At 41.6% G+C, this 57671-nt stretch carries 49 protein-coding genes and 5 tRNA genes (1 of these 54 running past the window's edge); 14 read left to right on the top strand and 40 right to left on the bottom strand.

What is annotated here, in order from left to right:
* Positions 1-1128, top strand: partial view of an amidohydrolase gene (locus PSF28_RS10160; protein ID WP_272685018.1) — the 3' portion only. It extends 591 nt beyond the left edge of the window; 1128 of the gene's 1719 nt are visible here — the last part of the coding sequence; its start codon lies off the left edge, out of view; its stop codon occupies positions 1126-1128.
* Positions 1129-1275: 147 nt separating this feature from the next.
* Here the strand turns inward: PSF28_RS10160 and PSF28_RS10155 are convergent, their stop codons facing one another.
* Entirely contained in the window at positions 1276-1419 is a 144-nt protein-coding gene (locus tag PSF28_RS10155) for a Hok/Gef family protein (protein WP_210836663.1), read from the bottom strand.
* A gap of 544 nt (positions 1420-1963) precedes the next feature.
* Between PSF28_RS10155 and PSF28_RS10150 the strand changes: the two genes are divergently transcribed.
* A complete protein-coding gene (locus PSF28_RS10150; protein WP_210836664.1) occupies positions 1964-3100 on the top strand; it encodes an RNA ligase RtcB family protein in 1137 nt (378 codons plus the stop codon).
* Positions 3097-3708 carry a peptide chain release factor H gene (prfH, locus tag PSF28_RS10145; protein ID WP_210836665.1) on the top strand — a complete coding sequence of 204 codons (612 nt, stop codon included), beginning with the start codon at positions 3097-3099 and terminating at the stop codon, positions 3706-3708. The genes PSF28_RS10150 and prfH overlap by 4 nt, the downstream gene beginning before the upstream one ends.
* An 83-nt stretch (positions 3709-3791) precedes the next feature.
* On the opposite strand, the gene PSF28_RS10140 is transcribed toward prfH, so the two are convergent.
* The 9 genes from PSF28_RS10140 to lptM form a co-directional block, all read right to left on the bottom strand.
* Positions 3792-4061 (bottom strand): hypothetical protein, encoded by a 270-nt coding sequence (locus PSF28_RS10140; protein WP_272685017.1) that lies wholly within the window; start codon positions 4059-4061, stop codon positions 3792-3794.
* A gap of 218 nt (positions 4062-4279) precedes the next feature.
* Positions 4280-4864 carry a 2OG-Fe(II) oxygenase gene (locus PSF28_RS10135; protein ID WP_272685016.1) on the bottom strand — a complete coding sequence of 195 codons (585 nt, stop codon included), beginning with the start codon at positions 4862-4864 and terminating at the stop codon, positions 4280-4282.
* A gap of 246 nt (positions 4865-5110) precedes the next feature.
* Positions 5111-5812 carry a hypothetical protein gene (locus tag PSF28_RS10130; RefSeq protein ID WP_272685015.1) on the bottom strand — a complete coding sequence of 234 codons (702 nt, stop codon included), beginning with the start codon at positions 5810-5812 and terminating at the stop codon, positions 5111-5113.
* A 234-nt stretch (positions 5813-6046) separates the two neighbouring features.
* Positions 6047-8209, bottom strand: a complete 2163-nt coding sequence (gene uvrD / locus PSF28_RS10125; RefSeq protein WP_272685014.1) for a DNA helicase II — start codon at positions 8207-8209, stop codon at positions 6047-6049.
* A gap of 87 nt (positions 8210-8296) precedes the next feature.
* Positions 8297-9013 carry a 5-amino-6-(5-phospho-D-ribitylamino)uracil phosphatase YigB gene (gene yigB / locus PSF28_RS10120; RefSeq protein WP_210836671.1) on the bottom strand — a complete coding sequence of 239 codons (717 nt, stop codon included), beginning with the start codon at positions 9011-9013 and terminating at the stop codon, positions 8297-8299.
* Positions 9013-9942 (bottom strand): tyrosine recombinase XerC, encoded by a 930-nt coding sequence (xerC, locus tag PSF28_RS10115; RefSeq protein WP_272685013.1) that lies wholly within the window; start codon positions 9940-9942, stop codon positions 9013-9015. Before xerC ends, yigB begins: the two co-directional genes overlap by 1 nt.
* Positions 9924-10628, bottom strand: coding sequence for a DUF484 family protein (locus PSF28_RS10110; RefSeq protein WP_210836674.1), 705 nt, complete (start codon positions 10626-10628; stop codon positions 9924-9926). Before PSF28_RS10110 ends, xerC begins: the two co-directional genes overlap by 19 nt.
* A gap of 24 nt (positions 10629-10652) precedes the next feature.
* Positions 10653-11477, bottom strand: a complete 825-nt coding sequence (gene dapF / locus PSF28_RS10105) for a diaminopimelate epimerase (RefSeq protein ID WP_210836676.1) — start codon at positions 11475-11477, stop codon at positions 10653-10655.
* A 21-nt stretch (positions 11478-11498) separates the two neighbouring features.
* Positions 11499-11684: an LPS translocon maturation chaperone LptM gene (gene lptM / locus PSF28_RS10100; protein ID WP_004906065.1), complete on the bottom strand. Its 186-nt coding sequence runs from the start codon at positions 11682-11684 to the stop codon at positions 11499-11501.
* Between the two features lie 235 nt (positions 11685-11919).
* Here lptM and cyaY point away from each other — a divergent pair, with 235 nt between their 5' ends.
* The gene (gene cyaY, locus PSF28_RS10095; protein ID WP_210836677.1) at positions 11920-12237 is read left to right on the top strand and encodes an iron donor protein CyaY; all 318 of its coding nucleotides are present in this window, start codon (positions 11920-11922) and stop codon (positions 12235-12237) included.
* A 51-nt stretch (positions 12238-12288) separates the two neighbouring features.
* Here cyaY and PSF28_RS10090 read toward each other — a convergent pair whose 3' ends face one another.
* Entirely contained in the window at positions 12289-14865 is a 2577-nt protein-coding gene (locus tag PSF28_RS10090) for a class I adenylate cyclase (RefSeq protein ID WP_210836679.1), read from the bottom strand.
* Between the two features lie 592 nt (positions 14866-15457).
* Here PSF28_RS10090 and hemC point away from each other — a divergent pair.
* The 5 genes from hemC (at position 15458) to PSF28_RS10065 (ending at position 20167) form a co-directional block, all read left to right on the top strand.
* Positions 15458-16402: a hydroxymethylbilane synthase gene (gene hemC / locus PSF28_RS10085; protein ID WP_272685012.1), complete on the top strand. Its 945-nt coding sequence runs from the start codon at positions 15458-15460 to the stop codon at positions 16400-16402.
* A complete protein-coding gene (locus PSF28_RS10080; RefSeq protein WP_210836683.1) occupies positions 16399-17154 on the top strand; it encodes a uroporphyrinogen-III synthase in 756 nt (251 codons plus the stop codon). The genes hemC and PSF28_RS10080 overlap by 4 nt, the downstream gene beginning before the upstream one ends.
* 3 nt (positions 17155-17157) lie before the next feature.
* Positions 17158-18426: a uroporphyrinogen-III C-methyltransferase gene (gene hemX / locus PSF28_RS10075; protein WP_272685011.1), complete on the top strand. Its 1269-nt coding sequence runs from the start codon at positions 17158-17160 to the stop codon at positions 18424-18426.
* A gap of 2 nt (positions 18427-18428) precedes the next feature.
* Positions 18429-19622, top strand: a complete 1194-nt coding sequence (gene hemY / locus PSF28_RS10070; protein WP_272685010.1) for a protoheme IX biogenesis protein HemY — start codon at positions 18429-18431, stop codon at positions 19620-19622.
* A gap of 317 nt (positions 19623-19939) precedes the next feature.
* Complete coding sequence (locus PSF28_RS10065; RefSeq protein ID WP_004906084.1) at positions 19940-20167, top strand: hypothetical protein; 228 nt, start codon at positions 19940-19942, stop codon at positions 20165-20167.
* An 807-nt stretch (positions 20168-20974) separates the two neighbouring features.
* Here PSF28_RS10065 and PSF28_RS10060 read toward each other — a convergent pair.
* The 19 genes from PSF28_RS10060 to trxA all read right to left on the bottom strand — a co-directional run bounded on the left by PSF28_RS10060 (position 20975) and on the right by trxA (position 39116).
* Positions 20975-21051: transfer RNA gene (locus PSF28_RS10060), tRNA-Pro, on the bottom strand.
* Positions 21052-21101: 50 nt separating this feature from the next.
* Positions 21102-21187 (bottom strand) — tRNA-Leu (locus tag PSF28_RS10055).
* 15 nt (positions 21188-21202) lie between these two features.
* Positions 21203-21278: transfer RNA gene (locus PSF28_RS10050), tRNA-His, on the bottom strand.
* Positions 21279-21357: 79 nt separating this feature from the next.
* Positions 21358-21434 (bottom strand) — tRNA-Arg (locus tag PSF28_RS10045).
* Between the two features lie 167 nt (positions 21435-21601).
* Entirely contained in the window at positions 21602-22978 is a 1377-nt protein-coding gene (gene thrP, locus PSF28_RS10040) for a bifunctional threonine/serine APC transporter ThrP (RefSeq protein ID WP_210836689.1), read from the bottom strand.
* A 291-nt stretch (positions 22979-23269) separates the two neighbouring features.
* Positions 23270-24037, bottom strand: coding sequence for a lipopolysaccharide N-acetylmannosaminouronosyltransferase (gene wecG, locus PSF28_RS10035; RefSeq protein WP_272685009.1), 768 nt, complete (start codon positions 24035-24037; stop codon positions 23270-23272).
* 9 nt (positions 24038-24046) lie between these two features.
* A complete protein-coding gene (gene wzyE / locus PSF28_RS10030; RefSeq protein WP_210836693.1) occupies positions 24047-25402 on the bottom strand; it encodes an ECA oligosaccharide polymerase in 1356 nt (451 codons plus the stop codon).
* Positions 25399-26481, bottom strand: coding sequence for a TDP-N-acetylfucosamine:lipid II N-acetylfucosaminyltransferase (locus PSF28_RS10025; RefSeq protein WP_210836695.1), 1083 nt, complete (start codon positions 26479-26481; stop codon positions 25399-25401). The genes wzyE and PSF28_RS10025 overlap by 4 nt, the downstream gene beginning before the upstream one ends.
* On the bottom strand, positions 26478-27728 hold the full coding sequence (wzxE, locus tag PSF28_RS10020; protein WP_210836696.1) for a lipid III flippase WzxE: 1251 nt from the start codon (positions 27726-27728) through the stop codon (positions 26478-26480). The genes PSF28_RS10025 and wzxE overlap by 4 nt, the downstream gene beginning before the upstream one ends.
* On the bottom strand, positions 27728-28858 hold the full coding sequence (rffA, locus tag PSF28_RS10015; protein ID WP_004907307.1) for a dTDP-4-amino-4,6-dideoxygalactose transaminase: 1131 nt from the start codon (positions 28856-28858) through the stop codon (positions 27728-27730). Before rffA ends, wzxE begins: the two co-directional genes overlap by 1 nt.
* The gene (gene rffC / locus PSF28_RS10010; protein ID WP_272685008.1) at positions 28845-29585 is read right to left on the bottom strand and encodes a dTDP-4-amino-4,6-dideoxy-D-galactose acyltransferase; all 741 of its coding nucleotides are present in this window, start codon (positions 29583-29585) and stop codon (positions 28845-28847) included. Before rffC ends, rffA begins: the two co-directional genes overlap by 14 nt.
* A complete protein-coding gene (gene rfbA, locus PSF28_RS10005) occupies positions 29563-30444 on the bottom strand; it encodes a glucose-1-phosphate thymidylyltransferase RfbA (protein WP_210836698.1) in 882 nt (293 codons plus the stop codon). The genes rffC and rfbA overlap by 23 nt, the downstream gene beginning before the upstream one ends.
* An 8-nt stretch (positions 30445-30452) precedes the next feature.
* Positions 30453-31526, bottom strand: coding sequence for a dTDP-glucose 4,6-dehydratase (rffG, locus tag PSF28_RS10000; RefSeq protein WP_210836699.1), 1074 nt, complete (start codon positions 31524-31526; stop codon positions 30453-30455).
* A complete protein-coding gene (gene wecC / locus PSF28_RS09995; RefSeq protein WP_272685007.1) occupies positions 31517-32779 on the bottom strand; it encodes a UDP-N-acetyl-D-mannosamine dehydrogenase in 1263 nt (420 codons plus the stop codon). The genes rffG and wecC overlap by 10 nt, the downstream gene beginning before the upstream one ends.
* Positions 32776-33906, bottom strand: a complete 1131-nt coding sequence (wecB, locus tag PSF28_RS09990) for a non-hydrolyzing UDP-N-acetylglucosamine 2-epimerase (RefSeq protein WP_004907290.1) — start codon at positions 33904-33906, stop codon at positions 32776-32778. Before wecB ends, wecC begins: the two co-directional genes overlap by 4 nt.
* A 97-nt stretch (positions 33907-34003) precedes the next feature.
* On the bottom strand, positions 34004-35062 hold the full coding sequence (gene wzzE / locus PSF28_RS09985; protein WP_210836701.1) for an ECA polysaccharide chain length modulation protein: 1059 nt from the start codon (positions 35060-35062) through the stop codon (positions 34004-34006).
* A gap of 29 nt (positions 35063-35091) precedes the next feature.
* Complete coding sequence (gene wecA / locus PSF28_RS09980; RefSeq protein ID WP_102139866.1) at positions 35092-36177, bottom strand: UDP-N-acetylglucosamine--undecaprenyl-phosphate N-acetylglucosaminephosphotransferase; 1086 nt, start codon at positions 36175-36177, stop codon at positions 35092-35094.
* Between the two features lie 632 nt (positions 36178-36809).
* Positions 36810-38069 (bottom strand): transcription termination factor Rho, encoded by a 1260-nt coding sequence (gene rho, locus PSF28_RS09975; RefSeq protein ID WP_004906109.1) that lies wholly within the window; start codon positions 38067-38069, stop codon positions 36810-36812.
* A gap of 720 nt (positions 38070-38789) precedes the next feature.
* Positions 38790-39116, bottom strand: coding sequence for a thioredoxin TrxA (gene trxA, locus PSF28_RS09970; RefSeq protein ID WP_004906112.1), 327 nt, complete (start codon positions 39114-39116; stop codon positions 38790-38792).
* A 117-nt stretch (positions 39117-39233) separates the two neighbouring features.
* Between trxA and rhlB the strand changes: the two genes are divergently transcribed.
* Both rhlB and gppA read left to right on the top strand, forming a co-directional pair.
* The gene (gene rhlB, locus PSF28_RS09965; protein ID WP_210839257.1) at positions 39234-40520 is read left to right on the top strand and encodes an ATP-dependent RNA helicase RhlB; all 1287 of its coding nucleotides are present in this window, start codon (positions 39234-39236) and stop codon (positions 40518-40520) included.
* An 11-nt stretch (positions 40521-40531) separates the two neighbouring features.
* The gene (gene gppA / locus PSF28_RS09960; RefSeq protein WP_272664591.1) at positions 40532-42034 is read left to right on the top strand and encodes a guanosine-5'-triphosphate,3'-diphosphate diphosphatase; all 1503 of its coding nucleotides are present in this window, start codon (positions 40532-40534) and stop codon (positions 42032-42034) included.
* 52 nt (positions 42035-42086) lie between these two features.
* Here gppA and rep read toward each other — a convergent pair whose 3' ends face one another.
* Entirely contained in the window at positions 42087-44111 is a 2025-nt protein-coding gene (gene rep / locus PSF28_RS09955) for a DNA helicase Rep (protein WP_210839253.1), read from the bottom strand.
* A gap of 294 nt (positions 44112-44405) precedes the next feature.
* A complete protein-coding gene (gene ilvC / locus PSF28_RS09950; protein ID WP_210839251.1) occupies positions 44406-45878 on the bottom strand; it encodes a ketol-acid reductoisomerase in 1473 nt (490 codons plus the stop codon).
* 177 nt (positions 45879-46055) lie between these two features.
* On the opposite strand from ilvC, the gene ilvY reads away from it, so the two are divergent.
* The gene (ilvY, locus tag PSF28_RS09945) at positions 46056-46952 is read left to right on the top strand and encodes an HTH-type transcriptional activator IlvY (RefSeq protein WP_210839249.1); all 897 of its coding nucleotides are present in this window, start codon (positions 46056-46058) and stop codon (positions 46950-46952) included.
* Here ilvY and ilvA read toward each other — a convergent pair.
* The 6 genes from ilvA to ilvL form a co-directional block, all read right to left on the bottom strand.
* Positions 46944-48518, bottom strand: a complete 1575-nt coding sequence (gene ilvA / locus PSF28_RS09940) for a threonine ammonia-lyase, biosynthetic (protein WP_210839247.1) — start codon at positions 48516-48518, stop codon at positions 46944-46946. The genes ilvY and ilvA overlap by 9 nt on opposite strands.
* A 2-nt stretch (positions 48519-48520) precedes the next feature.
* Entirely contained in the window at positions 48521-50371 is a 1851-nt protein-coding gene (gene ilvD, locus PSF28_RS09935) for a dihydroxy-acid dehydratase (protein ID WP_004907256.1), read from the bottom strand.
* A gap of 67 nt (positions 50372-50438) precedes the next feature.
* Complete coding sequence (locus PSF28_RS09930; protein ID WP_004907252.1) at positions 50439-51365, bottom strand: branched-chain amino acid transaminase; 927 nt, start codon at positions 51363-51365, stop codon at positions 50439-50441.
* An 11-nt stretch (positions 51366-51376) separates the two neighbouring features.
* Complete coding sequence (gene ilvM, locus PSF28_RS09925) at positions 51377-51646, bottom strand: acetolactate synthase 2 small subunit (RefSeq protein ID WP_004907250.1); 270 nt, start codon at positions 51644-51646, stop codon at positions 51377-51379.
* Complete coding sequence (ilvG, locus tag PSF28_RS09920; protein WP_004907245.1) at positions 51643-53289, bottom strand: acetolactate synthase 2 catalytic subunit; 1647 nt, start codon at positions 53287-53289, stop codon at positions 51643-51645. Before ilvG ends, ilvM begins: the two co-directional genes overlap by 4 nt.
* A gap of 132 nt (positions 53290-53421) precedes the next feature.
* A complete protein-coding gene (gene ilvL / locus PSF28_RS09915; RefSeq protein ID WP_071524553.1) occupies positions 53422-53523 on the bottom strand; it encodes an ilv operon leader peptide in 102 nt (33 codons plus the stop codon).
* Positions 53524-54002: 479 nt separating this feature from the next.
* Between ilvL and PSF28_RS09910 the strand changes: the two genes are divergently transcribed.
* Entirely contained in the window at positions 54003-55529 is a 1527-nt protein-coding gene (locus PSF28_RS09910) for a YifB family Mg chelatase-like AAA ATPase (protein WP_210840419.1), read from the top strand.
* 78 nt (positions 55530-55607) lie between these two features.
* Here PSF28_RS09910 and PSF28_RS09905 read toward each other — a convergent pair whose 3' ends face one another.
* A complete protein-coding gene (locus tag PSF28_RS09905; protein ID WP_004907240.1) occupies positions 55608-55946 on the bottom strand; it encodes a DUF413 domain-containing protein in 339 nt (112 codons plus the stop codon).
* 112 nt (positions 55947-56058) lie between these two features.
* Here PSF28_RS09905 and hdfR point away from each other — a divergent pair, with 112 nt between their 5' ends.
* Positions 56059-56901 carry an HTH-type transcriptional regulator HdfR gene (hdfR, locus tag PSF28_RS09900; protein ID WP_210840420.1) on the top strand — a complete coding sequence of 281 codons (843 nt, stop codon included), beginning with the start codon at positions 56059-56061 and terminating at the stop codon, positions 56899-56901.
* A gap of 691 nt (positions 56902-57592) precedes the next feature.
* Here the strand turns inward: hdfR and PSF28_RS09895 are convergent.
* A tRNA-Trp gene (locus tag PSF28_RS09895) sits at positions 57593-57668 on the bottom strand.
* Positions 57669-57671: the final 3 nt, after the last annotated feature.

Below are 57671 nucleotides of genomic sequence, written 5' to 3'. Positions count from 1 at the left end.
ATGCGTGCTGCCGATAGCATTCCTTCAATTCGTGACGACCAAGCTATTGAAGTTGCTGAATTAGTGCAGAAAGTACTTAATCAGCAAGGCGTAACCATGGTGATGGATGCACGCGTTTCAGAACAACAACTTGAAGCCTTTTCTCAATTACAACAACGTGGCGACCTTACGATCCGTTTCCAAGCTGCCCGTGAAATCACCCCTGATGAAACACCGGATGTTGCCTCAGTAGCGGCAGCAGTGGACAAAGCCGTTGCATTTGCCAAAAAATGGCACCAAGCCGATTGGACGCCAACCCCTGGTATTGGCTTAAATAATATTAAAATGTTTGTTGATGGTGTGATGCAATTTCCAACAATGACAGCGTCGTTATTGCAGCCATACCGTATCAATCAAGGCACGGATGATGCTCCAAATTGGGTAGAAACCGATAACTACGGTGATCTCTATTTCACGGCTGAAATTCTTGATGAATTAATGGAAAAAATTGCCGCAGCAGGCTATGACCCACACTTGCATACTGTTGGTGAAGGTGCCGTTTCTATCGTTTTAGATGCGATTGAAAAAATGCGTGCTGCGCACCCAGAAAAAGATATTCGCCCAGGGCTTGCTCATAATGAATTAGTCCATGCTGATGACTATGCCCGTTTTGCGCGCTTAAAAACCATCGCTTGCTTATCTTTCCAGTGGGCCGCCCCAACGCCAGAACTCGCTGCTTTTGAGAAAAAAATGCTCGGTGATGAACGTTTTGAGCAACTTGAGCCCATCGCTAAATTTGTCGACGCTGGTGCGGTTGTTGCGTTTGGTAGTGACTGGCCAATCGATGACTTCGACGAGTGGTATGATTTAAAAGTCGCAGCGACACGCCGAGGCCGTGATATTAATGGCCAAAAAGCACCGAGACTTGATAATGACCGAGACTTAACGGTCATTGAGGTTTTACGCTCTGCGACGATAGACTCAGCTTATGCACAACACCGTGAAGATGTACTAGGTTCATTAGAAGCAGGAAAATTTGCAGATATGATTGTATTAGATCGCAATGTCTTTGAGATCCCTGCAGATGATATTGAGAATGTAAAAGTATTACGCACTATTATTGGCGGAAAAACTGTACATATTGCTTAATAATTTAATTATTTAGATAGCTAAATAAACACCCCAAAGATTAAATAATATCTTGGGGTGTTTTTAATTAGGCACTTAATTCCAAACCTGAATACTCACAATTAAATCGTGAAATTACGAGGGAATAACTTCCCTCGTAAAGCAACATTACTCTTCGTAAGAAAACGTTGTTTGAACAACTGTATTTCCATGACTAATCACGATCAGACAAAGTTTGTCTCGCATTAATACTGAAATACCAAACACGGTAATACACGCAAAAACAAACGCCACCACTGCGAATTTGCTCATTTCCCTTGACCTCTTAATGGTTAAGAGGCACAATCTCAACTGTTCAGGTTTAGATCGGGCCTCGTTGGTTAATAATAACTAACGGGGCTTTTTCCTTTCTAATCCAAACATTTCTTCCAACTTAATATGCTTAAACCAGAAAGGCTCAAGCACCCGCCAAAATAATAACAAAGTTTTATATCTCACTCACGTTTAATTCCATAGAAATAAATAAAAATATAAATTTAATTATCTAATAGTTTATTTAAATAATTATTAGGTAAATAATCATTAATAGGTTTAAATTATTTACTTATATTTTTATCTCAGAAAATGACTAAAAATCCGTAATGCTAAAAATAGCGCTTGCAAAAGAAAAAAGTTACCGTTAGTATCCGCAGCGTTTTATATTCATCTACTAACTGCAAGGAGGTTTACCATGACAACAATTAATCAAACTCTTTGCGGGCACACTCAGAAATAGTCACTCTCGTTAGTTAATCTATTTTCTTAAATTTGCCTGCTAATCACCTTATTTTTCAATTAAAAAATGAGTTAATAGCTTATGGGCAATACCTTACATACTGTGGATCAGCAAGTTAGCTACATCGCCACAGAATCAACATGGATTGAAAGTAAAGCAATCCAACAATTACAAACAACTGCCAGCTTGCCTAATATGGTATCCGTTGTCGGCATGCCTGATCTTCACCCTGGTCGTGGATATCCGATTGGCGCGGCATTTTTCTCTACCGAACGCTTTTATCCTGCGCTGGTTGGCAATGACATCGGTTGCGGAATGGCCTTATTTCAAACCGATATAAAAAAATCGAAGGTTAACCTCGATAAATTCGAGAAACAGCTCCTTGAAATGCCAGATCACGCTCCATCATCATGGCTTGAAGAGCATATCCCAGATGAAATGAAATCACATGATTTTATGTCATCATTAAGCTCTATTGGCGGCGGAAATCATTTTGCAGAATTTCAAGCTGTTGATGAAATATTAGATTCTGAATTATTCAGTATAAGTGGTTTAACCAAGCAACAATTGCTGTTGTTAGTTCACAGTGGCTCTCGTGGTTTAGGCCAATCAATCCTTCGTCAACATGTAGAAAATCATAGCCATAATGGGCTTATAGATAGCTCTCAAGATGCTAAAAATTACTTAGAAGCGCATCAAAATGCCTTAGATTTTGCCCAACTAAATCGCCAAATGATCGGTTTACGTATGCTGCAACAAGTAAAGTCAAAAGGTAAGTGCGTACTCGACCTTAATCATAACCTAGTTGAACCCTGTAAAATCAATGGTATTGATGGGTGGATACACCGAAAAGGCGCCACGCCATCAGATCGCGGGCTAGTTATTATCCCTGGTTCTCGAGGTGATTACAGCTATCTGGTATCCCCACAACCAAGTGAAATTTGTCTGAATTCTCTTGCCCACGGGGCTGGCCGCAAGTGGATGCGAACTGAGTGTAAAGGGCGCTTATCTCATAAATATACACCGACTCAATTATCAAGAACGGCATTAGGTAGTCGTGTTATCTGTTCAAACAAACAATTGATTTACGAAGAAGCCCCTCAATCTTATAAATCTATTGATACTGTAATTGAAAGCATGGTGAATATTGGCATCATCCAAGTTGTTGCACGACTTAAGCCGGTTATCACCTATAAAACCAGTGGAGATTGCTCATGATATTGTTGCAATTTTCCGCTGCTCAGGGGCCTGAAGAGTGCTGTATTGCTGTTGAAAGGGCCCTTGCCCGCTTTCTACAAGAGGCTAAAAAATATCATGTCGCTTATGACGTACTGGAGTCATTTCCCTCTAAAAAAGGTCTAAAATCTGCCTTAGTTTGCCTTGATGGTAAAGATGCTGAAAGTTTAGCAAGCACTTGGTGTGGTACAGTCCAATGGCAATGCCAAAGCCCTATTAGGCCTCGTCATAAACGAAAAAATTGGTTCTTAACTGTGACTCAATTTTCCCCGGTTCAACCTATCGAAGAAAGTGAAATTGAATTTGAGTTCACCAAAGCACAAGGGGCTGGAGGGCAGCATGTTAATAAAACGTCCTCAGCGGTTAGAGCTAAGCATGTTGCTACGGGAATTACAGTTAAAATTCAATCTGAACGTAGCCAACATGCAAATAAAAAACTCGCAAAACAGTTAATACAATGGAAGCTTGATGAGTATCAATCGAAAAAATCAAACGCATTAGGTAAACAGCGCCATCTATCTCACTATCAAATTGAACGAGGAAATGCGACTATGATTTTTGTAGGAAATGAATTTAAACGATTAATGTAAAATTAGTGCCACTTCGAATTAGAGGTGGCACATAATTTAATGCAATATTGGACAATACTTAATGATTCGATTTCGAAAGTAAATTATTTAAAATCATAAAAAGTCGAACTATTCAATTTAGAGGAGTAGCAACCCACTTCAATAACCGAACAATGGTCTTTTGGCATTGGAAAATAATTTACATTTTGTATTAATGATGACATATCATTATTAGAATTAATCATCACAGTATCGCCAATGTTTTTCTCACTTAATTTCTTCAATGCTTTTTCTAATTGTCGATTATACTCCGTCACACTAATACCTTGTTGAGATTGTTTAGAACCATAACCAAAATTATCAGTATTGTTCATTTATAAACTCCTTTTTATATAATTTAGTCACACAGTAGAAAATACAATTTATAATTTAATATTAAAAAACTAAAGTTCAAATAAAGTTAACATCAAGAAAAATAAAAAATCAAACCAATATATTAAAATTACTACTATTATAAAATTTATTATGCGTATAAATAATGGAAATACTTCTATCAGCCACCTCTATAAGAGGTGGTAATAGCCTGAACGGGTTAAAGCCTTTTTTCGATTAAAAACCACCCCGCGATACTTTCGCGAGTTTGTTCTGTCGGGAGCACTTCATGAGGAAATTCTTCTGACATAAAAAAGATCATACGACCTGCAATGGGTTCTAATTTAAACAATTGATTATCTTCTTGGTCATAGACAACCAACTCGCCACCATCGCCATGGTGCCATTGTTCATTCATATATAGAACCGTCGTAATTTTTCGTCGACCAACACCTCTTGGGTTATCCACGTGTTTCTTATAAAAACCACCATTTGGGTAACGGCAAAAATGTGTTTCAAAATCACGTAGACCAAGATAAAGCTGACAGTTAAGTTCTTGCCTGACCTGCTCCATTTTATCGAGATAATGGACTATTGAACTTCCCATTTCAGGCTCTAACCAAACCGTTTGGTCGCCACGAATCGCTTTATTGCCTTGTAATGAGTCCCGATGTCCAATACGTGCGTCTTGTAATGTATTCGGAATGCATTGTTTTATTTCTTTAACTTCGGACAGAGTCAAGAAATCGTCCCACACATACCAACCTTGTGAGGAAAGTGAATCAATAAGTTTATTAATTGACATGATGAGTGTTAGGAAGGTTATTCGGTAAAACTTTATACGGCAAGAAAACAAAAAAATAAAATTAAAAACTCAAATCCTGATGATTAAAACATTCCATCAATACTAATCACTGAAAATATAATATTAATTATCATAGAGTAAGAAAAAATCACAGAAATCACACTTGTCATCCAACCTTACATTAAAATTAAAAAAGGCATTCAACTCTTTGTTGAATACCTTGAATTCAATAAATAAAACGATTGATTAGCTTAAATGCCCTGATAAACAAAATCCTGTTCTGCCTAAACCACCACAGTTATGGTGAGCAATACTATTCATTTTTGTTGGTGATTCTATTGCATTATCCATTACAGAACTCACTTCATCAGGCATAGAGAAAGAAGCTATTTGTTCGCTAATAGCTTGCTGGTTACTAGTCTGGACTAATAGCTTCAATCTAGCTTCTTTATATTCGCTATTTATTTGCTTAGTCAGTTCTGCAACCCTTGTTATAGCCTGTTTTATTTTAATAGTCTGATTATTAGCATTAATAATATTACTTCTTGCTGAATCAGATATTTTATTGTTTGTGTTATGTGAGATTTTTGAAATTAAATTAACCACATTTATTCTTTCATTCATCGTAGACTCATTTACAGAATCTAATTCCAAATTACCTATCATCTTATTAGTTCTGGTTTGAATTGTTTCATTCATAGAATCTAACATCCTTTCATGTTTAATTCGACTAATTGTAATCTCACTTAATTTTTCTTTCATTTCTCTTACTAATGGCGCTGACGACACCCCATCATCTGTGTATTTTTTCGCTTTCAACTCATTAATTTCCTTCCTTAATGAATTCTCTGCACCTTTTGTTTTTTTAATTCGATTTTCTATTGATTGAAGTAATGACTCAATTTCTTTATGCTTTTCATTATTTTTAATATCAAAATTAGTATTCATATTTTTATATCCCTTAGTGTATTAATACTATAAAACTGACATGTACAGCAAAAAAATGATACATAAGCAGGTAATAAATAACTAATTTAGTATTTATATAGTACAACAGACACATGTCTAATTTTATTATCAATATAATAATAAATAATTTTTACGCTAATTATTTATTGAATAGATTATAATAAATATCACCGAAATAACTATCAGTGATATTTATTATTGATAGCATGAGTTTTATAGGCTCTCCAACCGTGCATAAGACGCCACCAGCCACTTAATCCCTTGACCTTGAAAGGCAATTTGCAAGCGGCAGTGTTCCCCACTACCTTCAAGGTTAATAATCGTGCCTTCACCAAATTTAGGGTGCATGACACGCTGACCTAGAGCATAACCCGAATCATTTTGGCTAATCGGTGTACCAAGGCGCTGATGGCTAACGGGTCTTGAAACCTGCGCTCTCAAGCGAACTTCCTCAACACACTCTGTCGGCAACTCGCCAATAAAACGAGAAGGCCTGTGATAAACCTCTTTGCCATATAAACGGCGGCTTTCTGCATAAGTAATTGTGAGTTTTTCCATTGCACGGGTAATACCCACATAAGCAAGACGACGCTCTTCTTCAAGACGACCGCTTTCATCCATCGACATTTGACTTGGGAACATGCCTTCTTCCATGCCCACAATGAATACAACTGGAAACTCTAGGCCTTTAGCTGAATGCAAAGTCATCAATTGAACAGCATCTTGGCTGACATCCGCTTGCCCATCACCAGCTTCCAATGCCGCATGAGAAAGAAAAGCCTGCAATGGCATTAAGTCTTGGTCTTCGTCTTGATAGCTAAAATCACGGGTTGCATTGACTAACTCTTCCAAGTTTTCAATGCGAGCCTGCGCCTTTTCACCTTTTTCTTGCTCATACATCGCACGCAAGCCTGAGTCATTGATCACTCTATCTGCCTGAACATGTAATGGCATATCTTGAGTTTCTTTGGCTAACGCATCGATTAATTCTAAGAAACGCTCAATTGCGGCCGCTGCACGGCCTCCCAACACCTGCTCGCGAAGTAAGTACTCACAACTTTCCCATAATGTTAGTTGTTGATCCCGTGCAGTTTGGCGAACAGTATCTAATGTTCTATCGCCGATGCCACGGGTTGGTGTATTTACCACTCGTTCAAAGGAGGCATCATCATTACGATTTGCTATTAATCTTAAATAAGAAAGTGCATCTTTAATCTCTTGGCGCTCAAAGAAACGTTGCCCACCATAAATACGATATGGCATTGCACCTTGAATGAGCGCCTCTTCCAATACACGAGACTGGGCATTACTACGGTACAAGATGGCGCAATCTTGTAAGGCTCCACCATTTTCATGCCATTGTTTGATGCGGCCAACCACATAACGCGCCTCATCTAACTCATTAAACGCACAGTAGAGGGATATTGGCTCGCCATCTCCGCCTTCCGTCCATAGATTTTTCCCTAAGCGGTCACTGTTATTCGCGATCAGTGCGTTCGCCGCTTTTAAGATATTATTCGTTGAACGGTAGTTTTGCTCTAGACGGATAGTTTCTGCGCCAGGAAAATCATTGAGAAAGCGCTGGATATTTTCGACTTGTGCACCACGCCAGCCATAGATTGACTGGTCGTCATCACCAACAATCATGACTTTGCCTGTATCTCCAGCAAGTACACGGATCCATGCGTATTGGATATTGTTGGTATCTTGAAATTCATCGACAAGAATATTGGTAAAGCGCTCACGATAATGCTGCAATACGTGAGGTTTGTTTAACCACAATTCATGGGCTCGTAATAATAGCTCAGCAAAATCTACCAGCCCGGCTCTATCACAAGCTTCTTGGTAAGCTTGGTATACTTTTAACCATGTGGCTTCAACTGGGTTACCATAGGCTTCAATGTGCTGAGGCCGCAAACCTTCATCTTTTTTGCCATTGATGTACCACATCCCCTGACGTGGCGGCCATTGTTTTTCATCTAAATTCATCGCCTTAAGTAAACGACGAATTAAACGGTATTGGTCATCACTATCTAGAATTTGGAAGTCTTGTGGTAAATTGGCGTCCATGTAATGTTGGCGCAATAAACGATGCGCTAAGCCATGGAATGTCCCTATCCACATACCGCCTTCACTAGTACCAATCAATTGATTGATTCTATGGCGCATTTCTGCCGCTGCTTTGTTCGTGAACGTCACTGCCATAATTGAAAATGGAGAAGCATTTTCCACAGACATCAGCCATGCGATTCGATGCACTAGCACCCGAGTTTTACCACTACCAGCCCCCGCAAGGACAAGTAAATTGGTACGCGGTGCGGCAACCGCTTCGCGCTGTTTGTCATTAAGGCCTTCAAGCAGATAAGAGACGTCCATAGTTACCATCAAAGCAAAACAGTGGCTAACACCACTGTGAGGTTGTTGACAATGGCGAATGCCACTGTTTTTTTATACAGCAAATGATTATACCAATGATAAGAGAGAATCCAACCGCGAAATTTCCACGTGTGGTAATAAACGTACCTCTTTCTCTTCCATCAGTGTTTTTTGATTTGTGTTGATCCAGCAAGCTTGCATGCCACTGTTAATTGCACCTTCAACATCCGTTAGCAAGTTGTCACCAACATGAAGAATAAATTGTGGCTCAATCTCAAGCCGCTTCGCAGCTAAACGATACATATCACAAAATGGCTTAGAGCGGCCATCTGGCCCCGCTTTCAAGACAAACTGAAAATACTGGCCTAACCCACACGCTTCCGGTTCTGCATTTCCATTAGTAATCGCCACCAGCGGAACTTTTTCTGCCAGCTGGCACAGTGTTTCATGGGTAGATTTTGGGACATCAATTCTATTTCGCCAATAAGTGAAATGCGCCATGATGTCATCCGCTCCTTTTTGTGCGGCTTCTTTTGAGTAGCCATAATGGCAAAACATCATTTTGGAAGAAAGCCAACGCCAGCGTGATATATCATGATAGATATCAGGCTCTTGCTCTTCGACAAGGCGACGAAATGCATAAAGGTCTTCATTACTAAAATGATTAAAACGCGGATCATATTCACGGACAAAACGTAAAACTTCTTCTTCCGTTTTATCAATAACGGGATGGTTATCATAAAGCGTATCATCCAAATCAAACGTGATCGCCAGAATGGGTGATAACGGACGGTAAAAATGCATTAAGGTTTCTCCCTCTTTGCTCTTGGATGAGCCACATCATAAACGTTTGCTAAGTGCTGAAAATCAAGGTGCGTATAGATTTGTGTTGTCGATAAATTTGCATGCCCAAGAAGTTCTTGCACCCCACGTAAATTCCCACTTGATTCAAGGATATGTGTCGCAAAAGAGTGGCGTAATTTATGCGGGTTAATGTGGCTATTAACCCCTTGTTTTATACCCCATTGCTCAAAACGTTTCTGTACGTTCCGATTCGAAATACGTTTACCACTTTGGGTTGAAATAAAAACAGCGTCATCTTCTGGCTCATAGAGCTCTCGCATCTCAAGCCAACGCTGTAGCCAGCTCACCGCTGTTTTCCCCATTGGTACTCTGCGCTCTTTACTTCCTTTCCCCATGACCCACACTTCACGCGTATTTAAATCAAGATGGCGAACATCCAGCCCAACTAGCTCAGATAAACGTAACCCTGCGCCATACATCACTTCAAGCATCGTTCGGTCACGTACGACAAGCGGGTCACCACTCTCCATATTCAAAAGTTGGGAGACTTCATCCACATCCATATTTTTAGGAAGACGCTTTTTGGATTTAGGGACATGAATGGCTTTTGCGGGATTTGCGGGTAATTCCCCTTGGTGCACCATCCAATCAAAAAAACTGCGCAGTGATGATAACCGCAACGCCATACTTGCGGCTTGTAAGCCCGATTTACGACTTTTAGCGGCAACGTTGCGCACAATCGTTGCATCAACTTTTTGCCATTCGTGGATATTTAGTGAGACTAACATTTCCACAATCACACTCAATTGGCGACGATAATTAGTTATCGTGACAGGGCTTAGCCGACGTTCAACACGCAGATAATACAGAAAGGCCTCAATTTGGGTCATCAGCCCTTCAGGCTGATTTTTTATAGGCGTTCTATCCATTGGCATAATAACCTCGGTAGAATTTGAGCGACTTTCTCCAACATGACCGTTCCCATACCATGTTGATAATGTTCACGATCCCGACTAGTAAAGATGACCATACCAGATTCACCATGCTGACCAAACAGTGAAATAGCAACTGAGCCGACATTTAATGCATCAGGTAAAAGTAATTGGATTTCAGGGCCATTCAACCGACCGAGGTAGTTACGTTTATCGCCAAATCGTTGAATTCTCACGGGTTCAAATACACGACGCGAAATAACTAATTGATGTGCATCCAAAGGGGCAGACAAATGCCAGCTGTCACTAAACAAACGCACCTGAGCACCGGATAAACCCAGTTTTTTTGCCCAACGATTTAGCGCTAGCAGCATTTGCTGTAAACTTTCTGCTGATGACATTTCAATCACCAACACTAGTAATTCATCAAAAAGCTCTACATTTTCATGAGCTTGCTCAACCATAAAACGAATATCTTGTTCGAGCTCTTTGATTTTCAACCGTTGACGACTCATCACTAACTCAGGTAATGAAATAGCTTCCCGCACGACATGGGGTACTTTTAATTGTTCCAACAGTTGCGCATTACGAAGAAAAAAATAGGGGTTTTCCGTTAAGTAGCGCACGATATCAAGCTCATCAATTTGATGAGTCAATTCCTGTGCTTTTTTGGTTTTATCCATTTTTCCCTCTTCGGCTATTCAAAATTATAGTTGAATGACTCCATCATAAACATGTGTTGCAGGGCCTGTCATGTAAAGTGGCGAACCAGGGCCTTCCCAGGAAATATCTAATGAGCCTCCCGGTAAATCGACTTTGACCCGCTTCGCCAGTAGCCCTTGACTAATTCCAACCGCGACAGCCGCACATGCTCCACTACCACAAGCTTGAGTTTCCCCAGCCCCACGTTCATAAACGCGCAAGCGGATGTGGTCAGCACTGATAATTTCCATAAAGCCAATATTGGCACGTTCTGGAAAGCGCTCATGATTTTCTAAAGCAGGGCCTAAAACCTCAACTTCTGCCGTATGAATACTTTCAACTTGAATGACACAATGCGGGTTACCCATTGAGACCACTCCACACAACACTGTACGTTCTTGTGCTCGAATAATATAGGTCTTTTCTTCTTTAACTGCGCGAAATGGCACTCTCTGTGGTTCAAAATCAGGCACGCCCATATTAACGCAGACATCATCATTCTCATTTATAGTTAACGTCATACGGCCAGATTGAGTACTGACTTTGATTTTTTGCTTATTCGTTAAACCTTTAAGCCTGACAAAACGAGCAAAACAACGCGCACCATTGCCACATTGTGCAACTTCACTACCATCTGCATTAAAAATACGATAATGGAAGTCAAGGTCAGGGTCATAAGGTGCTTCAACCAATAGTAGTTGATCGAACCCAACGCCTGTGTGTCTATCCGCTAACCGACAAATCAATTCAGGCGAAAAATAGATATTTTGTGTAACGCCATCGACAACCATGAAGTCATTGCCTAAGCCATGCATTTTAGAAAATTGCATTTCACGCTCCATAGAGGTGGCTTACTGATTATTTGTTGTTTGAGCAGGCTCTTTGGCAGTGCTGTCTTGTGCGGTAGGTTGCACATCAGATGCCTTAGCCGGTGCTGCAGTTTCTTCCGGCGGAAAATACAACGGGCCTTTTAAGCCACAGCCAGAAAGGGTAAATAAAACAACTAGTGCACTAAGCCCAATTAAACTTTTTTTCATTCTTTTTCGCCCGTATTACTCACTTTTGACATCTGATAATTTACACAATAACAGGAGTGGCCTTGCAAATCACGCCTGTTTATCTAGCATGCTGATATTATATACTTTAGGCTAAATTTAGTCTGAAGTTTTTAGTGGGCATGCTTAGATTGACCCCAATGCAGATTCCCTCCTATAATTTCAGTTAACAATAATAATTTCAATTAACCCATTGTGAGCAAACAGGAAATTAATCGTGAATGACAGCGAATTTCATCAGCTAGCAGAAACGCTACTGAGCACCATCGAAGAGCATTTAGATAATTATGAGGGTGATGCCGATATTGATTGTGAAATCAATGGGGGTGTGATGACTCTTAGCTTTGAAGATGGCAGTAAAATTATTATCAACAAGCAAGAAGCATTCCACCAAATATGGCTAGCGACTAAACAGGGTGGGTACCATTATGATTATCAACAAGGTAATTGGGTTTGTGACCGCTCTGGACATGAATTTAAAACTAAATTAGCTGAGGCAATTGCCTTTCAAAGCCAAGAGCCCTTTTCATTTTAAGCATTACAAGTTTCGAAGGTGGGCAGCACGCTATACTGCCTGCCATTAATATCAATAATAGTGCGCTTGTGGGTGCGGTGATTGGTTCGAGTGCATTTCATACCCAACGTCATCATCTTCTTCCGCTGTGAATGGCCATGTTGCCCCGGAAAATGCAACAACTTGATTTTTACCATCTTGATTAATGATTTGGTAGAATTGCGGTAAATTGAAATTGATAAAGTTTGCGCCATAGGTAAACCGGTCATGGGAAGAAGAATAGAATTTACTCACGTCACGTACAAGATCTTCTTTCGACCCCTCACAGTGAGAATAAATTTCAACCCGATTCGCCTCATCTAAAACATAAATATTAAAACCGGTATTATCTGGCGTATTTTCAAAGAAAAACTGTACGATCCCTTCACTCGCATAGCCATCAACAACTGCAGGTAAATGGTTATCACTCTTCGCCTGAAGTTTAACGGGCCAGCCATGTAGTTTGTTATGGGAGATAGCCCCGTAGAACTCAACCGCATTCTCAAGTTTTTGTACCGATACGTTCAGACGCTCAAAGAATAAACCCCAAGTCTGCCCCGCGATACGCAATGCTTTAAAACGCCCAGGGTCATTTCGGTTGCTTGACAAACGCAATTCAACACACTCAGATACCAACTGTTGTACACGAGTACGAATCAACCCACGTAAGTGCTCACTATAACAAAACACCTCAACCGCTTCAGGAGGCGATGCATCTTGATGCATTTTCCCTAAAATGGTTTTAAGTGCTTCTAACATGCACTGTTCTCCGCTGAAATGTAGCGTTCTTACCTCATTCCACGAATTACGATACAACAAGTCAATGCTACCAATCAGGCACTGTTGTGATTCCCCAAAACTGAAAATATCCAGTTTTCTAAAATCAACATGAACGACTTGCTCAGAATATACCTGTGTTGGGTCTTTTTCTAAGTTAACAATGATTGCAAGATGGCGAATTTCACATGGACTATAAAGCGCTTTTGGTGTTGGGGCGGGTAATCTGATAGGGAAATGGCTTGAAACATCGTGCATCAATTCAAGCAGTTTTCGTTCATCACACTGGGATTTCCCATTATGCATGTAAACCTGAGTAGTCTCAGTTAACAGGCCATTAAAATACGCCCATGCCACTAATTTATTTAAATAGCGGTTATATTCAAGAGGTTGATGACCAATAATAGTATCAATATTTGGCGCTTGGTTATACAAATACCAACCACTACGGTTAGCTCGCCCCTCTGGCACATAAATAAAGGTTAAATGCGCTTCGCTCAAATCAGGTGAGATTTGTGGATTAACTAACGTCACCTTACCCGGGAGAGCCTCGAAAGCCGCATATAATTTACGGGTTAATACTCCAATATCTTGTGGGCTTGCACTAACACTTAAATTATTTCTACGGGCAAAGCGAATGAGGTTACGATAGCTTTGCATCATCGTATCAAGTAACTCGTTATGCGCTTCACGGACACGCTCAATTTTCCATTGATTACGTGTATCGAGTATCGACAAACGCTCTGATCCCCATCCCCATGATTCAACCAATTGAGACAACACATCACGGCGCCAACCTGCGCAAGTGTTGCCCTCTTCTTCAGACAGTTTTTCGCAGACTTTTAGGTAGAAACAACGACGGATAAGGTCAAGACGGGTTAAATCATTAATTTCAGTCAGATAACGTGTCACTCGCTCTAACATTAAACAGTATGAGTCCAAGCCATAACACACAATTTCGCCTGCATGTAAATGACGTTTAAACTCCATGGCTAATAATTTACCGTTAGGGTAATCCCATGAATAGGATTCCAGTAAAATACTCTTCAATACCGCTTTATAAGGGGAATCAACACTTTTATACAACTGCCATAGGCTTGCACCGAAATATTCCGCGGCAGAAAGCTCACTTAACCCGCCTAAATCAAGCCATTCGTTCGGTGTTAGCACTCCTTGTGCATACAACCCCATAACATATTCATCGTAATGCTGTTCTTCTTCAACTGGCACCATGGTCCACAGCAAACGTTTACCCGCCATACGTACAGCGGTTCGATAAAATTCATCTAACAATAGGATGTGTTGCGTTGAACCACAGTTTTCCCCACCAATATGCCCACTGGCATGATGACGAAAACGATTTTCATCGATTAAAAACACTGTGACATCAATCCCTAAAGATGCTGCCCACTGTTCAATTAAGGTGCATTTTTTTTGCAAAAAACGTTTTTCTTCGTGGTCCAACCAAGAAGGATGACAAACCCAAACGTCGATATCTGAACACTGGCTTTGCCCAACAGATGAAGTGCTACCCATCGAATAAATGCCTGTAATCGGTAATTCACCGTTCGCTTCAGTTTCAATCGTGGGCAAAAAACGTTCAAAAGGTGCCAACCATTTTTTTTGCTCTGTATCAGGAGAGAAAAAGCACACACCATGAGGGACATTACCTTCAATAAAACCAGGCATCATGGGATGATGATAATGAAACAAGACAGGCAGCAAGCTATAAACCTTCGAGAAGGTTTCACTCATAGAAGCTGTTGCACGTTCTAACCGTAATTGGTTTATTGCATCCAGTCTTTGTTTTAAGGTTTCAATATAGAGATACAAAGGTTACGCCTGATTGAATGAAAGTAATACAAACCTGAGAATTTCCCAGCACCCAACAGATAGAGATAGATTTAAAATAATTTTCAAATGGATTGTCGGAAACGTGATCAATTTAACACCTTGCATCAAAAGGGTAAAGTAGATCACATAATTTTACGCGCTTATTTTTGATACAAAATGCTTTTCAACATATTGTATAAAAAGGCTTTTTATTTTTTAATCTGTAAAATATCCCTTGTTTTTCAATGGAATAATTTCTTTTTACTCTGTTGTTTAGTAAAACAGCAAAACCGAACGATATTAAGTACAATACGCACAGCGTCTGTGCTTACACGCTTCAACACGAATTAATAGAAAACACAGATTGTTCCACACAAAAAATAGCACGATAAGCTAAAAAAATTGCTTAATAGCTATTCTAGGTCATCTCATTTTGAATCACTTTCTTGCATCATGGTAGAAAAAGTAAATCGGCTATAAACAATTCAGAGCACGGTTTTGCACCCAGCTGGAAAAAATATCCTTAACATGTTAAAACTAATGTCAATTGTATGGTTAATCTGCGGCATTCTTCGCCAGAGAAAACAGTAAAATGACATCAACAAATATCGTGCGTATTGCAACGCGCAAAAGCCCTTTAGCCCTATGGCAAGCGCACTTTGTCAAAGACAAATTAGAACAGCTTCACCCGGGCTTGCAGGTTGAATTAGTGCCTATGGTGACAAAAGGCGACATTATCCTTGATACCCCTCTTGCTAAAGTTGGCGGAAAAGGGTTATTCGTCAAAGAATTAGAACTTGCCTTGTTGGAAGGACGCGCAGACATTGCCGTTCACTCGATGAAAGATGTCCCTGTTGAATTTCCTGAAGGCTTAGGATTAGTCACGATTTGTGAACGTGAAGACCCGCGAGATGCCTTTGTCTCAAACCACTACGACAACCTTGATGCATTGCCAAAAGGCAGTATCGTCGGGACATCGAGTTTACGTCGTCAATGCCAATTAAGGGAACTCCGCCCTGATTTAGTCATTCGCGACTTACGTGGCAACGTAGGTACACGCCTATCAAAATTAGATAGCGGTGAATATAACGCCATTATTTTAGCCGTTGCTGGGTTAAAACGCTTGGGGTTAGACACTCGAATTAAAACTGCTCTTGCCCCTGAGCAATGCTTACCTGCAGTTGGCCAAGGTGCTGTTGGTATCGAATGCCGTTTAAATGATAGTAAAACCCGCGAATTACTCGCGAAACTCAATAATGACTCAACATCAACCTGTGTTCTGGCTGAACGTGCGATGAATATGCGCCTTGAAGGCGGTTGCCAAGTTCCGATTGGCAGTTACGCTATTTGGCAAGATGACAAAATATGGCTACGAGCCTTGGTGGGAGCGCCAGACGGTAGTGTAATTATTCGTGGCGAACGACTCGTTTCTCCGAGTGAAGCTAATCAAGCGGGTGTATCATTGGCTGAAGAATTACTTGAGCGTGGTGCAAGGGAAATTCTGGCGGATGTTTACCAAGGAAACCCGCCTGCATGAAGGTGCTTGTCACTCGCCCTGAACCAGCAGGTTCGGAGCTGATCACAGCAATCACCGCTAAAGGGGGAGAAGCCTTCGCTTCCCCTTTAATTCGCATTGGACCCGGTGCTGAATTAAATACCCTTATACCTCAACTTGATAGCCTTACTGCGAATGATTTAGTCTTTCTTTTATCTAAAAATGCAGTCGAATATGCAAATTTAACGCTTGAACAAATGGCGCGTAGCTGGTCAGATAAGTTATCTTACTATGGAATTGGCCGCTCTACAGGGCAGTATTTTCAACAAGTAACAGGAAAAAACATCAGTTGGGCTGAACAAGGTGAAACCAGTGAAATACTACTGACACACCCTGAACTTCAATTTCTCGAAGGGAAAAACGCTCTATTATTACGAGGAAATGGCGGACGAGAGCTTCTCGCATCAACATTAAGGGCTAGGGGCGCAAAAGTCAGCTATTGTGAATGTTATACAAGGCATCCTGTTTACTATGAGAGAGCCCTGTTCAATCAGCAATGGTTTCAAACGGGTATTACAGATGTTGTGATCACGAGTGGTCAAATGCTAGCCTTGTTAGATGAATTAATCACTGAAGAATACCAAACTTGGTGGTTTTCCCGCCGCCTACTTGTCGTCAGTGAACGGATTGCAGACCAAGCCCGCAGAGGCGGATGGCAAAAGGTCTGTGTAGCTAATAGCGCAGATAATAATGCTTTATTAGAAGCATTAATTTCAATCGATATGGGATGCTAATTTATGACGGAACACGATAAAACAACCGAGACGGTTACCCCAGAAGCTGGTGCAGAACAACAGCGCCCAAAAACTAAACCTTCTTCGGAACAAAAACGTTCTGGTCTGATAGGCGGTGTAATTGCTATTGCTATTATCATCGCTATTGGTGGCGGATTATACTATTTTACCCAACAAAGCACTGCCACTTTAGTAAATGAAAACAATGAATTAAAACAAAAATTAAGTGATTTAATCGAACAACAAAATTCAGACAGGCAACGGTTAAGCGCATTAGTTGCGGCTAATGCTGAAATAAAAAGCCATTCTCGTGAATATGAAGAGAATCTCAACCGTCGCATGCAAGAGCTGCAAGCACATGTCACAGCATTATCCAGCGCTGATGTTAAAAGTTGGCTCCTCGCACAAGCTGATTTTATGGTTAAAATGGCAGGAAGAAAGCTGTGGAATGATCGCGACCCTGTGACCGCAGCAGTTCTGTTAAAAAGTGCTGACTCAAGCTTAGCCGAAATGAATGACCCGAGCCTACTCGACATTCGTAAATCAATTAACAGTGATATGGCTAAATTAGCCGCAATCAACCAAGTTGACTATGACGGCATTATTTTACGTTTAAACCAGCTCAGTAATGAAGTGGACAACTTACGTTTAGCGGATTTAAACAGTGGAGATGCGAAAGTTGAAGATAACGCGGACGTCAGCGAGGATATTTCGGATTGGAAACAAAATTTGGCTCGTAGCTGGAAAAGTTTCGCGAATGACTTCGTCACCGTACGCGCTCGTGATGGATCAGAAGCGCCACTTCTGGCTCCAAACCAAGATATTTATCTACGTGAAAATATTCGCTCTCAACTATTAATTGCAGCACAAGCTGTGCCACGTTATCAAGAAGCCACATACAAACAGTCATTAGAACAAGCTTCGACCTGGGTGAGAGCCTATTTTGATACTGAAGCGCCTGAAACTAAAGCCTTTCTATCAACCATTGATGACCTAATCAATCAGCCGATTGATATTGATATGCCTGATACTTTAGAAAGCCAAGAAAAGCTAGAAAAAATCATGCAAACACGGGTTCGTAGCTTACTTTCTCAGTCGTCAGACAACACAAAAATTAACGATGGTGCTGTTGATGCCGCAGCGGATACGACTGAAGTGCCAACAGAAACGGCGACAGATGCCGCAGTTCCCGCCACGGATACGCAAAAAGCAGAGTCCGCTGACAATCCGCACCCTATTGAATCAGCAAAGCCTGCTGGTAATAGGGGGTAATTATGATAAAAGTCTTGATCCTATTTATAGTGCTTATTGCAGGGATAATCTTAGGCCCATTATTAGCGGGTCACCAAGGTTATGTTTTTATCCGTACAGATAATTATGACATCACGACCAGTGTAACTAGCCTCGTTTTGGGCTTTATTTTGCTCCAGTTTGTGCTGTTATTCCTTGGTTGGTGCTACCGCCGCTTTATCAGCACGACATCACGTACCCGAGGTTGGGTAAGTGGTCGTAAATACCACAAAGCACATACCCAAACACAAAAAGCGCTGCTGAAATTAGCAGAAGGTGATTTCGAGCAAGTTGAAAAATTAATGAGCAAACATGCTGATTTCTCTCAACAGCCGGTTATTAACTATCTAATGGCTGCCGAAGCTGCTCAACAGCGTGGTGATGAGTACCGCACTCATCAATACTTGGATAGAGCCGCTGAAGCCGCGGGGAGTGACCAACTTCCCGTTGATATCAGCCGTGTCCGTATCCAATTAGCGGAAGGAGAAGTCCATGCTGCCCGTAATGGCATTGATAAACTTCTCGACAAAGCGCCAAGGCACCCTGAGGTGCTGCGCCTAGCAGAACAAGCTTACTTACGCTCAGGCGCCTATCAGTCGCTGATTGAATTACTTCCTGTCATGGCTAAAGTACAGTTACACAATGAAGATGAGCTCGATGCATTGAAATTAAAGGCTTACAAAGGGTTGATGAACCAATATATGGCTGAGGGGGGAAGTGATGGGCTAAAAGTTTGGTGGAAAGCACAGCCTCGCCGAGTTCGTCATGAAACCGCATTGCAAGCTTTCTTAGCAGAGCATTTGATTGAATGTGGCGATACTGCAAGTGCAGAAAAAATGATTATTGATGGTTTAAAGCAGCAATATGATGAGCGTTTGATCCTGTTGGTGCCAAAACTGAATAGCGAACGCCCTGAAGTTATAGAAAAAACCCTTTTGCATCTACAGAAGCAAAACGGAGCCACCCCGTTGCTTAACAGTACATTAGGCGTTTTATCGCTACAGCATGCCCAATGGGACAAAGCTGAAAGCTACTTTAAAGCCGCTTTAGCACAACGTTTTGATGTGCAAGATGCATCATGGTTAGCCGATGCTTTTGACAGACAACATAAACCTAACGAAGCAGCAAAAATTCGTCAAGACGCATTAAACCATTCATTAAAACAAGAACGGAAATAATATTTTTGTTTGGCCTCATCTAAAAACTCCACTCATTTTGGTGGAGTTTTTTTATTCATAAACTTAACGGCGACTAATCTGACCTTCCCCAATAAAAACGTAAAAACAATTTAAATACATCGCGTTAACCGTATTAAATCATCATAAAAGGAAAATATGAGGTTTATAATTGGCAACATTACAGGTAAATAATTCAATGTTTAATCAATAATCATTATTAAGGATAAGGAAAACACACTTCACTATGTTATAAAATAAACACATAGTGTATAAAGCTTTATATACATCTTTGCTTTTAATGAATTAGGGATATCGATATGAATGTAATTAAAACTATTTGGCGCTGGATTATTGCAACCCCAAACCGTTTACAAATATTCTTTGATCTTCTGCTGTTAGTATTATCACCTTTTGTTTTTATTATGATTATTGGTTTTAATACCGAAGATCTTAGTAAAGACATTTTCATTATTACATTCATTATCCTCTGCTATACCTATATTACTCGCTGGTTCAGTAAATGGTTTAGTAAAGGTAGAAGCTAATACCTATCTTATTTTCGGCCTCTTAGTCATTTTCTAGGGGGCTCAGTGTTTTGTATAGACAAAAAAAACACCTGCACAAGGCAGGTGTAAAATACAATCAGGTCTACAGACGGATGGTGCCTCACTCAACGTTTCGCCCGTTCGTTGATGGTAAGAGGATGAGCTCTTGATCATCTAAGGTGGACAATAGGCACCGATAATCGGCTTTGCGTCATCTCTGGGTTTATGAAGCTTCGCTGTCATAAGAAGTGAGATGAGCATCTACGTATATAATAATGCACAATACGTGCCAACTTTTTTAAAACGGTATTTTTTAAGCTCACTCTTTTGGTTTCTTTCCCATCCCTCGGTTTTACACAACTATTTTTCTTCTTGGAAGTAAACCGCTCTACCTTTAAAGAATTCACTAATATGTTGCCCGAAACTTACCACTCTATTTTGTCGCAGTTTAGAGACATCATAAAACAGTTATTTATATTTCCTTATAAATCAATAGGTAAAATGTCACCTTTTGACGACATCAATATGATGGATTGTATCTATTTTACGACACAAGCAAGTTAAGCGGCTAAATTACAAATAAAAACAAGCGATTAACCATACCCTGTCATTCGTTGAAGAAACTCCACCGAGTATACTCTAAGCAAGTCAAGTTGTGACTAAGTGGCAAGTGAAGATATCCCGATGAGCACGCATAAGTATGTGATTCGGGTAGATGAACGTAGCCAATAACACTACGGTTTGAAGAGTGCGAGTATAGAGAATAAAAAGCAAAAAACCCGTCGATTAAGACGGGTTTCTTTAAATTGGTCGGCGAGAGAGGATTCGAACCTCCGACCCACTGGTCCCAAACCAGTTGCGCTACCAAGCTGCGCTACTCGCCGAAATTTTTGTAGTACTTATTAATAGTGAATAGTACTATTACATTTCTTCGTGGTGCGAAAGGGGGGACTTGAACCCCCACGTCCATAGGACACTAACACCTGAAGCTAGCGCGTCTACCAATTCCGCCACCCTCGCAATGTCACAAAAAAATGGGGTGGCTAATGGGACTCGAACCCACGACAACTGGAATCACAATCCAGGGCTCTACCAACTGAGCTATAGCCACCATAACTTCACTTTTTTCAAAGCGTTGCTATATTACTACATACAACGTCATTTTGCCAACCGTAGCGAAGCGCTAAAACTGGTGCGCCCGACAGGATTCGAACCTGAGACCTCTGCCTCCGGAGGGCAGCGCTCTATCCAGCTGAGCTACGGGCGCTTAACGCCGTTGCGGGAGAGGATAGTACGGATTTATCCTCCCGCTGTCTAGTCCTTTTTGAAATAAAAATATCGATTGCTTGCCTTTTATCCATTTCGTTGAGAAAGAGAGCATATTTACCCTCTTTTTCGCTGTGCACCTAATAAAAATCTATCAAAACCCCGCCGTTAAACTTTTCCGTTACGGTTATTGAACAGTCGAATGATGAAATAAAGGAGAGAAACACCCCCTAAGAAGATGGCTCCAACGATTAAAGATAAGCGAGTATCTGGATTAATCGCCATTCCAATCAATACGCAAGCTAAAAAGAGCAAGGTCACATAGTTAACCCATGGAAAAAGAATCGATTTGAAAGGGTGCCCTACAAGTTTTTCTTTGTTTTGTTGACGAAAACGGATTTGGCTAGTCAATAACACCAGCCAAGGCACCATTCCTGGTAACACACTCGCACTATAGACATAAACAAAGACTTTCTCTGGATTCGGTATGATGTAGTTCAAGCTTGATCCGGCGACTAAGCATAGGATAGTAAAACCCACGCAACGTGCCGGTACGCCATTTTTTGTTAATTTCAATAATGAGCGAGGCAATTGCTTATTTTGCGCTAAGGCGTACAGCATACGCCCACCACTATACATACCACTATTGCAACCAGATAACGCCGCAGTTAACACCACAAAATTAATTACCGCCGCTGCGGACACAATTCCCACTTTCGCAAAGGTAAGGACAAACGGGCTACCTTGTGAGCCCACTTCCGTCCACGGAAATAGCGTCACTACAATAAAAATGGCACCTACATAAAAAATTAATATGCGCCACAAAATATTATTGATCGCTTTTTTTAACGTGACTTGCGGGTTTTTCGCTTCACCCGCAGTGATCCCAACCAGCTCAACCCCTTGATAAGAGGCCACAACGATACACAAAGCAAATAAGAAGCCTTTCCAGCCCCCGGCAAAGAAGCCACCATGTTCAGTGAGATTCGCAAGCCCAATCGGCTCAAAGTTATTACCCAGACCAAAAAAAATCAGCCCTAGGCCAATTAAAATCATCACCACAATCGTGGTGACTTTGATCATGGCAAACCAAAACTCAAGCTCGCCATACAGCCGTACAGCGGCTAAGTTAGCTAATGCCACTAATACCACTGCGATAATGGCAAAAATCCATTGAGGCACATCAGGGAACCAATATTCGGCATATACACCAATGGCAGTGATCTCTGAAATACCGACAGCCACCCACATAAACCAGTAGCCCCAAGCAGTCAGGCACCCCCAAAACGGACTTAAATATTTATACCCAAATGAAGCAAAAGAACCCGTTACAGGCTCAAGAAATAGCATTTCCCCCATTGAACGCATAATGAAGAAAACAAAAATCCCGGCGATGATATATGCCAGTAAAACCGAAGGCCCCGCCCATTTCAGCGTACTGGCCGACCCCATAAATAAACCAACGCCAATGGTTCCCCCGAGTGCGATAAGCTCGATATGGCGCGCTTCTAACCCACGTTGAAGCCCCTGCTGTGGATTTCCCATACATACCCCTGTCAAAATTAGATAATGAAAATGCAGTTTTAATTGAAACCCAGTTAGTAATAATCACTGCAATTATTCGAAAAGTATCAATTAGGCGATTAAAAAAATGCCATAGCCGCAAGATTGAGCACAAACTGATGCGAACATACTTATTTTTGAGGGATTATAGAAATATTTGAAGGAAGAGACCAGCTATTCGGAAGCGTGCGAACTGTAAGTAAGCCCGTTAAGCCTACTTACAGTGAGTTAAACTTATTGAAAATAACAATATAAATCAAACCACTACAAAAACTACAGCTTGCCACCGTAATAGTAGCCTAAAAATTTCAGTAATTTAAACTGACGAGTAATACGGGAAGGTTGAGATAATAAGCGATATAACCATTCTAGCCCTAAGTTTTGCCACACTTTCGGGGCGCGTTTAACATGCCCTGTAAACACATCATAAGTCCCACCAACGCCCATATATAACGCATCCGGATACACACTTCGGCAATCCCGCATAAAAATTTCTTGTTTCGGCGAACCCATCGCAACGGTAACAATTTTAGCGCCACTTGCGTGGATGCGTTCGAACAAAGTATTTCGGTCTTCCGCGGTAAAATAGCCGTTTTGCGAACCAACAATGTTCACATTCCACTGCGAGCGTAGTTTGCTTTCAGTTTGTTCTAGAATCTCGGGTTTGCCACCCACTAAGAAAACCGGCGTGCCTTCTTTACCGGCCCTTTCCATTAGCCCTTCCCATAAATCAGCACCAGCGACACGAGAAACTTCAGCTTGTGGGTATTTACGACGGATAGCACGGACAATACTAATTCCGTCAGCATATAAATATTCAGCTTGGCCTAGTAATGTATTTAAAGCCGTATCTTGTTCAGCGATCATCACTTTTTCTGCATTAATCGCAACGAGTGTTCCCGTTTTTGTTTCTCCACCAGCAAATAAATAGTCTAAGAAATGGGCCATATTTTTAAAGCCCCAAATATTATGACCACGAATACTATATTGTGGGATAGATGACTGTGTAACAGATGAAGACTGAGTTGATGACGATTCCATGATACTCCTTTAGCGGCTTTCACGCTGTTGGCTTCTTAAAAAAGAAACTGTTTTTGTGCGAATAAGCCCTGCACTTTCAAATAACCAATACAGTAATTTTGCTAACACCAGACACAGTCCGAATATTAAGCAGAAGAAAACCACCCGTGAGACGAAAGAATCCACGCCTTCACGAGCCAAAACAATAATGTTGAAAATGGCGCCAAAACAAAATGCCTGCATAATGGCTGCCTTATAGCGATTTGGTTCTTTCAGGCTCATGCCATAGATCCAATCAAACCATTTGATGATAAGCCCCACAACTATGGCTCCGAGTGGTATAAAAATCACCCCGCCCATCACCACCAATGAACCAATCAGTGTTGGAGAAATTGCCAGCCCAGAATGGTTGTTCAGCACTTCCCACGTAAAATAATTGGCAGAGTTCAATACCGTATCTGGGCGCTCAGGCCAAACCCAAGAAGGAATGAAAACATAAAAGTCACGGATAATCGGAGCTAGGCCTTGAAAATCCATCTCATCATAATGGCTTAGTAGTAATGCTAAGTTTTCCCACGGGGAAAATGTGTCCCGCGTTAAATACAAGAAAGTGTAATATGCTTCGGCACCGCTGACATCTAACCCATAGCGTTTTAAGGCTAACCAGAACATCCCTACAATACTGGCGACCCCAGCGGCAGCTAGCATCCACAGCGTAATCCAACCTCTGACAATCCCAATAAATAAGAAGAGTGCGAAAGCAATGATGATGTTCGCTCTTGTTCCTCCGACAATAACATAGGTCAAGAAACCAAATGCGACGGTACTAACGAGGAAGAAAACCCAGCGTTTCTGTGTCGGTCGCAAGAAATAAACAATCAACATTGCCGGTATGAAGAAATAGAAAAAGCGTTTTAATGCCACACCAGAAACTTGGCTGGAGAAAATTTGGCTATAAGATTTTAACTTAAACAGCAAAAAACCGTTCTGCATGAAGAAGATACCGACTGTCACGACAGCAATCAGTATCAATAACAGACAGGTTAGATTCGTTTCCACTTTGTTCATGCTAAACAACGCTCGCCGCGGTGCGTCTGGTTGCCTAGAAAGCCGTGTTTTATAAGCAACATAATAAATTGCATAAAAACTGGTAGCCGCGAGTTGGGCATAAAGTAAGTAATCCGCCTTCACAACGGCAACATCAAATTGAAAAACTAAAGCGCAAGTTAATGGAAAACCAAAGTAAAACGTCAATAAATACAGCATTGAAAAGAAAATATTGAAGTTAAACCGAGCACGTAAAAACTCTTTGTATAACAAAGTACCAATAAAAATAATTGATATCAGATAGACCAGTGCTAAGCCGCCCAATTCCGTCAGCGTCATGCTCGCTCCTCCACGGCACTGAGAACGGCTTTCCAGCCCTCAGTAAAGTTGGGAGCAAAAAATTCAATCTGGTGTTTATCTAATAGGCTCATTTGTCGCTGAGCTTCATCCACTAGCGGTATCGTCAGGTTGTCACCATAGAAAAAGACTGGGACATTTTGAGCAGTTAAATCCTGCCAAAATGTATTTTGACGGCTAATGACAAATGGAATGCCAAACTGGATTAGCAAACAAACGGTGCCAACACCTTGCTGGCGATTAAAAATAAAATAGCCAAGGTCACAGGTTTTGAGCAAATTAAGGTACTCGCTAAATTCCATGCGCTCTTTCAGGATTTCCACTTGCCCTGAGGTAAACTCACTACTCGCAGCCTGTTCGACTTGTTGGATATAGCTTTGGTTATTGGCAGGATAGCCCATTGGGACAATAACCTTAACCTCATCACCAAATTGCTGTTTAATCGCACTCAGAGCCTCTACATGACGATTAGAACGATCACCTGAGTTACCCAACAAAATAGTCAACTGAGAGCCTTCACGCGCCTTAGGCTCGCTTATTGTCAATGCAGGGTCCATTCGTGTTGGGAAATACAACACTGTCGCAGGCACTTTAGGGTTCGACTGGTGGAAATAGCACAAATCCCCACGTGTTGCGCACACATGCCCTACTTTTTTCTGTGCTAGACGACGCAAAATATAGAATAACTTAAATTTTAGAGAGCTAGACTCTTCATAAAGGTCAGCTCCCCATATATGCCACCAAAACTGGTGGGATTTAATTTGCCCAAATAATAGCGCTAGCCAAATAGGGGCGTTAAATTGCCCATGAAAGAAAAATCGAGTACGGCGGTCTGCCTTAGCACGCTGTATAACACTATTAGCAATGGCCTGTTTATTCGCAAAAACATCTATTTTTAGCTGAGGATAAGCGTCAGCAAGCTGCGCATCATCGCTTACCACCATAAAATGCGGCTTTGATGACGGAGCCATTTCTTGGCAAATGACGTCATTAAAAAACGTCAGTACCGTCTGATTGTGATGTGGGAGATTCGATCCCAGTACATGTATTAAGGTTGTCATGCTCGCCTACGGTAAATCAAAAATACGCAACAACATAAAGTAAAATAGACAATATAAGTGGCCATATAAGCCTGAGTTGCGCCTACTGCACCATGTTCAGGGATAAGCCAATGCGCAAAGCCCGTTAATAATATAAATTGACTAACTTCAGTGAGGACATAAAAACGCAATGCAGCTTTGGCAATGACCAAATAGCCAAATACATACGCTCCCACTTTCAATACATCACCGACTAGCTGCCATGCAAACAGGTCTCTCATTCCAGTAAATTCTTTTGAGAACAGCAACCAAATCGCAAAATCACGTAGTAACCAAACCGTAAAACTCACTACGGCAACGGCAGGTAAAACGAATTTCAATGCTTTAACAATCTCTGCGGAAATTTCATTTTTATGCTGCAAACGCGATAACGTCGGCAATAAATACACTGAAAATGTCGCGGTAATAAACTGTAAATAGGCATCTGAAATGGTGGTCACACCGGTCCATAACCCCACTTCATCCCAACTATAGGTTTGGGCGAGCAGGTTTCGCATCATGATATAAGCGACTGGCAGTGTGACTGCGGTTAGCATCGCCATGACCGTAAATTTGCCTAAATTAGTCGCAATCGCCTTATCCCATGCCGGTTTCAATGACGATAATGCAAACTGCTTGCGTTTAATTATCATCCCAGCCGCAGGCAGCACTACTAGCGCAGGGACTAATGCTAACCCTGCTAGTGCACCTTCATACCCGCCAACTAGATAGCATAAATAATAGGCAATAACCCCAATTATGCTACCAAAAATAATCGCTAATGCATTACCTGACGCGTCTCGATAACCTTTTAAGATAGCTAAGAAATAGTTAGCGTAACCGATCCCCATTTGGATCAAGGCAACCATTTGAATAACAGAGCTATATTTTGTACTATCAAATAGCGCCTCACTAATAAGCGGGCTACAAAGTAAAAAAATAATCGCTAATAAGGTCGAAAACCCAAGGATAATCGTTGACGATGTCCCAAGAATTGCACGTAGCTTCTGTGGATCTTGATGATGTTCTGCCACATATTTTGTGACACCATTAAAAATCCCTGCGCCTGATAATACCCCTAGCACAGTAATTAATTGGCGGAAGTTGCCCGCCAGCCCCACACCGCTGGGGCCAAATGAGACTGCAAATAACTTAACAATTAACAGGCCTACCCCGATTTTAATCAGGGTAGACCCAGCAGTCCAAACCGATGCTTTAGCGAGAGACATTAGGCAAAGAACGCTTTGATTCGCTCAATGACTGTCTGCTGTTCGTCATCAGTCATGTTGTAGAACATCGGTAAACGCACTAAGCGGTCACTTTCTGATGTCGTGTATTTATCTTCACCATGGAAACGGCCAAACTCAATACCTGCAGGGCTAGTGTGCAATGCAACGTAGTGGAATACCGTCAAAATACCATGAGATTTCATGTAATCGTTGAATTCAGTACGCTCTTCGATATCTTTGAGTTTGATATAGAACATATGAGCATTATGTTTTAAGCCTTCCGGCACAGTTGCTAGGACTAAACGCCCTGCATCAACCAGTGGCTGCAACGCTTCATCATAACGTTTCCATAGCAGTAAACGGCGGTCATTAATTTTGTCCGCTTCTTCTAACTGTGCCCATAAGTAAGCCGCTTGTAGATCTGACAGCAAGTAACTTGAACCAATGTCACGCCATGTGTATTTATCGACTTGACCACGGAAAAATTGGCTACGGTTTGTCCCTTTTTCACGGATCACTTCGGCACGACTAATCAGGTCTTTATCATTGATCAGTGTTGCTCCACCTTCACCGCCTGAAGAGTAGTTTTTAGTTTCGTGGAAGCTATAGCAGCCAATGTGACCGATAGTCCCCAGTGCTTTGCCTTTATACGTCGACATCACACCTTGTGCCGCATCTTCAATCACGAATAAATTGTGTTTTTTTGCGATAGCCATGATGGTGTCCATTTCGCAAGCAACACCTGCATAGTGGACAGGAACAATGGCACGTGTACGCTCAGTGATTGCAGCTTCAATTTTAGTTTCATCGATATTCATGGTATCCGGACGGATATCAACAAACACGATTTTAGCGCCACGTAATACGAATGCGTTAGAGGTTGATACAAAAGTAAAGCTTGGCATGATAATTTCATCACCTGGCTTAGTATCAATCAGGATCGCTGCCATTTCTAATGAGGCCGTACAAGATGGCGTTAACTGCACTTTTGGGCAATTAAACCGTTTTTCCATCCATTCTTCACAACGTTTCGTGAAGCCACCGTCACCACACAGTTTGCCACTTTCCATGGCTTGTCTCATATACTCTAATTCAGTACCTACAACGGGTGGTTTATTAAATGGAATCATGTTGTCCCCTGTATAACCAATAGGCGGTACTGTCAATTGCTGCACCGCTACGTGAATAAAGATTTAATGCCGCAACATTACTGATTTGCGTGGCCACATTTAACTGTCTTTTTTGGTGTTCCACACACCAATTAAATGCTGCTGACATCAACTTACGCCCCACACCTTGCCCTTTCGCTTCTGGCATTTTCGCTAGTAGGCCAACCCGTGCCGTTTCTGCATCAAGGTGCCGCAAACTCACGAAGCCCAATACCGTACCAGACGCATCTTTAACCAGTAAACAAGTGTGGTCAAACGTACCCAGAACTGATTTTTCTATCCACAACGCATAAAACTGCCCGCTATCACCATCACGGTACCAAGGTGCTCTAAAGCGGCTTTTGCTAAAGACAGACTCAGCGGCTTGCCGCAACGTAGGGATATCATCCACTTGTGCAACAATAACGTGGTCTTCTGCTGTTAAACCAGCTTTTAAATAAGCATTTTCTGTGCCAATAGTAAGAGCGAAATCGATTTCACCTTCAACAAATGAAAACCCCATACCGGCTAAATCATCAATCAGCGGCGTTTCAGACGCTGCGACTTTTGCTTGCACGATATCGTACTCATCCATTTGATAAGCAAGGAGAGTTTCGAGGTTATCCCCTGTAAAATTCAACTTTGCTGTTGAGCGATGAAAAAATTCGCTCTCCCATGGCAAGCTCTCAATACTGGCGCGGACGGACACGTAATAAATCCTCTAAATATTGCCCATAACCTGTTTTTTTCAGCTGTTGCGCTGAAAAAGCGACTTGTTCGTCTGTCAACCAGCCGTTACGCCATGCTATTTCTTCTAAACAAGCAACTTTGAAGCCTTGGCGTTTTTCAACGGTTTGTACAAAAGTACCCGCCTCAATGAGGCTATCGTGAGTGCCTGTATCCAACCAAGCAAAGCCACGACCGAGCAATTCAACGTTTAATTCACCACGTTCTAAATACATTTGGTTAATTGAGGTAATTTCTAATTCACCGCGTTCAGAAGGTTTAACTTGTTTTGCAAATTCAACCACTTGTGAATCATAGAAATACAACCCTGTCACCGCCCAATTCGATTTAGGTTTAAGCGGTTTTTCTTCAATAGACAGTGCTTTAAAATTATCGTCAAACTCCACAACACCAAAACGCTCGGGGTCCATCACTTGGTAACCAAAAACGGTTGCGCCTTTTGTGCGTTCAGCGACAGATTTCAATTTTGGGCTAAATGAATGGCCGAAAAAGATATTATCGCCCAATACCAAACAGCACGAATCACCATTAATGAACTCTTCACCAATTATAAACGCTTGCGCAAGGCCGTCTGGTGATGGCTGCTCCGCATAGCTCAGCTCAATCCCAAACTCATGGCCATCCCCTAATAAACGCTTAAACATCGGCAAGTCGTCAGGGGTAGAGATAATTAAAATCTCACGAACTCCCGCTAACATCAAAACTGAAAGCGGGTAGTAAATCATCGGCTTATCGTAGATAGGCAATAACTGTTTAGAAATACCGCGAGTAATAGGGTGCAAACGCGTTCCCGACCCTCCAGCTAATATAATACCTTTCATACTGTCACCTAATTTCCTAGACCTAAACGTTCGCCCGCATAGGAACCATCTTGTACACGACGCCACCACGTTTCATTGTTCAAATACCACTGCACCGTTTTGCGAATACCTGATTCGAAGGTTTCTTGTGGTGTCCACCCCAATTCGCGCTCAATTTTCGCAGCATCAATCGCATAACGCATATCGTGGCCCGGCCGGTCTTTCACATACGTAATTAAGTCACGGTAGTGCGCCACACCTTGAGGCTTCTGCGGACGTAGCTCTTCAAGCAGTTCACAAATCGTTTCTACAACGTCAATATTACGGCGCTCATTATGGCCACCGATATTATAGGTGGTGCCAGGTTGCGCGGTTGTAGCAACTAAATGTAGTGCTCGTGCATGGTCTTCAACAAACAACCAGTCACGAATTTGCTCACCTTTACCATAAACAGGCAGAGGCTTACCCGCTAAGGCGTTCAAAATAATTAATGGGATCAATTTCTCTGGAAAATGATACGGCCCGTAGTTATTTGAACAATTAGTGATCATAGTTGGCAGGCCATAAGTTCTTTGCCAAGCACGAACTAAATGATCACTCGATGCTTTCGATGCTGAATATGGGCTACTTGGTGCATAAGGCGTTGTTTCTGTGAAGAAACCATCAGGTCCTTCTAAGTCACCATATACTTCATCTGTTGAGATATGATGAAAACGGAAAGCTGCTTTTTTCTCATCATTCAATGCAGACCAGTAATGGCGTGCCGCCTCTAACAGTGTGTAAGTGCCCACAATGTTCGTTTCGATAAATGCCGCTGGGCCATCGATAGAGCGGTCAACATGGCTTTCTGCTGCTAAATGCATCACGGCATCGGGTTGATATTTTTCAAAAACTGCATCTAATGCAGCTCTATCACAAATATTCACCTGCTCAAAAGCATAGCGCGGGTTACTCGCAACCGTTGCGAGGGACTCTAAGTTACCGGCATAGGTTAAGCAATCCAGAACCACTGCGCTGTCGTCAGTATTTTCAATAATATGACGAACAACAGCAGAGCCGATAAACCCGGCGCCTCCAGTGATTAAAATGCGTTTCAACGCCATACTCCTTTTGTATCCACAACCCATTTTTGTGGGATTGCAGAACCTTGGATACCTTTGAACATATTGTGGTCAACTAACATTAAGATCACATCAGCTTCATTAACGGCTTTTTCAATCGAAACTAACTCAGAAATACCTTTTAAAGAGGTCGGTAATTCGTGAATGTGTGGCTCAACTGCATACGTTTTACCTGGGTTCCAGTTCGCCACCATTTTGGTGATATGCATCGCTGGGCTTTCACGTAAATCATCAATATTGGGTTTAAATGACAGGCCAAAACAGGCGATTGTCACTTCACTGGCTTTTTTATCCGTTTCCACTAAGCAATCGGCTACAGCCGCTTTCACTTGATCAACGACCCAAATTGGCTTGCCATCATTGACTAAACGCGCGGTATGAATAAGGCGTGATTGTTTTGGATTTTGTGCGACGATAAACCATGGGTCAACCGCGATGCAGTGCCCACCAACACCCGGACCTGGTTGCAAAATATTAACGCGAGGATGGCGGTTCGCGAGGCTGATTAATTCCCACACATTGATGTCTTGTTCAGCACAAATTAATGATAATTCATTCGCAAAAGCAATATTCACATCACGGAAGCTATTTTCCGTTAACTTACACATTTCCGCAGTTCTTGAGTTAGTAATTACACACTCACCTTCAAGGAAAATATTGTATAACTCACTTGCGCGCAGAGAGGATTTTGGCGTCATACCACCAACAACACGGTCATTTTTAATTAATTCGACCATCACTTGGCCCGGTAACACACGCTCAGGGCAGTATGCCACATCGATATCTGCATCTTCCCCAGCTTGATGAGGGAAGGTTAAATCAGGACGAGCTGCGGCCATCCACTCGGCCATTTGCTCTGTTGTACCTACTGGCGATGTCGACTCAAGAATGACTAGATCGCCTTTCTTCAATACAGGAGCAATAGACTCTGCGGCTGAACGCACATAGGCGAGATCAGGCTCATGCTCGCCTTTAAATGGCGTAGGCACAGCAATCAGATAAGCATCTGCAGGTTGCGGCTTAGTAAAGGCTTTCAGGTGGCCTTCTTCAACTGCCTTTTTGACTACGATATCCAGTTCTGGCTCCACAATGTGGATTTTTCCCTGGTTAATCGTATCAACGGCATGTTGGTTCACATCGACACCAACCACTTGTTTTTTACGTGATGCGAAGGCGGCTGCTGTTGGTAAACCGATATAACCAAGGCCAATAACAGAAATAGTTTCAAAACTCATAATTTCACCTGATTACTTTTCAATGCTGCAAGAATACGCTGACAAGCATGACCATCCCCATAAGGGTTATGTGCGCGGCTCATTTCGTGATATTCCGCGTCATCTGTCAGTAACCGATTAACTTCTTTCACAATTTTCTGTGTATCTGTTCCCACAAGACGAACAGTACCTGCATCAACAGCTTCAGGTCGTTCTGTGGTATCTCTCATCACCAAAACAGGTTTACCGAGAGAAGGCGCTTCCTCTTGAATACCACCTGAGTCTGTTAGAATCAAATAAGCATGGTTCATCAAATAAACAAACGGTAGGTAGTCTTGAGGGCTAATTAAAATAATATTATCAATATCATGCAATATACGCTTAACAGGCTCACTCACATTTGGATTTAAGTGGACTGGGTAGACAACTTGCACATCTGGATGCGCTTGCGCAATTTCTGCCAAAGCGTGGCAAATACGTTCAAAGCCACCACCGAAACTTTCACGACGGTGGCCTGTGACTAAAATCATTTTTTTATTTGGGTCGATAAACGGATAATTTGCGGCCAGTTTTTCCATCATATACTGGTCACTCATGACTTTATCACGTACCCACAATAACGCATCAATCACACTATTACCGGTGACAAAGATATGGCTGTCAGGGATTGATTCTTTTAACAAATTTTGGCGTGAATTTTCGGTTGGGGCAAAATGGTACATCGCTAAATGCCCAGCAATTTTACGATTTGCTTCCTCAGGCCATGGAGAATACAGGTCTCCGGTACGTAACCCTGCTTCAACGTGCCCTACGGGTATACGATGGTAAAATGCCGCAAGGCTAGTTGCCATCGTTGTTGCTGTATCACCATGAACGAGAACAACATCCGGTTGAAAATCAGCAAAAACGCTTTTCAACCCTTCTAGAATACGACAAGTGATATCCGTTAAATCTTGCCCTGGTTTCATAATATTGAGATCGTAATCTGGAGTGATCTCAAACAGTTTCAGTACTTGATCTAGCATTTCACGATGCTGCGCTGTAACACAAACTTTGGCTTCAAAGTCTGCATCCCCAGCCAATGCATGAACCAACGGTGCCATTTTTATGGCTTCAGGTCGTGTGCCGAATACAGTCAATACTTTCACAGTGACTCTCTTATATTTATCTTTCGCAGTGAGCTGCTTTTGTAATCTTAATAACTTTATATGCCACTGATGAACTCACCAGTGGCTTATCCCAAAATCAAGATGGGCGGCGGCGAGCAAGTACCACTCCGGCACCTACTAACATCCCTATGGCTCCCCACAGAACCATCATAAAGGCTCGACGAGGACTATCGCGTTTAACGGGCTCTTCTGGAGTTCGTAAATAGCGATATGCTTGAAAATTATCTTGGAGGGTGGGCCCTACGCTCAATGTTGATAACATGGCAATATTTTGGTCGTAATCACTGTCGTGATCGGGCCCGGTTGCTTTCAATGTTTCAATCTGTGCTTGTAATAAAGGGGCACCTAACATAAACATTTTAGAATCTGGAATTTCATCCACAGGAGTTGCACTTTGATTCCGTACAATACCTTGTTTTTCAGCAACTTTTAGTGCTTGCTCCAGCGCATTCAAACGTCGTTCGTAAGCGGCCCTTGCCACCATGTCTTCACGTTTAACCAATGCTTTCATGGATTGCATCTTCGTTGCCCAAGTACCTTTAATTTCATCGTTAAGATTAGTTGTGGCACGTTGGTTAGCAAACTGAGTGTATTGACGTAATAGCTGGTTCGCATCTGCGGATGTTTCCGCCACTAATTTAATGCTGTCGGTTAAATTTTTGACTTCATCTGCTGGCGTAAACTCAATATCATTAATGAGCTCATCCAATAATGCGGCATCTGCTTTAGGGTCATTCTCTAAGCGCTGCTTATAGTAATCCGTAGTTAGCCAAAACTGGCGACGTGTATCATAAGAGCCAAGCTGCTTTGTGAATTCTTGATAAGCTTCTTTTGCAATTGTCGGTAATTGCCCTTCTTGCCCCGTATTATTAATACGGGAATCGAGGTTGCGCAGAAACTGCTGCTGAGAATAATAACTTCCCAGATTATTGACGGTTGGTAAATCCGTAATTGCTGTCGCACTCCACTTAGGCTGCATAAAATAGGACGCTCCCAAGGCAATTGCAGCAAAAATAACGGCAAATGCAACGATCCAAATTTTACCTTGCCACAATGAGCGACATAAACCACGGATATCCAATTCCGGCTCTATTGGCGATTGATGCTGACTCGGTTGTGTTTCTGAGTTATTCACTGCACAGAACCTCTATTTTCGTTTTGTCGTTACCGTACTGCTCCTCTACGTGCTCTACGTCTCACTCGCTTAATAAAACGGGCGACTTTCCAAGCTCGTTTGATGCAGTAACCATACATCATAAATACAAGCAAAAATAATGCCAACATTACCCATTCAGGTACAAATGTTAAGTGCTCACCAATAATACCAACACATGCTAAAGCAGCCGCTGATAATGTAATCAGTACGAATGCCCCTTTTGGTGTAAAACCAGAACGCATAATTAAATGATGAATGTGCTGGCGATCAGGTGAAAATGGGCTCATACCTTTACGAATCCGACGATACATAATGGCAACCATGTCCATTAGAGGGATCGCAATAATCCATAAAGCCGTAACTGGGTTAATTGGATGGACTTCTTCTTGCGTCGAAGCCACAAGGATCCAAATAATCGTGAACCCAATCAGTGTACTTCCTGCATCCCCCATGAAAACTTTAAAACGACGACCTAACACGCCTAAATTTAAAAGAATATAAGGAAGGATAGCTGCAATAAAGGCAAAACACCAAAATGCTAACGCATAGTTACCGTTTTGATATAGCAAAAAGCCGAGGGCGCCAAAAGAAACAGAAGATAAACCACCGAGTAACCCGTCAATACCATCAACCATGTTAAAAGCGTTGATTGCTGCCCATACCGCAAATAAGGTAACGATATAACCGAATGGGCCAAGTACGAGTTCCCATGGTCCAAAGGCATGACCGAGTGACTCAAGTTTCAATCCTGCCGCTGTCATCATAACAACTGCAACGATCGCTTGAATACCCGCTCTTAACTTCACACTGATATCAAACCTATCATCTAATGCACCAATAAAGACTAATAATCCCGCACAAGCGATGTATAGCCACTTATGAGGAATGTATTCACCTGTAATATAAAATGCAAAACAGATCCCAAAGAAAACGGAAATTCCCCCAACAAGGGGAACTAATCCTACGTGTTTCTTTCTGAAATTAGGTTTATCAACCAACCCGATTTTTATTGCAACAACTCGAGCCAGAAAAATAAAAACTAATGAAAACAAGAAAACGTAGAAGAGATTAGTTACAAAGTGTATGGTGTCCACTGTTCGACTCTCTTAATCTTTATATTTAACTTTCAAAACTAAATTTTTTTTGGCAAATGCCGATAAACAAGCAAGTGCCAATGCATTATCATCTTGGTACTGAAATCTGCTATAAGACGAATCTTTATTCATAAAGAGATTCCTGCAACATTATTAGTTCTACGCCTTATTGGTGTGTTTGATTTAATAATGAAACATCCCTCAATTTTATACTGAATAGCTGCAATATGCATGCCATAAAAACAATTCACTAAAATCGAGTTAATCGACTGATGCTTAAATAGGCACTCAATGATTAAATAATAAAGTGATGAAAATAAATTTAACACTAGTCACAAAACAAATATAAACATAATATTTTTCATTTAATTCAATACGTTAACTTCATTTAGTTGATGTTTTTATAGTGCGTTATTAATTTTTAATAAAAACTTCGCCTATTTATTTAATGTTATTTATAAACAAAGTAATAAAACATCATCTTAATCCATTGAAACTAAATCGGCAAAATATTAGGCCTGATTTAATATGGTATGTTTTAATTTTTATACACTGTCAATGCGTATAAAAAAAACAAAAAAATAGGTGCCTGTTATGGCACCTATTTTATAAGACACTGAAAACTTTAACGGCTAGGCTCTTTTCATAAAGTCAAAGAACTCTTCGTTGGTTTTCGTCATCGCTAACTTACTGATGAGGAACTCCATCGCATCAATTTCGCCCATTGGGTGAATGATTTTGCGAAGGATCCACATTTTCTGCAGTTCATCTTGCGATGTAAGTAACTCTTCTTTACGTGTACCTGAACGATTATAGTCTATTGCAGGGAACACTCGTTTTTCTGCAATTTTACGAGAAAGGTGCAATTCCATGTTACCTGTACCTTTAAATTCCTCGTAAATAACTTCATCCATTTTCGAACCGGTATCAACCAGCGCCGTTGCAATGATTGTCAGGCTTCCACCTTCTTCAACATTACGAGCAGCACCGAAGAAACGTTTTGGACGGTGTAATGCGTTCGCATCCACACCACCGGTTAATACTTTACCAGACGAAGGTACTACGGTGTTATATGCACGGGCTAGACGCGTAATAGAGTCGAGTAAAATGATCACGTCTTTTTTATGTTCAACTAGACGTTTTGCTTTTTCAATTACCATTTCAGCAACTTGAACGTGACGTGCAGCAGGCTCATCAAATGTTGAAGCAATAACTTCACCTTTGACCAAACGTTGCATTTCTGTCACTTCCTCTGGACGCTCATCAATTAGCAAAACCATCAGAACGCAATCAGGGTAATTGTGTGCAATATTCGCTGCAATATTTTGCAGTAACATTGTTTTACCCGCTTTCGGTGGAGCAACAATCAAACCACGTTGGCCACGACCGATTGGAGCCGCAAGGTCCAGTACACGTGCAGTTAAATCCTCAGTTGAACCATTACCACGTTCCATGCGCAGACGACGGTTTGCATGTAATGGGGTTAGGTTTTCGAAAAGAATTTTACTGCGGGCATTTTCAGGTTTGTCGTAGTTAACTTCATTGACTTTCAGGAGAGCAAAGTAACGTTCACCTTCTTTAGGTGGACGAATTTTCCCTGAGATTGTGTCACCTGTGCGTAGGTTAAAACGGCGGATTTGGCTAGGGGAAACGTAGATATCATCAGGACCTGCGAGGTAAGAACTGTCTGCTGAACGGAGAAAACCAAATCCATCCTGCAATATTTCCAGTACGCCATCGCCGAAAATATCTTCGCCACTTTTCGCATGCTGCTTCAAAATAGAGAAAATAATATCCTGCTTTCTCATACGGGCTAAGTTCTCTAGCCCCATGTTTTCGCCTAACGTAATCAATTCTGATACTGGCGTATTTTTTAATTCGGTAAGATTCATAATGGTGGGTTCTTTAACTCGGGGTAATTCTCGAACTATGAACGTAAATTGACGGCAGCTTATTTATTAAGTGCCAGTTTAACTTTATACTGCCCTGTTGATCACTAATTTTTACCAAAAGCAAACAACAATGCAAAAAAATCTTGTGCTAGCCATTACTAAGATTGCTCTAATATTTGACTAATGCTCATCTTGATGATGAGTGACATATTATTAGAAACACACGCAATATTAGCAATAGTTTTTTGTACATTTAGGACAACATCCATCCCAATATCGCAAATTTAATGGCAGATTAGCATTAAAAAACACATAACTGCTAAGTGCCAACCTTCTCCCACTTCATTTTTACATCCCTATGATATAAAAATATTGAATTTCATTACGTTCGTTTATGCACTATCTTTAATTCATATGAGAGATACATTGAAATCGAAGATATTGAATACGACTATAACTCAATGCCTAAACTTTCAATTTTCATATTTAAAATCATTACGCCATCAGTTTTTGATCAATAACAATCATCACGAAACAATCATCACAATACTGAACTAACTAGCTAGATATGTAAGATAAGAGCAATGGAATACAAGGTAATTCATATGGGTGCTATACGAGGAATGAAGATAACTTATCATGCTTAAGTGAAGACGTCTAGCGGCTCTCTAGATAAAATAGATATACCGCTAAACGTTTTAGCTTACATATAACGATAACTTACAGATTTTCGTCTAAAAATTCTTTCAGTTGCGTTTTTGATAATGCACCGACTTTCGTTGCTGCGACTTCACCATTTTTGAATAAAAGCAAGGTCGGGATACCACGAATTCCATATTTTGGAGCGGTAGCTGGGTTTTCATCAATATTCAGTTTTGCGATGGTCAATTTGCCTGTATATTCTTCAGCAACTTCATCAAGAATAGGCGCGATCATTTTACAAGGACCACACCATGCTGCCCAAAAATCGACGAGAACAGGTGAACTTGCGTTCAGAACTTCAGTTGCAAAACTTGCATCAGTTATATGTATAATTTTATCGCTCATGTTGTACTCCAAAGGATCATCTTTTGCAGACTTAGTGTAACATTATTGGCAGCAGTATGCTTTATTTCAAAAGATACACTTTCGTAAACCAACCGTTAACTGATATTCTAACATACTATGAGTAAAGCACACTTGACAGAAAAGAAGTTTTCCGACTTCGCATTGCACCCTAAAGTCATTGAAGCACTGAATAAAAAAGGCTTCAATTTTTGCACGCCTATACAGGCGTCCACCTTGCCTTTTACTGTCGAAGGCAAAGACGTGGCGGGTCAAGCGCAAACTGGTACAGGTAAAACGTTAGCTTTTTTAACGTCTACATTTCATTATTTATTAACTCACCCAGCTATTGAGGGTAAAAAAGCGAACCAGCCTCGTGCACTAATCATGGCGCCGACACGCGAACTCGCAGTACAAATTTATTCGGATGCTAAAGAGCTAGCTGAGTACACTGGCCTGAAAATGGGGCTAGCATACGGTGGTGACGGCTATGATGAGCAACTTAAGGTTTTACAAAACGGTGTTGATATCCTTATTGGTACAACAGGCCGTTTAATCGACTACGCGAAACAAGGCCATGTCGACCTAAGTGCGATTCAAGTTGTGGTACTTGATGAAGCAGACCGTATGTATGACCTTGGATTTATTAAAGATATTCGCTGGATTTTCCGTCGTATGCCAGGTGCTGCAGAAAGGCTTAATTTGCTATTTTCTGCAACTTTATCTTACCGAGTCAGAGAATTAGCTTTCGAACAAATGAATAGCCCTGAATATGTTGAGGTCGAACCTTTGCAAAAAACAGGTCATCGTATCAAAGAAGAGTTATTTTACCCTTCTAATGAAGAAAAAATGCGCTTGCTCCAAACGCTACTTGAAGAAGAGTGGCCAGAGCGTTGTATTATTTTCGCCAATACAAAACACCGTTGTGATGATATTTGGGCACATTTAGCTGCCGATGGTCATCGTGTAGGTTTATTAACTGGCGATGTCGCACAGAAAAAACGACTGCGTATATTAGAGCAATTCACACAAGGCCATTTAGATATTTTAGTGGCAACTGATGTTGCAGCTCGTGGTTTACACATTCCATCAGTAACTCATGTATTTAACTACGACTTACCTGATGACTGCGAAGATTACGTACACCGTATTGGCCGTACGGGTCGTGCAGGTGAAAGCGGAAACTCAATTAGCTTAGCGTGTGAAGAATATTCACTTAACCTGCCTGCTATTGAAGAATATATCCAACACTCAATCCCTGTTAGTAAATATAACAGTGATGCATTACTGAGCGATTTACCTGCGCCAAAACGCCGTCATCGCCCACGTCCTGGAGGCCCGCGTCGTAATTCGAATTCGCAGCGTCGCCACAATGGCCCACGTAACAACCATAAACGTCCAGGCTGAGTAAAAACGATATGCTGAAATCTTCTTCTCTTTATGCCGCCATCGATTTAGGCTCAAACAGTTTTCATATGCTAGTCGTACGTGAAACTGCTGGTAGCATTCAGGTAATCTCTAGGGTTAAGCGCAAAGTTCGTCTTGCCGCAGGTTTAGACAATAACAACCTGCTTTCTGAGCAAGCAATGGAGCGAGGCTGGCAATGTTTACGCCTGTTTTCGGAACACTTACAAGATATTCCGAATACACAAATTCGTGTTGTCGCAACTGCGACTTTGCGTTTAGCTAAAAATGCCGATATTTTCATCGAAAAAGCCAGCCAAATTTTAGGAAACCCTGTAAAAGTCATTCAAGGAGAAGAAGAAGCTCGCTTAATTTATCAAGGTGTTGCACATACAACTGGCGGACCAGATCAACGCTTAGTGGTTGATATTGGTGGAGGAAGCACTGAGCTAGTTACAGGTACAGGTGCTAAGGCGGAGCAGCTCTATAGTCTTGAAATGGGTTGTGTAACTTGGCTTGAACGCTACTTTGGTGATAGAAGTTTAACAGAAGAAAACTTCTCAGCGGCTCAAGCCGCTGCCCATAATGTCATCGCCCCTATTGCAGATACACTCAAGACACATGGGTGGAAGATTTGTGTTGGTGCATCCGGTACCGTACAAGCGATTCAGGAAATCATGATTGCCCAAGGCATGGATGAACTGATCACTCTTTCTAAATTACAACAGCTTAAGCGCAAAGCCATTCAATGCCAAAAACTTGAAGAGCTTGAAATTGACGGCCTAACCTTCGAGCGTGCTCTTGTTTTTCCAAGCGGATTATCTATTTTGATCGCTATCTTTGAAGCATTAGAAATTGATAACATGACACTCGCTGGTGGAGCACTTCGTGAAGGGCTTGTCTATGGCATGTTACAGCTGCCTATTGAGCAGGATATTCGTGCACGTACCGTTCGCAATATTCAGCGACGCTTCCAAGTCGATATCGAACAAGCAGGCCGAGTTCGTCAACTTGCAGAATATTTTTATTTACAAGTCGCGAAAGATTGGGGATTAGATACACGTTGTCGCGATTTACTATCCAGTGCATGCGCCTTACATGAAATTGGCTTGAGTGTTGACTTCCGTAAGGGCCCCGAGCACGCTAGCTACCTCATAACACACCTTGATTTACCTGGCTTCACCCCAGCTCAAAAGCGGTTACTTGCTGCATTATTGATAAACCAGCAAGGCCCTGTTGATTTAACACCATTAAGCCAACAAAATGCGCTCCCTATGCAGCATGCATATAATTTATGTCGTTTACTTCGCCTCGCCATTATTTTTGCGAGCCGTAGACGTGATGACACCTTGCCTGCACTAAGGCTTAATGTGAATGCACAAAGGTTAACCATCATGCTGCCTTATCGTTGGTTATCCGATCACCCTCTACGAGCGGAAAATTTACAGCAAGAAGTTCAATGGCAGGGCTATGTAAATTGGATTTTAGAGCTGGAAGAACGTAATAGTTCAAATTGATGATATTTTCCACACTAGATCTACTCTAGTGTGGAAATTCAATTAGTTGTGGTTACTCACTTTTTTTATTTAACCCTAAGCGCGCTTTAATATCGGCTAAAGCTGATTGCCCCTTCTGCATACGCTCCTGCGCACTAACCACTTTACGCTGCTGCTCCCATTGTAAATCATCTTGAGGCAATTCAAGGAGAAAACGGCTTAATTCAGGACGGATCAATTCACCATATTGGCGACGCTCACGACAATGAGAAAAGAATAATTCTCTTTGTGCCCGCGTAATTCCTACATAAGCTAAACGGCGTTCTTCATCAATATTGTTTTCATCAATACTACTTTGATGTGGCAGCAGTCCTTCCTCCATGCCAACCAAAAAAACATAAGGAAATTCAAGGCCTTTAGAAGCATGTAACGTCATGAGCTGAACTTGATCTGATTCTTCATCATCCTCACCACGCTCCATCATATCGCGCAGCGTAAAACGTGTAACCACTTGGCTCAATGTCATTGGGTCATTGAGCTCATCGCCTTCAACCATTTCACTCATCCATGTGAACAATTGGTTGACGTTTTTCATTCGCATTTCGGCAGCTTTAGTACTGGTCGACGTTTCATATAGCCAGCTTTCATAATCCATTTCACGCAGTAAGTCACGCACCGCAATTAAAGGTTCACGCTCCGATGTTCGTACAATACTGTCCATCCAATGAGTGAAACGCTGTAATGCTTCTAGTCCTTTGCCTTTTAAGACTTGTTCAAGCCCTAAATCAAAACTGGCTTGATATAAACTTTTACCGCGCTGATTTGCCCACTCCCCAAGTTTTTGGATAGTTTTAGGGCCAATCTCTCGACGTGGAGTATTTACTATACGTAAAAAAGCGCTGTCATCTTCAGGGTTCGTTAATACCCGCAAATAGGCTAATAAGTCTTTAATTTCAGGGCGAGAGAAAAACGAAGTCCCCCCTGAAATTCGATACGGAATACGATTTTGCATCAACATTTTTTCAAAAATACGTGATTGATGGTTACCGCGATACAAAATGGCGTAATCTTTATATTCCGTTTTATTAATAAAGTGATGTGCGATAAGCTCCCCAATCACTCTTTCGGCTTCATGGTCTTCATTATTTGCGGTAAGAACCCGAAGTGGCGCTCCATACCCTAATTCAGAAAATAATTTTTTTTCAAATACATGAGGATTATTGGCAATTAAAATATTCGCCGCTTTTAAAATTCGTTCGGATGAACGGTAATTTTGCTCAAGCTTAATGACATTTAATTTAGGGAAATCTTGATTCAATAAAACCAAGTTTTGCGGCCTTGCTCCACGCCATGAATAGATTGACTGATCGTCATCGCCCACAACCGTAAACCTTGCTCGCTGCCCCACTAGCAATTTAACCAACTGATATTGGCTCGTATTGGTATCTTGGTATTCGTCCACCAGCAAGTAACGAATTTTTTGCTGCCAGCGCTCGCGAACTTCTTCATTTTGGTATAACAACAAGGTAGGTTTGCTGATTAAATCGTCAAAATCCAATACATTGCAACTTTTCAGATGAAGTTCATAGCGGCGATAACACTCCGCAAAGTGATGCTCTTTTTCACCCCGAGCCTGGCCTATCACTTGTTGTGGCGAGATAAGATCATTTTTCCAATTTGAGATCGCTGAGATCAACTGTTTGAGTAAATCCTTATCTTCTTCTAATAAATCAAAAGTAAGTTCTTTCAGCAACGCCATCTGATCTTGGTCGTCAAATAGTGAAAAGTTGGCTTTGATACCTAGTGCTTTATATTCACGCTTAATGATTTCCAACCCTAATGTATGGAAGGTGGATATGATCAAACCGCGTGCTTCTTTTTTACCCAAGGTTTGAGCCACGCGTTCTTTCATTTCCCGTGCCGCTTTATTGGTGAAAGTCACCGCTGCAATTTGCCGAGGTTGATAACCGCATTGACGAATTAAATACGCAATTTTATTCGTGATAACGCGCGTTTTACCTGACCCGGCCCCCGCCAATACAAGGCACGGGCCATCGACAAATTCAACTGCCTGTTGTTGGCTTGGGTTTAATCGCATGGTTTTCTACGTCACTTAGTTATTCAAAAAGGAATTCGCTACAGATTGTAGCAGAAACCGACCCAACTCTTGAGCAACGATCTTCTCTATTTATAAAAAACAAAAAACCACATCATTCATCCGAATGATGTGGTTTTGTTATTTTTCTTTTATAACATCAATGCATTTTTCTAAGCTATTCGCGTTAGAGGAAGGCGGCAAAGGAGGTTATCCCAAGGAGCATACACAAGTATGTGACTTGGGTAACCGAGTGCAGCCAACGCGCCTATCACGCGAAGAGTGACGAAAAATGAGTTAGCCGACCGCAATCTTCTTCATATCCGTCATATAACCACGTAACGTCTTACCGATTTTCTCGATAGGATGGTTACGGATAGCTTCGTTGATATCACGTAACTGTGCGTTATCAGTGCCATTATCTGCAACTGGCTTCGCTAAATCTCCTGCTTGTAATTTCGTCATAAAATCTTTCAGCATTGGTACAACTGCGAATGAGAACAGATAGTTACCATATTCCGCAGTATCAGAGATAACTACGTTCATTTCATATAAACGTTTACGAGCGATGGTATTTGCAATCAGTGGTAACTCATGCAGTGACTCATAGTAAGCCGACTCTTCTAAGATACCCGCTTCTAACATCGTATCGAACGCTAATTCAACGCCCGCTTTAACCATAGCAACTAACAAAACACCGTGGTCAAAGTATTCTTGTTCCGCAATTTTCCCTTCATAGTCAGGGTAATTTTCGAATGCTGTTTTGCCTGTCTCTTCACGCCATGTCAGCAAGTTTTTATCATCATTTGCCCAGTCTGCCATCATGGTTGCAGAAAATTCACCTGAAATGATGTCATCCATATGTTTTTGGAACAATGGCGCCATGATAGTTTTCAGTTGCTCAGATAATGCATAAGCACGAACTTTTGCAGGGTTAGACAAGCGGTCCATCATCAGCGTGATACCACCTTGTTTCAGCGCTTCGGTGATAGTTTCCCAACCAAACTGAATTAATTTACCTGCGTAGCCCGGCTCAACACCGTCAGCAACCATTTTGTCGTAGCTCAGTAATGCGCCTGCTTGTAACATACCACACAGAATAGTTTGCTCACCCATCAAGTCAGACTTAACTTCTGCAACAAACGAAGACTCCAGAACACCTGCACGGTGGCCACCAGTTGCTGCCGCCCATGCTTTCGCAATCGCCATCCCCTCACCTTTCGGGTCATTTTCTGGGTGTACTGCAATCAGAGTTGGAACACCAAAACCGCGCTTGTATTCTTCGCGAACTTCGGTACCTGGGCATTTTGGCGCTACCATCACAACAGTAATGTCTTTACGAATTTCTTCGCCAACTTCAACAATGTTAAAGCCATGTGAATAACCCAGTGCTGCACCTTGTTTCATCATAGGCTGAACAGCGCGAACAACGGTTGAATGTTGTTTGTCTGGCGTTAAGTTAACAACCAAATCAGCAGTAGGGATCAATTCTTCATAAGTGCCAACTTTGAACCCATTTTCTGTCGCTTTACGCCATGAAGCACGTTTCTCTGCAATTGCTTCATCACGTAATGCATAAGCAATATCTAAACCTGAGTCACGCATATTCAGGCCTTGGTTCAAACCTTGTGCTCCACAACCGACGATGACGATTTTTTTACCTTTCAGGAAGCCCGCTTCATCCGCAAATTCTTCGCGCTGCATAAAACGGCACTTACCTAATTGAGCTAACTGCTCACGTAAATTCAATGTGTTAAAATAATTCGCCATTGTCATACTCCATTGTTCTGTTGTGTTCGTTATGTCAGGCAATGATTTTGCCTGTCGCTCATTTTTGAGCGTTTATGGATTTACTATATGCGATGTTTCGCATTGCTTAAATTGATATATTAACAATACAATGTTGCAATATCTGCAACATCATTAATTATGTTATTAGAGGGCAAAATGGACATTCGTGATCTCAAGCTTTTTTTGCATTTAGCACAAAGCTGCCACTTCGGGCGCACATCTAAAGCGATGCATGTCAGTCCTTCCACATTGTCTCGCCAAATACAACGTCTCGAAGAACAGCTTGGTCATCCGCTATTTGTACGAGATAACCGCTCAGTCAAATTGACTCAAGCAGGGGAACACCTTAAGCAATTTGCCCAACAAACATTATTGCAATATCAACAGCTGCAACATGCTCTCAATCAGCAAAGCCCATCACTCAGTGGGGAGTTGCATCTTTTTTGCTCAGTTACGGCAGCTTATAGTCATTTACCCGAAGTATTAGATAAATTCCGTGCGCTACATCCATTAGTTGAAATTAAACTCACGACAGGGGACGCAGCTGATGCCGTTGAAAAAATAGAAACTCATGAGGCTGATCTTGGTATTGCAGGGAAACCCGAGCGCTTACCCGATAACGTCCGTTTTGCAAAAATCGGCGAAATCCCTCTCGTTTTGATTGCTCCATCACTACCCTGTGCAGTACGAAGCATGGTAACAGAGGCTAAACCGGATTGGACTACCGTCCCTTTTATCCTGCCGGAGCACGGCCCATCTCGTAAACGTATCGAACTCTGGTTCCGTCGCCACAATATCAATAACCCTGTCATTTATGCGACGGTCTCAGGCCATGAAGCTATTGTGTCAATGGTGGCTTTGGGGTGCGGTATCGCCTTAATTCCCAGTGTGGTTGTTGATAACAGCCCAGAACCCGTACGTAGCCGTATTTCACAGCTCGATAATATTTCAATGGTAGAACCTTTTGAGCTCGGCGTTTGCCTATTAAGCAAACGCCTGAGTGAACCATTAATTAAAGCGTTTTGGGAGTTACTCCCAGACAATTCAATCTAAAGTTCTTTGGTTATCTTGTGGCGCTAAGAAAAAACGGAAAGAGGGGTTTCCTGTTTCATCATGATATTCATAACCTAGCGCATCAAGATGCCTATCAAAACGCACTTCTGGCCCTGCCAGTTCAAATGCCGCCAGCACTCGCCCATAATCTGTACCATGGCTGCGATAATGAAATAACGTAATATTCCAATGAGTCCCTAGTGTTTCTAAGAATCTCAACAATGCACCTGGAGACTCTGGAAATTCAAAGCTATATAACCTTTCGTCTAATGGCTTTGATGGGCGACCACCAATCATATAGCGCACATGAAGTTTTGCCATTTCATCATCTGATAAATCATCGACGTCATAACCGTTACTTCTAAGCTCTTGGATAATCTCCGGGCGCTCGCCATCACGGCCACTTAAACGCACTCCAACAAAAATACATGCGCGATCAGGGTCCGCATCCGTATAGCGATAATTAAACTCCGTAATGGCTCGATGGCCTAATAACTGGCAAAAACGTAAGAAACTCCCTTTTTGCTCAGGAATGGTTACTGCGAGTAAAGCTTCTCGTTGTTCACCAATTTCACAGCGTTCAGAAACATAACGGAGCCCGTGGAAATTCATATTCGCACCGGACAAAATATGTGCTAAACGTTCACCCTTGATGTTGTGGTGCTGTACATATTTTTTCAACCCGGCCAACGCCAAAGCGCCTGAAGGCTCTGCTATGGCACGGACATCTTCAAAAATATCTTTCAATGCAGCGCAAATGGAGTCACTGTCAACAGTGATCACATCGTCAACATATTGCTGGCACAACCTGAAGGTTTCATCGCCAATACGCTTTACTGCCACACCTTCGGCAAATAAGCCAACACGTGGTAAATCAACAGGATGCCCAGCCTCTAATGCGGCTTTTAAACAAGCGGCATCTTCAGACTCCACACCAATGATTTTAATTTCTGGCATCAATTGCTTGATAATCACAGCAACGCCCGCAATTAACCCACCGCCACCTACAGGGATAAAAATTCGATCTAAATGGGCATCTTGTTGCAATAGCTCAAGAGCTATCGTAGCTTGCCCTGCAATCACCGAAGGATGATCAAAAGGTGGTACGAAGGTATAACCATCCTCTGCAGCCATTGCAATGGCTTTTGCTTTCGCTTCATCAAAATTAGCACCATGTAAAATAGCTTCGCCACCAAAGCTTCGTACTGCATCCACTTTGATATCCGCTGTCGCAACTGGCATGACTATTTTTGCTTTCACACCAACACGATTTGCTGATAATGCAACGCCTTGAGCGTGGTTCCCCGCAGAAGCTGTCACCACACCTTTGCTTTTTTGCTCTTCGGTTAAACTCGCAATCATGGCGTAAGCCCCACGAAGCTTAAAGCTATGTACTGGCTGCCTATCTTCACGCTTGACCAAAATGGTATTTCCCAAGCGTGAAGATATTTTATCCATCTGTTGAAGAGGCGTGACTTGCGCAGCTTCATAAACCGGCGCACTCAGCGCCGCTTTTAAGTAATCTGCTCCGGTTGGGGCAACCGGTAATGGTTTTGCTGCTGCCACAATCAGCCCCCTAATTTCGACTTGTCACGAACAGCACCTTTGTCTGCACTCGTCGCCAATGAAGCATAAGCGCGCAGAGCAAAAGAAACCTCACGCTGACGGTTACGCGGGGTGTAAGCTTTATCTCCTCGAGCTAATTCCGCTTCACGGCGTTGATTCAGTTCGCTTTCACTCACATCCAATACCATCGTTCTCTTTGGAATATCGATATCAATGATATCGCCATCCTGAACTAATGCGAGTAAGCCACCACTCGCTGCTTCTGGTGAAATGTGACCAATAGAAAGGCCTGAGCTACCGCCAGAGAAGCGACCATCCGTTATCAATGCACAGCTTTTGCCTAATCCCATTGATTTCAGGTATGAGGTTGGGTATAGCATTTCTTGCATGCCCGGACCACCCTTAGGCCCTTCATAGCGAATAACGACAACATCGCCTTCAACAACTTTTCCACCCAGAATAGCTTCTACTGCGTCATCTTGGCTTTCAAAGACTTTGGCAGGGCCACGGAATGTTAAACTGCCTTCATCAACTCCAGCGGTTTTAACAATACAGCCATCTTCTGCAATATTTCCAGATAGGACTGCCAGCCCCCCATCCAAACTATATGCATGCTCAATACTACGGATACACCCATTCTCACGGTCAGTATCCAATGACGGCCAGCGGCAATTTTGTGAAAAGGCTTTTGTCGTGCGGATACCGGCAGGGCCCGCGGAAAACATCGATTTAACAGCCTCATCCTTTGTTAACATCACATCATATTGCGCTAATGTTTCTTGGAAGCTCAGACCTAAAATATTCGTCACGTTTTCTTGCAATAAACCTGCGCGGCTCAGTTCACCTAAAATACCGATGACACCACCAGCACGGTGAACATCTTCCATATGGTATTTTTGTGTACTCGGTGCAACCTTACACAAATGTGGGACTTTACGTGATAAACGGTCGATATCATCCATGGTGAAATCGATCTCTGCTTCTTGAGCTGCTGCAAGTAAATGCAGGACTGTGTTAGTTGAACCACCCATGGCAATATCCAACGTCATCGCATTTTCAAATGCAGATTTATTAGCGATATTGCGTGGTAACGCACTTTCATCATCTTGTTCGTAATAGCGTTTGGTTAATTCAACAATGCGCTTACCTGCATTAATAAATAAAGTTTCACGGTCTGCGTGAGTCGCTAACAATGAGCCATTTCCTGGCTGAGATAACCCAAGCGCCTCAGTTAAGCAGTTCATTGAGTTTGCAGTAAACATTCCTGAGCAAGAGCCACACGTTGGGCATGCTGAACGTTCTATTTGCTCACTATCTGCATCACTCACATTAGGGTTAGCCCCTTGAATCATGGCATCAACTAAATCGAGCTTGATGATTTGATCTGAAAGCTTGGTTTTACCTGCTTCCATTGGACCGCCCGAAACAAAAATAACCGGAATATTCAGACGTAATGACGCCATCAACATGCCTGGGGTGATTTTATCGCAGTTTGAAATACACACCATGGCATCCGCACAGTGTGCGTTCACCATATATTCAACAGAATCCGCAATTAATTCACGGGAAGGTAAGGAATACAACATTCCGCCATGTCCCATGGCAATCCCATCGTCAACAGCGATTGTATTAAACTCTTTCGCAACACCACCTGCATTTTCAATTTGCTCTGCAACTAATTTGCCTAAATCACGTAAATGTACGTGGCCTGGAACAAACTGTGTGAATGAGTTAACAACAGCAATAATGGGCTTTCCAAAATCAGCATCGGTCATGCCTGTTGCACGCCATAATGCACGAGCCCCAGCCATATTACGACCATGAGTTGTTGTTGCTGAACGGTACTTAGGCATATCTTTAACTCCCGTGTTTAAAACAGGCGGGGAACGTCCGCCTGTAACATCTATTTAAATTTAATTATTAAGGGTTTACTGGATCTAACCAGCCCCATTTATCTTCTGTTGTACCATCAAATAAGCCAAAGAATGCCTGCTGAATTTGCTTGGTTACTGGGCCACAACGGCCAATGCCAACTTGGATACCATCAACACTACGAACCGGAGTGATCTCTGCAGCGGTTCCTGTCATGAAGACTTCATCAGCAAGATAGAGAGATTCACGTGATAGTGTTTGCTCACGTACTTCGATACCCAAATCTTTTGCTAAAGTTAAAATTGCATCACGTGTAATACCCGGTAATGCAGATGATGTGAACGGAGGTGTATACAGGATGCCGTCTTTCACCTCAAAAATATTTTCCCCAGCACCTTCGGAGAGATATCCGTGAACATCTAATGCAATACCTTCTTGGTAACCATGGCGACGAGCTTCGCTACCAACTAGTAGAGAAGATAAATAGTTACCTCCTGCTTTTGCCCCTGTAGGAATGGTGTTTGGTGCAACGCGGTTCCAAGAAGACACCATCGCATCAATACCTTGGTCTAACGCTTCTTCGCCTAAATACGCTCCCCATGGAAAAGCGGCTAAAATCACATCGGTGTTATAACCGTCTGGCGGGTTAACACCCATACCAACATCACCAATAAACACTAATGGACGAATATACGCACTGACTAAGTTATTTTTACGCAGAGTTGCACGACATGCTTCCATTAACTCTTCCACGCTGTAGCTGACAGGCATACGGTAAATTTTTGCTGAATCATGCAAACGTTGCATATGCTCACGGTGGCGGAAGACCACAGGACCTTTGTGCGAGTCATAACAACGGACACCTTCAAACACCGATGTACCATAGTGCAGAGCATGAGACATAACATGAACCTTTGCATCAGCCCATGGTGTCATTTCACCGTTAAACCAAATAAAGTCAGCTTTCTTAGTCATTTGTATATTCCTTACATTGCACTTTGTGTGCGTAATAGTCGTGATTCTTGTTGTAGTACTTCAACTTCTGTAATGTCTGAAAGCTTGGTTAACTGTGCACAAAGCTGGGTTAATGGCCTTTGACTACTTACAGTAAGTTCAATATTAACATTGTCGCCGTCTGTCGATTGCCCCATATTCATGGCATTAATACGAAATCCACGATGGCGAGTGACCCTTAATATACGCTCTAAAACCTCAGGACGGAAACGGGCCAATATCGAGATTTGATGTTGCATCATAATGGTTTCTCCATCATTTTTTCATTACTAGCCCCAGGCGGAACCAACGGCCAGACATTTTCTAGTTCATTAATTGATACCTGTAATAAATAGGCACCTTCGCTATTAAGTAATTCATCTAATGCTGCATTAACTTCCGACTTATCTGTGATCCGTTGGCCTTTAATACCAAACGCACTGGCTAATGCCACGAAATCAGGGTTGTCTGTTAAAATAGTTTCGCTATAGCGTTGCTCAAAGAACAGTTCTTGCCACTGGCGAACCATGCCTAAGCGCTGGTTATCGATTAAAAGAATTTTTACAGGAAGTTGCTTACGTTTGATGGTTCCCAGCTCTTGGACATTCATCATGAATGAGCCATCTCCTGATACACAGACAACCGTATCTTCAGGCCTAGCAACCTGTGCTCCAATTGCCGCAGGGATACCAAACCCCATGGTTCCAAGCCCACTTGAGGTTAAGAAATTTTCAGGGCCATCAACGGTGATATGTTGTGCTGACCACATTTGGTGTTGCCCTACATCGGTAGTAACAACCGTATTTGGCTGCATTTTATCCGACAGTTGTTTAAGTAACAGTGGTGCATAAATAGGCTCACCAGGATGGTCATAACGCCAACCGAATTCTTTTTTAAGTTGCTGAACTTCCTGCTGCCAAGGTGCTATTGATTTTTTAAGCATTAATTCAGGTAGTAATACTTTTGCATCACCATGCAACGCAACATGCGTTTGACGTAACTTGTCCAATTCTACATGGTCTATATCGATATGAATCACTTTGGCGTTCGGTGCAAAAGTATTTAACTTACCTGTTACCCTATCATCAAAACGAGCACCAACAGCGATGAGTAAGTCACAGCGTTGCACAGAAATATTGGCTGCTTTAGTACCATGCATACCTAACATGCCTAAATAGTTTTCATCTAAAGGGCTCACAGCACCAAGCCCTTTTAATGTTGCAACTGAAGGAATACCTGTAAACTCAATAAATTCACGCAATTCTTTTACAGCACCTGACATTCCAACACCACCACCAACGTACAACATAGGCTTTTCTGATTGTTCTAATAGCATTCTTGCCTGTTGAATTTCGGATAAAGGTGATGTGACTTCTTGCTCTACCGGCATTAAAAACGGAGACAACTCAGCGTGTTGTAGCTGAATATCTTTCGGAATATCAATCAGTACAGGGCCTGGCCGCCCACTATTTGCGATTGCGAAAGCCTCAGCAAGAATGCGAGGTAAATCCTCGATGTCTTCAACCAAAAAACTGTGCTTAGTACAAGCTAAAGACAACCCCAGGACGTCGATTTCTTGAAAGGCATCAGTTCCGATAAATTCAGAAGCGACTTGACCAGTAATGGCGACAACAGGAACAGAGTCTAATAATGCGTCCGCGAGCCCCGTGATAACATTTGTTGCGCCAGGGCCAGATGTTGCAATACACACCCCTGTCTTTCCTGTTGATCGTGCATAACCAATTGCCGCGATTACAGCCCCTTGCTCATGTCTACACAACAAATGCTCAACTCCGCCATCATACAATGCGTCATAAACTGGCATAATTGCGCCACCAGGATACCCAAATACGGTATCAACTCCCTGTGTTCGCAATGCTTGAACTAACCATTGTGCTCCGTTCATGCTTTATCTCCTGTCTGTCTACTTTATCTATTTGTATTTGTTATGTTTTATTTAGTGTGCTTGCATCAATCAACATTTATGTCAAAAAAAACCCCGCGCCTTTCGGTGCGGGGTTCTCGTGAGATCTGGCTGTTATTTTAGCCTTCGTCGTCCAAGTGCAGCCCCGCACGGTGGGATAATAATCACCACCACGCTAATAATAATTAGGCTAACTGCTTGGATAAATGCGTTCATGTGTTTTACTTTTTCAATATTCTTAATTATCTATTATTTAGAGTTATCATTTTAAAGGCGTTTTGACAACTTTTATTTAATTTATTTATTTTCAAAACATTAAATTACTTTAAAATCATACAGTAAAAATTAAATTAGCATTATAAACTACTTAAACAGCCATTACTCAGTAAAATCCAATAGAATACATAGCATAATCAGCTACATCATCCATATTAGTCATTTGGCACCATGAAAACTCACACCACGTAATTAATTACTTTTTCTTACGAATAACCAAGCTCAGTACAGTATCCACGCTTCATAAAACTAACACAATCCCAGTTATAACCGCCCTTCGACGCTACTCGTAGTAAATTGAAACAACTCAGCAACTAAGTAATTAAATTATCGAGCGGCTTCGCAAACATGTTATCTATTCAAGATAAATCAAATTATTTTTAGCAGAATATTACTCTGTAAATAATATTGGAGGGCTCATGACATTAGCGATTGTTTACACTAGAGCATCAATTGGGTTAGAAGCACCTCTTGTTACTGTTGAAGCACATATTAGTAATGGGCTCCCAGGTTTAACACTCGTTGGGCTACCAGAAACGGCCGTAAAAGAAGCAAGAGATAGAGTTCGAAGCGCTCTACTAAATAGCGGATTTGAATATCCAGCTAAAAAAATGACGGTTAATTTAGCCCCAGCTGACTTACCAAAAGAAAGTGGTCGGTATGATCTTGCAATCGCGATTGCCATACTCGCATCATCAGGACAGCTCCCCCACGAGCCATTAAAACAGTATGAATTTTTAGGTGAACTTGCTTTATCTGGCGATGTTCGCTATGTCAGCAGTGCTATTCCTGCGGCTCAATCAGCATTAAAACAACAACGTTCTTTAATACTATCTATGGAGAATCAACACCAATTAGGCCTACTCCCAGATAATAGCGTTTATTTCGCAACATCCTTATTAGAGCTTTGTCACTTTTTACATAACAAAAACACATTGCGTTGTAATCAACAAATCCACCAAGCACCTATCTCAATCAAGCAAGAAGGTGATATTAACGATATCATTGGCCAAGAACATGGTAAACGGGCATTAGAAATCTGTGCTGCTGGTGGGCATAATTTACTCTTATTGGGTCCGCCAGGAACAGGAAAAACGATGTTAGCCAGTCGGCTAATGACTTTACTTCCCCCATTAACCTCTCAGGAAGCGTTAGAAGTTGCTTCATTACATAGCTTGAGTGAAAATACAAAAGAAGACATGAATTGGCCGATAAGGCCTTTTAGAGCCCCTCATCATAGCGCATCAATTGCAGCTTTAATTGGAGGAGGCTCCCTTCCCAAACCGGGCGAGATCTCACTTGCACATCATGGTGTTTTATTTTTAGATGAATTACCAGAATTTAGCCGCTCAGTACTCGATTCTTTACGAGAACCTCTAGAATCCCGAAAAATTAGTATTTCTCGAGCAAAAGCAAAAGTTTGCTATCCTGCAAGTTTTCAGTTAGTTGCAGCCCTAAATCCTAGCCCAACAGGTCATTATCAAGGAGAAATGAGCCGTTCAGCCCCATCCCGTATCCTACGTTACCTTTCACGCATATCAGGGCCTTTTATTGACCGGTTTGATCTCTCTATAGAAATTCCATTGTTACCTCTCGGTTCATTGAGTAGCCAAACTAATCAAGGTGAAACAAGTGAACACGTCAGACAAAGAGTTATCGAAGCCAGAAATAGGCAACTTAGGCGAGCCGGAAAAATTAATAGTTTACTAACGCCAAGAGAAACCACACATTTTTGCCTACTAACCGCAAAAGATGCGTTATTCTTAGAGCATGCATTAAATAAGTTAGGTCTTTCTATCCGAGCTTGGCACAGAATATTAAGGGTTGCCAGAACAATAGCCGACCTTAATGCCGTAGAAACTATCGAACGTTCTGATTTATTAGAAGCTCTAGGGTATCGAGCGATGGATAAGTTATTGCTTCATTTGCAAAAACAAGTAAGCTGAGAAGAATGGACAGATAACTACTTTATTATTTCGTAAAAATAAAGGGACCGTAGTCCCTCTTATCATACGATGATGATATTAATCATCTGTATCAGTGTAGTCTTCCGATGGATCTATCTGCGGTTTACCGCCAGATAAGGTATGGAAACGTTTTGGACGGTTAATACGGCTAGAATATTTTGCCCAAACTTTTTCTTCTGGGGTAGCAGGTTCACGCTCACCACGGCATACAGCGACGAAAAGTTTTTCTTCTTCTGTTTGAGGTTCGCGTTTACCTATATCAAGCTCATTAAAAGCTTGGCCGAGACGTTCTAGCAACTGAGCTTCTTTGATGGTGAAATCACCATGACGAGAAAAGCCACGTGGGTAATGTTTATTATCAAAAAAACGATTAGTCGTGATGAAGCTATCTGCCATCTGACACACTCCTAACTTATTACAGTCAAACTCTATATGGCGCGGAGTATTAGACAGCATTGACAATCTGTAAAACAAAACATTTAAATCATCACGACAAAAATAATTGGAGATGCATGTGGACAGCGAGTTATTGAGAACTTTTTTAGAGGTCAGTAAGACTAGGCACTTCGGTAGAGCCGCAGAATCACTCTATTTAACGCAATCAGCAGTTAGCTTTCGTATTAGACAATTAGAAACACAGCTAGGTACAAGCTTATTTACAAGACATAGAAACAATATCCGGTTAACAGCTGCGGGTGAAAGGCTTGTTCCATATGCTGAATCATTAATGAATACCTGGTTGCAAGCTAAAAAAGAAATATCTCATGCCTCACAACACACAGAGCTTTCTATTGGTGCTACAGCTTCACTTTGGGAAGGTTATTTAACAGACTGGGTAGAAGAACTTTATAATCAACATGATGAACTACGGCTCGAAGCTAGGGTTTCAACACGTCAGTCTCTCGTTAAACAACTACATTCTAGAGAATTAGATTTATTAATTGCAACGGAGCCCCCAAAAATGGATGAGTTTGAAAGCACAATCATCGGTACGATTGATTTACAGCTCATGGCTTCCCAAAAAAATATTGCATTAACAAAATATAATTTTATAAAGCTAGAATGGGGGGTTGATTTCCATCCCAAAAATGAACCATCACTAACCCAAGATGATACACCCGTAATGATCACGACCTCTGCCCATATTACCCGCCAATTACTTCCTGTATCGCTTTCAGCGGCATTTTTACCTGCTCATTGGGTATATCAATATCCAGGCCTAAAAACGCTCTCAGAAACCTCAATAAACAAATCTTTGTATGCAGTCTGGCTCCAAAAAAACGATCAGCAAGCTCTTATCAATCAACTGATTAAAACTCCAATAAAAAATGCACAGTTAAGTGAACAATAAAAGGAGAAGGTGAGTAACAGAATTCACTCACCTTCCTACTACTTTATAAGCAAACTATGTTCCACTGCGCAATGATCTTAATAGGTGCTTCTTTTTTCTTTTAATAAGATATACCAATCGCGAATAACTCATCGGCATTTATTTATACAATATAAACAAAATGATTTTTTGAGATTAATAAAACTAAGCCAGCAATTCTCGGTATACGACATTTATCTAAATTAAAGATTGAGCGCATTAAAATATCTTTCAACCCACAAATACTATTGAGGGATATAAAGTAGCAAGTAACAACTTACTCATTAGGTGAAAATGTATATAAGCTAATGAAAATAAAATAGAAAGGTAGTTAGAAGGGCAATTAGGTAATATCATCAATACATTTAGGTGGTAAATGTAATTAAAAGATATAAGCAGTAAGTAATAACTCACCTATTTTTACTATTAATAAAGAACGTCAAAAGATTGGATGAGATAAAAATAAATCAGGGAGCTTATTTTTTACATTTAAAATGATGAATACAATTAAAGCATATAAAACAGTGGGATAGTAGATTGGCTAAAATCAAATGAAAATTAGCAAATAGGGGAAAGGTTACTCTATATTTACTATTAGATAAATAAAGAAAAACCCGATTAAGCTAATCGGGTTATCAATAGATACTTCTTTTATTATTACTTAATTGGTAACTGGCAGGGGCGGAGAGACTCGAACTCCCAACACCCGGTTTTGGAGACCGGTGCTCTACCAATTGAACTACGCCCCTAAA

The organism is Providencia sp. PROV130, assembly GCF_028482225.1.
Classification (GTDB): domain Bacteria; phylum Pseudomonadota; class Gammaproteobacteria; order Enterobacterales; family Enterobacteriaceae; genus Providencia; species Providencia rettgeri.
This window is presented reverse-complemented; position numbering and strand designations above follow the sequence as displayed.

Coding starts and splice junctions, on each gene's coding strand:
- PSF28_RS10155 (WP_210836663.1), bottom strand. CDS start 1,419: ATGAGCAAATTCGCAGTGGTGGCGTTTGTTTTTGCGTGTATTACCGTG.
- PSF28_RS10150 (WP_210836664.1), top strand. CDS start 1,964: ATGGGCAATACCTTACATACTGTGGATCAGCAAGTTAGCTACATCGCC.
- prfH (WP_210836665.1), top strand. CDS start 3,097: ATGATATTGTTGCAATTTTCCGCTGCTCAGGGGCCTGAAGAGTGCTGT.
- PSF28_RS10140 (WP_272685017.1), bottom strand. CDS start 4,061: ATGAACAATACTGATAATTTTGGTTATGGTTCTAAACAATCTCAACAA.
- PSF28_RS10135 (WP_272685016.1), bottom strand. CDS start 4,864: ATGTCAATTAATAAACTTATTGATTCACTTTCCTCACAAGGTTGGTAT.
- PSF28_RS10130 (WP_272685015.1), bottom strand. CDS start 5,812: ATGAATACTAATTTTGATATTAAAAATAATGAAAAGCATAAAGAAATT.
- uvrD (WP_272685014.1), bottom strand. CDS start 8,209: ATGGACGTCTCTTATCTGCTTGAAGGCCTTAATGACAAACAGCGCGAA.
- yigB (WP_210836671.1), bottom strand. CDS start 9,013: ATGCATTTTTACCGTCCGTTATCACCCATTCTGGCGATCACGTTTGAT.
- xerC (WP_272685013.1), bottom strand. CDS start 9,942: ATGGATAGAACGCCTATAAAAAATCAGCCTGAAGGGCTGATGACCCAA.
- PSF28_RS10110 (WP_210836674.1), bottom strand. CDS start 10,628: ATGGATAAAACCAAAAAAGCACAGGAATTGACTCATCAAATTGATGAG.
- dapF (WP_210836676.1), bottom strand. CDS start 11,477: ATGCAATTTTCTAAAATGCATGGCTTAGGCAATGACTTCATGGTTGTC.
- lptM (WP_004906065.1), bottom strand. CDS start 11,684: ATGAAAAAAAGTTTAATTGGGCTTAGTGCACTAGTTGTTTTATTTACC.
- hemC (WP_272685012.1), top strand. CDS start 15,458: ATGACATCAACAAATATCGTGCGTATTGCAACGCGCAAAAGCCCTTTA.
- PSF28_RS10080 (WP_210836683.1), top strand. CDS start 16,399: ATGAAGGTGCTTGTCACTCGCCCTGAACCAGCAGGTTCGGAGCTGATC.
- hemX (WP_272685011.1), top strand. CDS start 17,158: ATGACGGAACACGATAAAACAACCGAGACGGTTACCCCAGAAGCTGGT.
- hemY (WP_272685010.1), top strand. CDS start 18,429: ATGATAAAAGTCTTGATCCTATTTATAGTGCTTATTGCAGGGATAATC.
- PSF28_RS10065 (WP_004906084.1), top strand. CDS start 19,940: ATGAATGTAATTAAAACTATTTGGCGCTGGATTATTGCAACCCCAAAC.
- thrP (WP_210836689.1), bottom strand. CDS start 22,978: ATGGGAAATCCACAGCAGGGGCTTCAACGTGGGTTAGAAGCGCGCCAT.
- wecG (WP_272685009.1), bottom strand. CDS start 24,037: ATGGAATCGTCATCAACTCAGTCTTCATCTGTTACACAGTCATCTATC.
- wzyE (WP_210836693.1), bottom strand. CDS start 25,402: ATGACGCTGACGGAATTGGGCGGCTTAGCACTGGTCTATCTGATATCA.
- PSF28_RS10025 (WP_210836695.1), bottom strand. CDS start 26,481: ATGACAACCTTAATACATGTACTGGGATCGAATCTCCCACATCACAAT.
- wzxE (WP_210836696.1), bottom strand. CDS start 27,728: ATGTCTCTCGCTAAAGCATCGGTTTGGACTGCTGGGTCTACCCTGATT.
- rffA (WP_004907307.1), bottom strand. CDS start 28,858: ATGATTCCATTTAATAAACCACCCGTTGTAGGTACTGAATTAGAGTAT.
- rfbA (WP_210836698.1), bottom strand. CDS start 30,444: ATGAAAGGTATTATATTAGCTGGAGGGTCGGGAACGCGTTTGCACCCT.
- rffG (WP_210836699.1), bottom strand. CDS start 31,526: ATGGCGTTGAAACGCATTTTAATCACTGGAGGCGCCGGGTTTATCGGC.
- wecC (WP_272685007.1), bottom strand. CDS start 32,779: ATGAGTTTTGAAACTATTTCTGTTATTGGCCTTGGTTATATCGGTTTA.
- rho (WP_004906109.1), bottom strand. CDS start 38,069: ATGAATCTTACCGAATTAAAAAATACGCCAGTATCAGAATTGATTACG.
- trxA (WP_004906112.1), bottom strand. CDS start 39,116: ATGAGCGATAAAATTATACATATAACTGATGCAAGTTTTGCAACTGAA.
- rhlB (WP_210839257.1), top strand. CDS start 39,234: ATGAGTAAAGCACACTTGACAGAAAAGAAGTTTTCCGACTTCGCATTG.
- gppA (WP_272664591.1), top strand. CDS start 40,532: ATGCTGAAATCTTCTTCTCTTTATGCCGCCATCGATTTAGGCTCAAAC.
- rep (WP_210839253.1), bottom strand. CDS start 44,111: ATGCGATTAAACCCAAGCCAACAACAGGCAGTTGAATTTGTCGATGGC.
- ilvC (WP_210839251.1), bottom strand. CDS start 45,878: ATGGCGAATTATTTTAACACATTGAATTTACGTGAGCAGTTAGCTCAA.
- ilvY (WP_210839249.1), top strand. CDS start 46,056: ATGGACATTCGTGATCTCAAGCTTTTTTTGCATTTAGCACAAAGCTGC.
- ilvD (WP_004907256.1), bottom strand. CDS start 50,371: ATGCCTAAGTACCGTTCAGCAACAACAACTCATGGTCGTAATATGGCT.
- PSF28_RS09930 (WP_004907252.1), bottom strand. CDS start 51,365: ATGACTAAGAAAGCTGACTTTATTTGGTTTAACGGTGAAATGACACCA.
- ilvM (WP_004907250.1), bottom strand. CDS start 51,646: ATGATGCAACATCAAATCTCGATATTGGCCCGTTTCCGTCCTGAGGTT.
- ilvG (WP_004907245.1), bottom strand. CDS start 53,289: ATGAACGGAGCACAATGGTTAGTTCAAGCATTGCGAACACAGGGAGTT.
- ilvL (WP_071524553.1), bottom strand. CDS start 53,523: ATGAACGCATTTATCCAAGCAGTTAGCCTAATTATTATTAGCGTGGTG.
- PSF28_RS09910 (WP_210840419.1), top strand. CDS start 54,003: ATGACATTAGCGATTGTTTACACTAGAGCATCAATTGGGTTAGAAGCA.
- PSF28_RS09905 (WP_004907240.1), bottom strand. CDS start 55,946: ATGGCAGATAGCTTCATCACGACTAATCGTTTTTTTGATAATAAACAT.
- hdfR (WP_210840420.1), top strand. CDS start 56,059: ATGCATGTGGACAGCGAGTTATTGAGAACTTTTTTAGAGGTCAGTAAG.